The organism is Flavobacterium sp. UM26 (genome assembly GCF_057922445.1).
Genome location: NZ_JBVHCY010000005.1, coordinates 172,002 through 229,672, shown reverse-complemented (window position 1 = coordinate 229,672; position 57,671 = coordinate 172,002). Strand labels below are relative to the sequence as shown.

Here is a 57,671-nt window from a genome sequence, read left to right as displayed (position 1 = left end):
ATCATAACTAAATCGCTTCAAACAATTTGCCTGGTAAAGGACGAATGACGCCTTTGAGTTCCATATTCAAGAGTAAACTTGAAAGTTTGAAAGTTGGCAATTGACAATCTATGGCAATGCTATCAAGCATTTCTTTGCCAGATTGTAAAAGGTAATCGTAGATTTTTTGTTCATCTGGCTCTAAAGCCACGAAGAGTTGTTTTTGAATGGCTTTTGGATTGGTTTGTATATCCCAATTGAGATTATAAATTAAATCGGCAGCACTTGTAATCATTGCTGCTTTTTGAGTTTTGATAAGATTATTGCATCCTAATGAATACTTATCAGTGGATCGCCCCGGAACCGCAAATACGTCACGATTATAATCATTGGCTATTTGGGCGGTGATTAATGAACCTCCTCGTTCGGCAGACTCTATGACGATAGTTGCCTGAGCCATACCGGCTACAATGCGATTGCGACGAACAAAATTTTCTTTATCTGGAGGGGTTGTACTCCAAAATTCGGAGATAAATCCGCCATTTTGTTCCATTTTGACCATGTACTTTTTATGGTTTTTGGGATAAATATGTTGCATCCCATGTGCCAAGACTCCAATAGTTTGAAGACCATGATCCATTGCTGCTTGGTGCGCCACTATATCCACACCATAGGCAAATCCGCTGATGATTACTGGGTTTAAGGGAGCCAAATCGGAGATGAATTGTTTGCAAAATTCGGTACCATAGGCGGTGATTTGACGCGTACCAACAATGCTAATCATTTTTTTATTGGTCCAATCTTGTTCGCCTGTACTGAACAAAAGTAGTGGACCATCAACACATTGTTTTAAGGATTCAGGATACTTTTTGTCTTGAAAAAACGAAACATTTATCTGATTATTAAGAAGGTAATCGAGTTCCGCTTGTGCTTTCGAAAATACGGTTGGGTCTTTTAAATTTTTAATGAGGGTCGCTCCTATTCCATCAATAGCGGCCAATTGCTGTGGTTTTGCTTTGAAAACGGCTTCGGCTGAACCTAAATGTTGTAGTAATTTCTTAGCAACTATATCGCCAACCCCTTCAACACGCTGCAGGGCTAGCAGAAAAAATAAATCTTGATTGGTCATGCTTTTACTTTAAAATTTTGGCGTATAGAAAAAAATTGAACAGAAATAAACCAAAAAACATCCTCAAAAAGTATCTTTTTCAGAGGAATTCAATGGAACTATCGCTAATTCAAATGTAATAAGTTATTGAAAGTGAAATATATAAATTTTAATGGAATTTGTTAATAAAAATTGTGAATAAAATTTTGATAACTATTTTGGTTGGCTAACTTTGTTAGTATGAAAATCGAACAATACATCTCTCAGCTTTTGTACCGTTACCAATGTGTAGCTGTACCGGGTTTTGGTGCTTTTTTAACTGAAACACAGTCTGCTCAATTGCAAGAAAGTACCAATTCGTTTTTTCCGCCCAAAAAATTGATTTCGTTTAATGCGAATTTAAAAAACAATGATGGATTACTTGCGCATCACATCGCTCAAGCGGAAAAAACTTCTTACGATTATGCCGTAAGTGCCATTCAATTTGAAGTATTTAATTGGAAAAAAAGATTAGAAACACACGGTGTTCTTTCTTTCAAAAACATTGGTACTTTTCGTTTGAATGCTGATGCTAACTTGGTCTTTACTGCTGAAGATAGCAACAATTACTTGACTAGTTCGTTTGGACTAAGTCCGTTTGTTTCTCCAATGGTTAAAAGAGAACTGTTCGAAAAAGCAGTTGAAGCAAAAACTTTAGTCGAAGAACCAATAATAAGACACACCCTTACTTTATCTCCTGAAGAAACTGAGGAAGAAGAAGTTACAAAAGGACAACGTTACCCATTTTTACGTTACGCGGCAATCTTTGTTCTAGGTTTAGGTATCACTTCAAGTGTTGGTTATAGCATTTACCAAAAACAAATAGAAGATGCTACACTTTTGGTTGAAACATCGGTACAAAAAAAGGTACAAAGCAAAATACAAGAAGCTACCTTTTTTATTGAAAGTCCTATCCCAACAGTGACATTATCAGTAAAAACAAATTCAAAAAAAGAAGTAGTATCGTTAAGATACCACATTATGGCTGGAGCTTACAGAAGTGAAGTTAATGCTAATAAAGAACTTAGAGAGTTGAAAAAATTAGGCTATGATGCCAAAAGAATTCCCGAGAACAAAAATGGTCTTTACCCAGTTGTTTATGGAAGCTATGCTACATTTGCCGAGGCTCAAAAAGCTCAAAAAGAAATCATAGAAGACCATAATCCTGATGCTTGGATTTTGATTCAATCTTTATAAAAAATGAAAAACCTATTCACAAACGAATAGGTTTTTTTTTGTAAATCAGCTATTTAAACTCGCCTTAAACATTCGAAGTTCCTCCCAAGTGAAGGTTTCACCGTATTTTTCTTTTAGAGGTGCCAATGTTTCTTCACTATACCCATAAAAAGCCTCCGAAAGCGCTTTCAATTTATCTTCTGGTAGGACAGCTTCTATTTTTATTTTTTGTTGCGAGATTAGCTTAGTAATGTGCAGCAAGACGGTTTCTTTTGTCAACATTCGAAGAAGCGCTATTTCGGTAATGGATTTATTTTCCAACCACAAATCATGCGTTTCTTCAACAGTATTTTTCTTTTGCACTTTTGCTCCTTTATCCTTTGTTTTATAGCGTATTACATCTATTTTCTCATCAAGTAAATTGGCATGTTGCTCATTAAAAGCATTCTTTACTTTTTCAATTTTATGGGACAAATAATTTTTAATCTCTGGAGAGGTTAATTTTTCTTTAGAAATAGTTTCCCCAGCAACAACTGTAGCGACTAAAAGTTGTGCTTTCATCAATCTAAGAACTGCTTTGGTCTGTAATTCTTCCAAAAGTGATAACTCCTCAAAATAACCTTTGGATTTCTTACTATACTGTGTTTCTTGCAATTTCCAAAGTAGGGATTCTACCATTGCATCCATTGGCTTCCAAAAATAGTCGAATGCTGCATTGATACGTTGTAAAATAAGATTGAGGTCAACCGTTTCATTTGCAAATAGTTTTTGCAATTGCAAAATAAATTTAGACGCAGGCTCTAATAGCTGTTCCATAGTATCAGCTTGTTCCTTTGCCCAATTTGCATTCCTAGATTTAAGAGATGAATCAGAAGCCTCCTCATAACTAAAACGATGATTGCGCCATTCTTGTGCTAATTGCTTCCAATTGAAGGTCGTACACAAATAATCTAAAATGAAATGTTTGGTTTCAAAATGCAATGCCGATTGCAAATACGTATCACTAGCTTTATTTTGAGCATACTCCATCACATCTTGATCACTAGAAATACCATTCATTCGTAGCGGAGAAAGCAAAATAAGCCCTTCTAACGAACGCAAACGAGATAAAGCAACATATGCTTGTCCGGGTAAAAAAACTTGCGATACATCAATTGCTGCTTTGTCAAAAGTTAAACCTTGGCTTTTATGCACCGTAATTGCCCAAGCCAATTTGATGGGATACTGAACAAAAGTACCCAAAACTTCTTCTTGAATTTCCTTTGTGAGTGGGTCAACTTGATAACGGATGTTTTGCCATTCGTACTTTTCAACTTCTATTGTTTTGTTTTCCTCTGGAAAATGTACCCTAATTTCTTTCTCGGTCAAAGAGGCAATAGTTCCCATTTTCCCGTTAAAATATTGTTTATCAAAAGATAAATCATTTTTGACAAACATAATTTGTGCACCGACTTTTAATTCTAACTGCGAATCTAATGGATAAATCTTTTCAGGAAAATCTCCAGTAATCTCAGGATAAAAACGATATAATTTACCTGCTAATTCTTTTAAAGATTCTGTATTAATCGTATCTGCTTTCGCATTATGAGTGGTCAAACAAATAAAACCTTTATTCGCTTTCAAATCAAAATCGGGCTTCACAAATTGATTTAGAGTAGCAATATCTTGATTAGTGATTTGATTATTTCTCAAATGATTCAAAACCGTAATGAATCGCTCATCTGTTTGTCTGTAAATATGAGACAATTCAATATACAGCGGTGGAAATTGAACTAAAACTTGAGCATGAAAAAAGAATTTCCCTCTATAATGATTGCGTAAAATACGCCATTCTTCATCTTTAACAACAGGAGGTAATTGTAGTAAATCTCCTATAAATAATATTTGCACCCCGCCAAAGGGAAAAGAATTTTTACGAACAGTCTGCATCATAAAGTCCATTGCGTCTAATAAATCAGCTCGCAACATACTTACCTCGTCAATTATAAGCAATTCCATATTACGAATAACCGCTTTCTTAACACCATTCATCTTAAAATGGCGCTTAAGCGTGGACTTCGTTTCAAACTTTGTACTTTCAAAGAACTGCGGGTCAGAATGGTCTGGTATGAAAGCACCAAAAGGCAATTGAAACATAGAGTGTATCGTTACTCCATTTGCGTTTAAAGCCGCAATTCCTGTAGGAGCAACAACTACTGTGTTTTTATGAGTCGTTTTAATAATCTCTTTTAACAAAGTAGTTTTTCCCGTTCCTGCCTTCCCTGTTAAAAAAACAGAACGATTGGTTTGATTGATAAATTGCAACGTATAAGCAGCAGCTGTAGATAAGGTTTGCATAAGGCGTATAATAATAAAAAACTAAAATAGTATAAAAAAAAGAGAGCATCAAATAAACATTAATCAAAAAAATAGAAATAAGTATCTTGAAATCATTCAATAAAAAGTAAAAAAAAAGCCTTCAATCTTTAATAGATGAAGGCTTTTCAATAGCTAAAAAAGCTTATTTTTTTGTTTCTTCTTTTTCTTTACTAGAACCAGAAGCTTTGTATTTTTCATTCAAGGCTTTGATAATATCTTTAGTAATATCAAATTTATCTTCCGCATACAAAATAGAAGCAGCATCACCTGTACCGTAGATGTAAGCGTATCCTTTTTCTTTACCGTAAGCCTTTATAAATTTCTTTACACCACTAACTAATGAATCCATCTCTTTACCACTTTCCATTTGCAACTGCTGAGACAATGCTTGTTGAGCATAACCTAACTGTTGCTCTCTTTTTTGTAATTCAGCACCTTTCTTTTGAGCCCATTCTTGACCATTTGCTTGTGCTTGTGCTTGAAAATTGGCTGCTTCTTGTTTGAATCGATTAATTTCAGCTTCTAATTGACGACCTTTCTCCTGTGCTTGTGCTTTGTATTTAGCTTCAAGGTCTTTTGCCTCTGTATATTCCTTCATTAATTCAGAAGTATCTACATACGCCGTTTTTACTTCTTTTACTTCTGCTTTTTTATCACAAGACACAATTGAAATTGCTAGTGCAAGGATAAGTAATGATTTTTTCATTTGAGTTAATTTATTATTTTAAGATGTTTGACAAAAATATAAAAAAATAGTTAGTAGCGACATAAAGTTTAAAAAATGAACGAAATTAACAACATCAATTTTTATTATTAAAGCCTTAAATACAATAAGAATACTTGATAAAAAATAACGCTCATAAATTAAAAATAAGACGCGTTTTAAAAAAAGCGACCAAATAGACTGTTTTCTATTAAAATCGTGGCTAAAAAAGCTTAAAAATAGATTTTACTTGTTTTTTAGCACATAAATTAGCGAAGAATACTCATTTGTGCGTCTTGCTTTCCAATTTGAACGTAGCCCTACAAAAAAAGCTGAAAAATAATTCATTTTACCCGTTTTATATTTTTCGGACAATAGACTCACATAAAATGAATCAAACTTCATTGGAAGTACTTTGCTTAATTTCATATTTTCTTTTTGAAAAAGCAGCTCAATAGCTTTTTTTGAAAAATGCCAAAAATGAATCGGAACATCATAAGCAGCCCAAAATTCTTGGTAATAGTTTGCATCGTATGATTTGAAATTGGGTACAGCAACAATTAAAGTCCCCGTAGGTTTTAATAATCGCTTTAATTCTTTGATTTGAAAACCTAAATCAGGAACGTGTTCCAAAACATGCCACATTGTAATACAATCAAAACTATGCGAAGCTAAAGAAGATGTATCGGGTACAAAAGAAATACCTTTTGTAATTGCTATGGCTTTAGCTTTGTCACTTGGTTCGATACCTGTCGTATTCCAGCCATTATTTTTGGCTACTAACAAAAAATCACCTGTACCAGCACCAATATCCAAAAGCTGACCTTTTGAAGTTTGCTCTGTATTGATTAATTCTAATTTATTTTTCAAAGCAATACCTTTTACAAAATGATAGGCTTTTTCAAATAAACTGCGTTTTGAGTCGGTATGCGAAATATAATCTACACTTTCATAATACCTTCCTAAATTATTCAATTCTGGTTGTGGATAAGTAACCAACATATCCAAAGTTGCATCGTAATGCAAATCAAAAATTTCTTGGGAAACAGAATAATCTTTTACAGTAAGAAAATGTTTTTTATCAGTTAAATTCATTTGAGGTTGATTAATTGCTGAAAAAGGCATTACTCTTTTTACGAGTAATGCCATTATTTTTTATTTAAGTTTCACGTGGAACAATTCGATTAAAATTTTATCTGCCCATATAGATTAATAGCACAGATATATCGCTAGGAGATACTCCACTAATGCGTGATGCTTGAGAGATTGTAACTGGACGTATCTTACTCAGCTTTTGTCTAGCTTCAATAGACATCGATTTTATTTTTGAATAATCAAAGTTTTCAGGAATCTTTACTTCTTCAAGACGCGCAAGCTTATCTGCATTATTACGTTCTTTTTCTATGTAACCAGAATATTTAACTTGTATTTCTGCTTGTTCTAAAATTTCTTGGTCCAAATTATTATCCTGAACGTATTGCTGCACTTTCTCAAATTTTAAAATATCTTCTAAATCTATTTGTGGACGTGAAAACACTTTAAACATTTTATCCCCTTGAGAAATCAACGCAGTTCCTTTGGATTCTAAAATTGGATTTGCTTCAGCAACAGTAACACTCGTTTCTTTGAAAAAGGAAACCATTTTTTCCGATTCATTTAGCTTGTGCTCCATGCGGCGCAATCTTGTTTCAGAAGCCAAACCAATCCCGTAAGATAAAGGAGTAAGTCTAAAATCTGCATTATCTTGGCGTAATAAAGTTCTATACTCTGCTCTAGAGGTAAACATTCGATAAGGTTCTTCAGTACCTTTGGTAATGAGATCATCGATAAGAACACCAATATAGGCTTCATCACGTTTCAAAATTAATGGCTCTTTTTCATTAATTTTCAAATGCGCATTTATACCAGCCATCAATCCTTGTGAAGCCGCTTCTTCATATCCAGTAGTTCCATTAATTTGACCAGCAAAATACAAACCTTCGATCAATTTTGTTTCTAAAGTATGCTTTAATTGAGTTGGTGGAAAATAATCATACTCTATAGCATAACCTGGTCTAAAAAACTTCACATTTTCAAAACCAGCAACAGAACGCAAAGCTTTAAATTGAATATCCTCTGGCAAAGAAGTAGAAAAACCATTTACATAAACTTCACAAGTATTCCAACCTTCTGGTTCTATAAAAAGTTGATGACGTTCTTTATCAGCAAAACGATTTATTTTATCTTCTATAGAAGGGCAATAACGAGGACCTAAACTTTTAATTCTTCCATTAAACATAGGAGAACGATCAAACCCTTCTCTCAAAATAGCATGTACCTCATTTGAAGTATACGTCATATAACATGAACGCTGATGAGTAAGCGGAGAAGTCACATCAGAATAAGAAAATTTATCAGGACGAGCATCACCTTTTTCTTCATTCATTTTTGTATAATCCAAAGACCGACCATCAACTCTTGGTGGCGTACCCGTTTTCATTCTTCCAGATTCAAAACCTACATTTACCAAATCTTCGGTTATACCATAAGCAGCACTTTCCCCTGCTCTACCTCCACCAAATTGTTTTTCCCCAATATGAATTAAACCGTTCAAAAAAGTACCATTAGTTAAAACAACAGCTTTAGCACGAATCTCAACTCCAAGAGATGTTTTAATTCCTTTTATACGTCCGTTTTCAATAATTAACCCACTTACCATTTCTTGATAAAAATCAAGATTAGGCGTACCTTCCAACATCATTCTCCATTCTTCAGCAAAACGCATACGGTCACTCTGTACACGTGGGGACCACATAGCAGGTCCTTTTGATTTATTCAACATCTTAAATTGAATTGCTGTACGGTCAGAAACTATTCCTGAGTAACCTCCCAGAGCATCAATTTCGCGAACAATTTGTCCCTTTGCAATTCCACCCATGGCAGGATTACAAGACATCTGAGCAATGTTTTGAAGACTCATCGTTACCAACAAAGTTGAAGAACCTAAATTTGCAGCCGCAGCCGCAGCTTCAGAACCAGCATGTCCTGCTCCAACTACAATAACATCATACTCATTTAAAAACATAATAGTAAAATTAAAAATCTAAATGTTCCACGTGAAACCTTTTTAATATGGTTTCACGTGGAACATATATAAAATGTATTTAAATTTTGTTTCACGTGAAACAAAATAAATTTATAACTAATTACCGTTCCACGTGAAACAGTTTGATTTTTTCGTCTTCTTTTTGACGCATTAATAATTCATCTTCTTCTGATTTGTCTTTATAACCACAGTAGTGTAAAACACCGTGTACCATAACGCGTTTCAATTCTTCATTAAATGAAACATTAAAATCATTAGCATTATCTCTAACTCTTTCTATAGAAATAAAAATATCACCGTTTAACTCATTACCAACTGAATAATCAAAACTAATAATATCCGTTAGTGTATCATGATTCAAATACTCTTTATTGATAGCAAGTAAATAATCATCATCACAAAAAATGTAATTAATTTCCCCAAACTTTTTGTTCTCCGAAGCTATGACATTTGAAAGCCACGAAGCATATAAAGCTTCATTATCTAAAGTAAAATCTAATTCGTAATTAAAATCAATCATTCTTATTAAAATATTCTTGAACCTTTTGGTTAAAATTGGAGCGCAAAGGTAGTGATTGTCTGTTTAATATTTCTATACTATTTATATATTGAAGTAAGTTAGCGGGCAACTGTTTAGCAGGGTTAGAAAAAGAATTAAGATTAGTTTCAGATTGACGTTTTGTATCTTGACCCTGTTGTTGTAAAGCATTATCAAGTTTAAGTAATTCGTGGTTAAGATTTAGGATGCGTTGTAACACTTCATTCTTAAATCCTTTATTCAATAATTGCTTTTCTATCAGTTTCATTTGTTCTAAAGCATTTTGCCCGGCTCCATTCATTCCGTTTTTATTCAATTCATTTTGCAAAGCATCACGAAGTTGTTTTTGTTCTCTATAAATTTCTAACACAGCTTTCGCATCACCTTCACCGCTAGTACCCTCTTGCCCTTGCTTAGCATTATTACCACTGGAAGAAGGTTTAGGGTTACCTTCACCAGGCTTACCCTCACCCTTCATTTGTTGCTTCATTTTTTCACCTAGACCTTTTTGTTTGGAAATAATATCAGGAAGCTGCATACCTTTGCCTTGTCCAGGTTTTGGATTTCCATTACTCATACCAGAAAGATCCATTTGCATATTATGGAGAATTTCACTCAGAAAATCTGCAAGTTTATTTGCTGAAGCTATACCATATTGTTGATGAGAAATTCCCTTAGAAACAACCCCATTTCCAAGTTTATCAATAGCATTGTCAAGATTATACTGAACGTTACCAATTTCTTTCGTTACATCTTCAGCTATTTTAGTATTACGTAAAGACATTGCAAATAAAGAATCATCCACGTGCTTGAATTGTGTCTTTAACGTTTGTTGCGTTTTTAGATACTTGTTATAAGTAGCAGAACCAACTTTGGTGGCTTTAAATTGCTTCATAACATCTTCCTGAGAATTAGAAAAGGCTAACAAATTATCAAGAACTTGACGTAGCATTTTAACATCTTCTTGCAATTGTTCCTGCTCAACAGCTTCCATAGCTTGTTTAAGGGATTGACTCATTTTCTTTAAATTCTGAGCAGCTTTCTTTTGAGAATCTTTTGCTTTGGATGGATTCTTTTTACTTAACTGTTCCTTGGCATCATTCAGGTCATTTTGAATGTTTTTTTCTAACTCTTTAGTATTAGGCAGATCCATTGGAGACTTTAAAGAATTATTATCTTTAGTCAATTCCTTCAATTGTTCTTCTATGGATTTAAATTCATCATTAATTTTATCTTGATCTTTAAGAGAATTTTCACTTTGTTCTTCAGATAATTTTTTTTGTTCGTCTGATAATTTCTCTAATTTTTCAGCCAATTGATTAGCCTTTTTATCAACATAATAACGTTTAGTTAATTCAACTAACTGTTCTAAAGTCTTAACTTGATTTTTACTAGATTGTTTAAATTGCTGTAATTTATCTTGCAGTTCTTCCTTATTGAGTTTATCATTCAAGTCTTTTAATTCATCTAATAACTTTTTATTCTTATCTAAAGCATCCGTAACTTTATCTAATCGTTTTTCAAGAGACTCTTTTGTCTTATCATTAATATCCTTTTTATCATGATTAAGATTTTCTTTAATTTTTTCAGAAAAAGATTTCATCAATTGATCTTGTGCTTGTTGTTTTTTGATGAAATCATTTATCATTTGTTGGTCCTTAAACTCTAGATCTTTCTTCTCTTTATCAGATTTATTTAACTTATCAATATCAGAAAACTGTTTAGACTGATTCTTTAGCGTTTTTGCTAAACTATTCAAATTAGAATTTTGATTTTCAATCAACGCATCCTGTTGTTCAATTTCTGTATTTAAACGACTTGTAAAAACAGAGGAACGAGAACTTTTAAAACTGTGAAGAATATCATTATCAAAAATTTCAAAATAAAAATCGTATGAAACACCAGCATTAACTTTTAAATTACCTGGGAAAGAAAATACAAATTGATCGAAAACACCAGCATTAGTATTTAATGTTCCACGTTTGGCAGTAGTAGGTTTGCCTTTTTCATAGTAAACTATTTGAAGTTTGGAAAAACCATAATCATCAGCAATTTTTCCCAAAAAGAAACTTTTATCAACCTTTAGACTATCAGGTGCTGGTACAACATCAATAGAAGGATATTGATCTTTAATAATAGCTAACTGGTACTGTAGTTTTTCAAAATTTTTTAGATTTTTATTAGATGTAATTACTTGATAATCTGTATTTTGATTAATTTTTTTAGATAAAACAAAAGCATTATCAACAGTAAGAAACTGTGTAGCAACTTGACCTGAATTATAAAGTATAGATTCTATAGAAGAACCAAAAATTTTCCAACGAACAACAGTCCCTTCAGGAATAACAGCATTGCCAGTACCCTTGATTACTTCGGTTTTCCTTTTTAAATAACTTGGAAAAGTAAGTTGCATTTCAAAACTAGAGATTGATGGAACACTAACTACATTCAACTCATAATCTTGTGAAACGACAGAATTGGCCTCTAAATGAAAGACAACAGACTCAGATGGTGATGGAATTTTATATTGAAATACACCAGAACCCATATTTTCCATAAAATAACTTTCATCACCAATGAAAACAAGTATGTTTTCAGGTAATACAGTTCCTACAGCTTTAACTTTTAAAACAAAATCTGTATTCTGCTGTACAACTAAGCTAGGGTTCTCTATTACCAAACTAAATGGTGCTGGTTTTACAAAAGATGCCTTATAATGAATAACACGATTTAAGCTTTGAGAAATAATGCTACTATTACCAGAAATAAAAAAAAGTAAAAGAAAAACTAGTGGAATTAATGCAATAGGCAAATACCGCTTGTTTTCACCAAAATTAATGGCTCTTCCAAAAGGTATGGGTGCTAAATTTTGAGATTTTTGTTCAATGGATGCATACAAAAGTTCTGAATTAGCATCTGAATTAGCATCTGAATTTTGTGATAATTGAAGAAAATTAAGCAACTTATCACTCACTTCTGGAAAATGACTACCAATAATCTTGGATGCTTCAAGGTAAGAAATACCTTCTTTTAACTTAAAAAGTTTAAAGATTGGAAAGGCAATAAAACGAGTCAGTAAATAAAATTCAACAAGAATAAAAGTCCAAAACAAAAAAGTTCTAGCCGCTGGTTGCAACCATAAAAAATACTCAATAAAAAGAGTAAATAAGAAATATAAGAGACCAAAACCAATGAATAATAACGTTCCACGTAATAGCTCATTAGTATAAAATTTCTTTACAAAAGCTTCTAATTTCTGATATATGATTGTCGATGTATTCACAATGAATAAAATTGATGATATAACCTATAAAAGTACGATTTTATATGATTTAAAAAATTAAAAAAAGAATGAAAAGCTTGGTTAGCAACACCAGTAAAACCATAAAGGAGACTAAAATCGTATATTTGCAAAAAAAAATTGAGAAAATGTCAAAACCAGTACGCGTGCGGTTTGCACCAAGTCCAACGGGACCATTACATATAGGTGGGGTAAGAACTGCCCTTTTTAACTACTTATTTGCAAAAAAAAATAAGGGAACATTCTATTTAAGAATAGAAGATACAGATCAAACACGTTTTGTTGAAGGTGCTGAAGAATATATAATGGAAGCACTTGAATGGTTAGGAATTGCGCCAGAAGAAACCGTTGGAAAAAATGAAAAATTTGGACCCTACAGACAAAGCGAAAGAAAAGAACTATACAAACAATATGCTGATCAATTAATAGCAACAGGTAACGCCTATTATGCATTTGATACTGCAGAAGCATTAGATACCATAAGAAAACAGTACGAAGCTGAAGGTAAAACATTTATATACAATCATACTATTCGTGAAAAACTAGATACATCTCTAGTACTATCAAAAGAAGAAACAGCAAAAAGAATAACTAACAAAGAAGATTTTGTTATACGTTTTAAAACGCCTGTAAATGAAACATTACATCTAAAAGATATTATTCGCGGGGATGTAAAATTTGAAACTAGCTTATTAGACGATAAAGTACTTTTTAAAAGTGATGGAATGCCAACGTATCATTTAGCAAACATTGTTGATGATCATTTAATGGAAACGTCACATGTAATTAGAGGTGAAGAATGGCTACCATCAATGCCATTACACGTTATGTTATATCGAGCCTTTGGTTGGGATGCTCCAGAATTTGCACATTTACCATTAATCCTAAAACCAATTGGAAATGGTAAATTATCTAAAAGAGATGGTGATAAAATGGGATTTCCAGTATTTCCATTAGAATGGAAAACGGAAGAAGGAATTTCATCAGGATACAGAGAAAAAGGATTTTTCCCGGAAGCTGTTGTAAACTTTTTGGCTTTATTAGGATGGAATGATGGAACCGAAAAAGAATTATTTAGTTTAGAGGAATTAGCTCAAACATTTGATTTAAAAAGAGTACATAAAGCTGGTGCTAAATTTGATCCAGAGAAAAACAAATGGTTCAATCATCAATATTTAATACATAAATCAGATGAAGAATTAGCCAAACAATTTAAACTCATAGTAGCTGAAAAAACAGGTAAAATAGAAGAGTTAAATCCTGAAAAATTAGCAAAAATTGTTTCTTTAATCAAAGAAAGAGCTCATTTCGTAAATGAATTTTGGGAGTTAAGCAATTTCTTTTTTGAAGCCCCTACCCAATATGACGAAAAAGCAGCTAAAAATTGGAAAGAAGAAACTCCTGGATTAATGCTTGAATTAATAAAAATCTTGGAATATATCACAGATTTCACATCCAATTCAATCGAAACAATTGTAAAAAGTTGGATGACTGAAAATGAAATTGGAATGGGCAAAATTATGCAACCTTTCCGACTAAGTCTAGTTGGTGCATTAAAAGGTCCTCACCTATTCGACATTGTAGAACTTATTGGAAAAGAGGAAACAATTAAAAGAATACAAAAAGCAATTACGACTTTGTAAAAAATAGCTCTCCAAATGGAGAGCTATTTTTTTTTGTAACATTAAAAGTATTCTTACGTATAAACAGTAACTAATCTTAAAAAAAGAATCATGAATCCTATTTTAATTGTGTTACTAGTCTTCGGATTATTAATTTTATTGTCTTCATTCTTTACTGTGAAACAACAAACAGCAGTAGTTATTGAACGTTTTGGGAAATTTACAAGCATTAGAAACTCAGGTTTACAACTCAAAATTCCAATTATAGACCGAGTTGCAGGAAGAGTAAATCTTAGAATTCAACAATTAGATGTATTGATTGAAACCAAAACAAAGGATAACGTTTTTATCAAAATGAAAGTTTCGGTACAGTTCAAAGTAATTCAAGATAAGGTCTATGAAGCATTTTATAAACTAGAATTTCCACACGATCAAATTACAGCTTATGTGTTTGATGTAGTTCGTGCAGAAGTACCAAAATTGATACTAGACGATGTTTTCGTAAGAAAAGATGATATTGCCATTGCAGTAAAAAGAGAATTGAACGAAGCCATGACTACTTACGGATACGATATTATCAACACTTTAGTAACTGATATTGATCCTGATATTCAGGTAAAAAATGCAATGAACAGAATTAATGCTGCTGATAGAGAAAAAACAGCAGCAGAATTTGAATCAGAAGCACAAAGAATACGAATTGTGGCTAAAGCAAAAGCAGAAGCAGAAAGCAAAAAATTGCAAGGACAAGGTATAGCAGATCAAAGAAGAGAAATTGCACGAGGACTGGTAGAAAGTGTCGAAGTTTTGAATAATGTAGGTATTAATTCGCAAGAAGCATCATCTTTAATTGTTGTTACACAACACTATGATACGTTGCAAGCCATTGGAGCAGATGCCAATTCGAACTTAATACTATTACCAAACTCTCCACAAGCAGGAAGCGATATGTTGAATAATATGATTGCTTCCTTCTCTGCTTCGAGTCAAGTAGGACAAATGATGAAAAAAACGGAACGCGTTAAACCAAAAGAAATTGTGAAACCGCAACCACCTGAAGAAACTCAAGAAACAAATTCAGAAGAAGTATAAACAAAAAAGAGGCTTAATTGCCTCTTTTTCTGTTAATGAACCAACCAATAATGTAAGGAAGGGCTGTTTGTATGATTTGAACGTAATTATTTGAAATAGTTGATTTAAAAGAACCTAGATAACTATTGATAATATTTTGAGGTTCAAAACTTTCTTTCGTTTTTTGAAAACTTAGAACGAGTTTTTGATACTGTATTTCTTTTTCCAATTTCAAAATTTCTAAATCACGATCAATCTCTGCATAAGAAGAATATTTTTTTGGCTCCATAATTTAATCGTTAAAAAAGATTTCTGAAAACTTCTCTAAAATTGGTCCTTCAACAATTTTATCTTTGATCATAAACAAACCAAAAGTAAGTAAAAGATAAAAAGAACCAACAGTTAAGAAACCTAAAGCATTACTATCTAAATACTTACCAATAGCTAAAGCGGCTGCAATTGAACAAAATAACAAAACCATTGAAAAACAAAGAAGTATCAAAGAAAACTTCAGAATCATCGTTGTGGACTTCATCGTTACTTTGAAGCCCCAAAGTTTATAGTAAGCCGCATTACTTTCAATATAAGCTTGAAATTGTTCTTGAATATCTTCAGTCTTTTCTTTAAGTTCGTCTAATGCCATAATAGAAAAAATTATTTTTGAAATTTAGCATTCTTCAATTTTAAAGCAGCTAACTTTTCTTCTAGTAAGGTAATTAGCTCTTCTGTTTTATGACTTGCATTAGAAACAAAATTTTCAAAATTTTCATCGAAATTGTCTTTTGTTAAAAAAGCCTTTTCAACTAATTTTTCAGAAACTTCAGAAAATTTTTCATTTAAATTATCTTTAGCTTCATCAACACCCTCACGAATTTTTCGTCTTGTGTTTGATCCTTTATCTGGAGCAAATAAAATTCCAATTACTGCTCCAATAGCAGCTCCTGTTAAAAGTGCTAAAATGGTATTTCCTGTGTTACTTGACATGATACTTGAAATTTATTGATTACTATTTATAAAGATACTACTTTATTAACAAATCAAAGTTAATAACATCAAAAACTAATACAAAAGATGAATAAAATTAAAATAAAGCTCATATTTAAACTAAAAAACAAAAGATATAAATAGAGTCATAAAAATAAAAAAAATGTCTTAGAATTAATTTATGAAAGTCATTTTTAATAATAAAAAATAATAGATAAAATAAAAATAATAGATAATTATAATAATAAAAAAGCATCCTATCAAGGATGCTTTTCATAAATAAAATTGATAGTGAAAATTAAATCAAATCTTGATATTGATCAAAATGTAAAGTATCATTTTGTAAATTTTCAAGAACTATTGCTCTAACTAATACTGACTGACTTTTTAATGACATCGTATATAGTTTTTGTAAAATATCAGCATCGATATCTCTGAATGAAATTTTACCAGAATATTTTAAAATCAAATTTGAAAATAATAAAGCATTATTGTCATTCTTAATATTCTTGCTAACCGTTTGCGTCAATAGACTATAATTATCGATACTTTCGATATTACCAATAATTGATGTTAGTAAAACAGAAGCAACATTTGCATCTTTTTCTTTAACATATTTATTGATCTCTTTTTGAGTATTAATTAAAAGATTTGCTTCTTTTTTATCTTTCTCTTCCCAAGCATCTTTAAGACCTACAGTCTTGTTAAATACTAATTTTGAATCCGTTGTATCTTTATCGACTGTAAAATACCCCAAGCGTTGGAACTGATAATGCGAACCAGAAATTGCTTCTTGTAAACTTGGTTCAACAAAACCAGTAACAATTTGCAAAGAAGATGGATTCACAAACTCCAAGAAACTTTTTTCTTTATGACTATCTGGAGCCTCATCTATAAATAAACGATCATACAAACGAACTTCAGCTTCAATAGCATGATTGATTGCAACCCAATGAAGCGTTCCAGCTACTTTACGTTTGCTTGCTTCACTCCCACTTCCACTCAAAGAATCTGTATCATAAGTAACATGAATTTCTTTAATCGAACCGTCAGAATTCTTTACAACAGACTCACCTTTAATGATATAACCGTTTTTTAAGCGTACTTCATTACCAATACTCAATCTGAAAAATTTGGCTGGAGCTACTTCAAGAAAATCTTCTTTTTCAATGTATAATTCACGTGAAAAAGGCACTTTTCTAAAACCAGCAGTTTCATCTTCTTGATTATTTTCGGCGTCTAACCACTCTACTTTGTCTTCTGGATAATTAGTAATGACCAATTTAACAGGATCCAAAACAGCCATAACTCTAGGTGCTTTCTTGTTCAAATCTTCTCGTAAACAAAAGTCTAATAAAGATATATCAATTATATTTTCTCGCTTAGCAACACCAATAGTTTCACAAAATTTACGAATAGAAGCAGCGGTATACCCTCTTCTACGTAAACCAGAAATAGTAGGCATTCTTGGATCATCCCAACCATTAACTACTTTATCTTGAACCAATTGTAATAATTTTCGTTTGCTCATAACGGTATAATTCAAGTTCAAACGAGCAAATTCATATTGATGTGGTCTAACTTTATTTGTATCATAAATTTGATCCAAAAACCAATCATACAATTCGCGATGCATTACAAATTCTAAAGTACAAATAGAGTGAGAAATTTGTTCCAAATAATCGCTTTCACCATGAGCATAATCATACATAGGGTAAATATTCCAGTCATTACCTGTACGATGATGATGACGATGTAAAATTCTGTACATCAATGGATCACGCATCAACATATTAGTAGAAGCCATATCTATTTTGGCTCTCAAAACATGGCTTCCTTCTGGAAAATCACCATTTTTCATGCCTTCAAATAACTGAAGATTTTCTTCTATAGTACGATTTCTATAAGGTCCATCAACACCAGGCTGTGTAGGCGTTCCTTTTTGAGCAGCCATTTCTTCTGAAGTTTGGCTATCTACATAAGCTTTTCCTTTCTTAATCAAAAGAATAGCCCAATCATACAATTGCTGAAAATAATCAGAAGAATACAATTCTTCCGACCAATTAAAACCTAACCATTTTACATCTTCTTTAATAGCATCAACGTATTCTTGCTCTTCTTTTGCAGGATTCGTATCATCAAATCGAAGATTAACTGGTGCATTATATTTTAAACCTAAACCAAAATTGAGGCAAATAGATTTGGCATGACCAATGTGTAAATATCCATTAGGTTCAGGTGGAAAACGGAAGCGTAATTGCTCTTTAGGAAAACCATTAGCAATACTATCTTCAATGATTTGTTCTATAAAATGAAGTGATTTTTCTTCTGCAGCCATTATATTGAAATTTGAACGGCAAAGTTATCAAAATTGTTGAGGAATCTAGGTACAATAGGGTTCTTTATTTATTTATTCCATTAAAAAAACAAAAGAATTTGTACTTTTAACGCAAGAAAAAAATACTTTATTTCATCAAATAATGGGCAAAATTAAACTAAAAAATATACGCACCTTTTCATATCATGGTTGTCTGATTGAAGAATCAAAAATAGGTTCAGATTACCGAGTAGATTTAGAAATTGAAACCGATTTAACACAATCTGCGCTATCAGACAAATTAAATGATACCGTAGATTATGTATTATTGAACAGAATTGTGGTGGAAGAAATGGCAATTAGAGCAGAATTATTAGAAAATGTAGCTCATAGAATCATTGTTCGTGCTATGAATGAAGCTCCAACTATTACAAAAATTGAGGTTGAAGTTTCAAAAATAAATCCTCCTATTGGTGGTGATGTAGAAGCGGTTACCATTGTTATGAGTAAAACAAGAGAATAATTAAAGAGTGTAAGAAAAAAGCATTCTCTTTTTATTTAGAATTTGAAATTTGCTTTTTGGAATTTTTGTATTACATTTGCAATCCGTTTAAACAATGGCGTCGTGGCCGAGCGGCTAGGCTGGGCTCTGCAAAAGCTCCTACTCCGGTTCGAATCCGGACGATGCCTCTGAAACCTTCAAGGAAACTTGGAGGTTTTTTTTATGATTAATTTTTAAGAAAAATTAAATAAAGAAAAGGTTCGAATCCAAACGATGACTTTAATGCTTTCATCGAAAGTTGGAGGTTTTTTTTATGGTTAATTTTTATAAAAAATTAGATAAAGAAAAGGTACGAATCCAAACGATGACTTTAATGCTTTCATGGAAAGTTGGAGGTGTTTTTATGGTTAATTTTTAAGAAAAATTAGATAAAGAAAGCGTTCGAATCCGGACGATGACTCTATAACTTTTAAAGATACTTGGAGTTTTTTTATGGTTAATTTTTAAGAAAAATTAGATAAAGAAAGGTTCGAATCTGGACGATGACTTTAATGCTTTCATGGAAAGTTGGAGGTGTTTTTATGGTAAATTTTTATAAAAAATTAGATAAAGAAAGCGTTCGAATCCGGACGATGACTTTAAGGCCATAAAGGACACGAACAAAGTGAATTGGCGAAGCAAACTTGGAGGTTTTTTTTATGATTAATTTTTAAGAAAAATAAAATAAAGAAAAGGTTCGAATCCGGACGATGACTTTAATATCTTCAAGGACACGAACAAAGTGAATTGGCGAAGCAAACTTGGAGGTTTTTTTATGAATAATTTTTAAGAAAAATTAGATAAAGAAAGGTTCGAATCCGTACGATGACTCAAAAGAGATGCATAAATGTATCTCTTTTTTTATCATTATTGTAACTACTCAGCTTGTCTTACTTTCAATTGCCTCCAGCTTTAGCTGGAGTTATGATGGGATTTGATTGTATTGGCTTTAGCCAAATAAAAGCAACAAATTTTGGCTAAAGCCTTTAAAAATTTCATTTTTCATTTTTCCAACTAAAGTTGGAGGCAATTAATATCAAAAAAATACCTGATTAGTTACTCATTGTTTTAAAAAATATGATAGTATAGAAGACTAAATAAAGTGTAGTCTTACACAAAAAAAGCTTCTGAAATTCAGAAGCTTTTATATCATTTTTGAGTAGAAATGGCTCCTACTCTATCTTTTCTAAAGCATTTTTTACCATTTCTTTTTTACCTGGAAAAACACCTTGTGCTATTAAAACAATTCCAAAAATCATTAAAACTACAGCAATTCCTTTTTTAATTTTATGAATGTTAGTAGGTGTCATTTTTGATTTTAATTTTTTAGCTAAAACAATTTTAATACAATCAATTAACAAATAAGAAAGGATAACCGATGTAAAAAAAGTAAGCATTCTAGAAGTTTGCATGTCCATTTTTGGACCAACGGAAATGATAACGGCTAACCAAAAACCCAACACACCAATATTGATTATATTCAGAAAAAAGCCTTTCATAAATAAACTGCCGTAGTTCTTTTTAAGAAGTTCATCTTGTAAAATTTCTTCTGGAGATTTCTCGGTATTTCGCAATTTGATAAAAGAAATTATGCCATAAGCCAACATCACAATTCCACCAAAAATAAATAAAGAAGGTTCGTCTTTAAGACTAGTTATCAAACGATAACTTCCTAAATAAGCGATAGAAATAAAGACAATATCACCAAAAATAACACCTAAATCAAAAACCATTGCGGCTCTAAATCCTTTACTAATACTAGTTTCTAGTAAAATAAAGAACACTGGGCCAATCATAAAACTTAAAAAAATTCCCCAAGGAATTCCAGCTAAAATATCATTAATCATTATAAATTTTAAAACGTTTATTTCGTGAATAATAAAACTAGTGCTAATGACTAAGTACTACTTTTCAATTATAGTTCCACCAAGAATGGTTTCTTGATTGATTTGTTTGGGTTTTCCATAAATGTAAATAGAGCCTCCAGCCTTCACTTTTGCATCCACTAAGGTTGTAGCATGTATTTCGGCTTTTCCTCCCGCAGAAACGTTTACAGTAGTTTGAGAACTGATTAAATCCCTAGCTTCTAAAACGCCACCAGAAGCAATCGTAATCGTTTGAATGTTGGTTTTGCCTGTCAAGTCTAAAATACCTCCAGAAACTGCTCTAATTGTTGCTTTTTCGGTATCAAATTCTACTTTTATTTGTGCTCCTTCTTTTGCATTGACTGATAAAACGGTTTGTTTGAATGGCAAATCGCTAGACACATAACTGCCTTCGCTAGCATCAATACTTTCTATTCTCTTGAAATACAATTGGATTTTGATATCATTTCCAGCTAATAATTTTGGGAAAGGCATGCGTAATTTTACTTCACCATTTTTATTGATTACTTCAACTTCATTTGCTCTTGTTCCGGTTATACTTACTTTATTTTCATCAGAAGGAATCAACTTAACGGTTAATTGATCAAATACTTTTACACTATCAAAATCACCTAAATTCTTGGTAACTTGTGCTTGTAAATAGCTCGTTAAAAGCAAGGTAAGAACAACTACTATCTTTTTCATATTTACTAATTTTTTAATTATTTCTTCTGATAAAATTAAAATCCAATTGTTTTTTAACCAAATCAGCGTTCTTAACTTTTACATAAATTTCGTCTCCTAATTGCAATAAATCATGCGAAGTCGCTCCTACCAAAGCGTATTGTTTTTCGTCAAAAGTATAATAATCTTCTTTTATATCGCGAATTCTTACCATTCCTTCGCATTTATTCTCGATGATTTCTACATAAATTCCCCACTCGGTTACTCCCGAAATTACACCCAAAAACTCTTGATCTTCATGATTTTGCATGTATTTCACCTGCATGTATTTGATAGAATCACGTTCTGCATTGGTGGCTAAACCTTCCATAGTCGAAGAATGCAAACATTTGGTTTCATAGGTTTCTTCATCTACTGATTTTCCTCCATCGAGATAATATTGTAATAAACGATGCACCATGACATCTGGATACCTGCGAATGGGTGAAGTAAAATGAGAATAATAATCGAAAGCTAGTCCATAATGTCCAATATTCTCTGTTGAATACTTAGCTTTACTCATAGAACGAATGGCTAATGTATCGATTAAATTTTGTTCTTTTTTACCACTCACTTCTTGCATCAATGCATTCAATGATTTGGAAATATCGCCTTTGTTTCTAAAATCAATTTTGTATCCAAATTTTGCAATCACATTTTGCATGGCGATTAGCTTATCCTCATTGGGTTCATCGTGGATTCTGTAAACAAACGTTTTCTTTTGTTTTCCAATAAATTCCGCTACTTTTCTGTTAGCCAAAAGCATGAATTCTTCAATCAAATGATTCGCATCTTTGGCAATTTTAAAGTAAACGCCTTCAGGTTCTCCTTCTTGATCTAAATTGAATTTTACTTCGACTTTATCAAAAGAAATAGCCCCTTCATTCATTCTATTTCTTCTTAAAATTTTGGCTAACTCATCCAATTTAAGCGTAGCTTCAACAATCTCATCGGCAACAACATAACTACTTCCAGTGATTGAAGTTGCTATTGGAATCGTGTTGTCTTTGGTTTCGATGATGTATTGTGCTTCTTCATACGCAAATCGTTGGTCTGAATAAATAACCGTTCTTCCAAACCATTGGTTGATTACTTTGGCTTTGGCATCCAATTCAAAAATAGCCGAAAACGTATATTTCTCTTCCTGAGGTCGCAACGAACAAGCAAAATTAGATAAAACCTCTGGTAACATAGGTACTACCCGATCTACCAAATACACCGAAGTGGCTCGTTGATAGGCTTCATCATCAAGTATGGTTCCTTCTTCTAAATAAAACGAAACATCGGCAATATGAACCCCAATTTCGAAATTTCCATTGTCTAATTTTTTGAAAGACAAGGCATCATCAAAATCTTTGGCATCTTTTGGGTCTATGGTAAAAGTGAGCGTATCTCGCATATCACGACGTTTCGCAATTTCACTTTCTTGAATACTAGTATCAATTTTTTGGGCAAAAGTTTCAACTTCTATAGGAAATTCTGCTGGCAAACCGTACTCGGCCAAAATAGCGTGAATTTCGGTATCGTGTTCTCCAGGTTTTCCTAATACTTTTTCTACTCTACCAAAGGGACTATCGGCTCTTTTAGGCCAATCTTCGATATGAACCAGAACAACATCTCCGTGTTCTGCCTCCCCTATTTTATCCTTTGGAATAAAAATATCGGTATACATTTTTGGATTGGCAGTCGATACAAAGGCAAAATTCTTTTGAATGTCAATTACCCCCACAAAATCAGTTTTGGCTCTTTCGACTACTTCAATAACTTCACCTTCAGGACGTTTTCCTTTTCTTCGATTATAAACATAGACCTTTACTTTGTCTTTGTCTAAAGCTCTATTCAGATTATTGGTTGGAATAAAAATATCTTCTTCAAAATCAGGACAAATAAAATAAGCCGTTTTACGACCTGTCATATCGATGGTTCCTTCGTAATAATCTTGGCTTATAGCTTTTACAAGATATTTTCCTGGTTCGGTTTCTATAATTTTTTTGGCAGCAGCCAAAAGTTTTAAATCCTTAATGATTTGATTTCTACTTTGAGTATCATCTAATTCGAGCTTTGCTCCTATTTGTTTGTAGTTAAACCCTTTATTAGGATTTTGAGCCAATATTTTTAAAATCTTATCACTAAAATCTTTCTCTTTTTTGATTGGCTTTCTTAATCTTTTACGCATATATCTTTTCTTATAAAGTCTAAAATTACAAAATAGTTAACGGTAAATAGTGCATGTGCTTTAGTTTTAAATAAAATATAACTTAAAATAATTTTTTTATCTTTATAAAAACAACCCTCATGGAAGATTTTAAAACTATAGCAGTCTTTACTTATCCACATGAAATAGTGGTTTTAAAACACATTTTAGAGCTAGAAAAAATCCCTTTTTTCTTTGAAAACGAAATCACACTCTCGGTAGCTCCTTTTTATACTCACGCACTTGGCGGAATCAAACTCAAAGTACATCCCAACGATTTTGAAACCGTTCAAACCATTTTAGACAATCTTAATAACCATTTGAAAATTGTCTAACAGCTCCTACCCTATTTTTTCAAAATTCAAAGTTGTCAACATTCATTAAAATAATAAAAAAGAAAATTTAAAATTTAAATATTTTTTAATGGTTATTATAGTGTGTTAATAATGCGAATAATTTTTTTTATAAAAGTTAAAATACGAAGTTTTGTTTTTTTATTTGGAGTTATTAACACTGTTTTTAATATGTAAAAGGTTTATTTTTAGCTCTTTTTTATTTTTAATTAACAACGGTTAATAACAGAAAATAAAATAAAATTGTAGATAAGTTTTTTAAAAAAATGTGTTGATAAACTTCTTCATTCTATTGATAACTATTCCAAAAATTAGCCAAACTTTTTTTGTTTTTTTCATTCCTATTTTGGATTATATTTTTTTTAGATATGAACTAAAAAAACTTCTAATTTTCTTTCCGAACTTATTAACATTTTATGTTAATTTAAAGTTAACTGAATATCAAGTAATTACGTTTTACTATTAACACTTCAAAAAATTAACATTTAACATATCGTAAATGAATTGATTTTTAGTATTTTATATAAATATCAAAATTGTGGAAAACGATCAAAATATTCGTTTATAGTGAGTTAACAGAAAGTTTAATTTTAAGCTTTTTTGACTGTAAAAGTCATCAATTAATAGGCTTATCTAAAAGTAAAATTTATAGTTATAACTCAATTTGTTTGGTTAAATTTGCACACTCACAACTTAATATATTGACTAATGAAAATTTCTATCGGAAACGATCACGCAGGACCAGATTATAAAAAAGCAATTGTTCACTATTTAGAATCAAAAGGTTATCAGGTTACCAATTATGGTACTGATACTGACGCTTCAGTAGATTATCCCGATTTTGGGCATCCTGTTGCTAACGACGTAGAACAAGGTAAAGCTGATTTTGGAATAGTGATTTGTGGAAGTGGAAATGGAATAGCAATGACCGTAAATAAACATGCAGGAGTAAGAGCTGGTCTTTGTTGGACCAAAGAAATAGCTTATTTGACCCGTTTGCACAATGATGCTAATGTTCTTAGTATTCCAGCACGTTTTACTTCTATTCAACAAGCTGTTGAAATTGTTGAAACCTTTTTAACTACTGATTTTGAAGGCGGAAGACATCAAAATAGAGTGAATAAAATTGCTTGTCAATAAAAAAAAAATTTCGAGGTGCTTCGCACCATGTTTATTATAAAAAAACCGCTTAGTTTATAATTTTACTAAGCGGCTTTTTCATTTTTACTTTTGAAGTTTTTCAAAAAGTATTTTCAATGTTATGTTTTCTTGAATGTTGTGATTATTAGAATCAATCATCATTTTAATGGTTTGAATTCTATCCTTTGTCACAGGATGTGTACTCAAAAATTCAGGCATTTCTATATTGTGTTCTTTTTCTAATCGCTGAAATAAAGTAACCATTCCTTTAGGATTAACTTTATTCTTGGTCACAATTGCAAAACCATCTTCATCTGCTTCTCGCTCAAACTCTCTTGAGAAAGACAGAGATTGTAGAGTGTTTACATTATCTCCTAAAACAGCCATTACTCCATTTACATCACCTAAAACAGTCGAAATGAAAAGGTAACCAGATAAGTTTCTGCATAACATTTTCATAGAATGGCGATTGTTTACATGGGCGACTTCATGACCTATCAAACCAACTAATTCGTCATAACTTTTCATTTCTTTCAAAATACCAGTGTAGACCACTATTGTTCCATCAGGTAACGCATAGGCATTCATAATATCTGAATCTATGACTTTAAACTTCAATTTCTTTTTGTTGTTGAGTTGTAAACTCGCAGCAAAATCATTCAATATTTTAGATTTTTCGACTTGGTTGTATCCAAAAAGAGAATTTTCGTCAACAAAAGTTTCTCCCAAAGTATCGTCATAACTTTCAGGAATCAACACAACAGATTTTTCGGCTACCCAAGGTAACATGTATACATAAGATAGTCCAATGATTGCTAATAAAAACAAGGCTAAAAAGACATGAAACTTCAGTGGTTTTTGTAAAAGCGTTTGATACCAGCTTAGTTGTCCCGATGCTTTTCTGAATTGATTAATTGCTGCAATCAGGCTAGTATCGGTTATTTTAATGGTTTGGATTGGGTCTTCACCATGTTGTAAAAACAAAGCGGTACTTCTCTGTTCAAAAACAATCTTACTAATTAACCAAGTGAAAGTTTCGGTTTGTGCAGGCAAAGATTTTTCTTCTTCGTTTATCACACTTGTAGGTTCAATTTGAAAAGTAAATTGACCTTTATTTGAATCAAAAAATAAGTCGATTGTTTTAGGAACAGAAGACTGTCCGTCATAAAAAACACTTTTATAAACTGTAGTCATTTTTTAAATAATAAATCCTAAATCTAAGAAGTCACTAATATCTTCGCCTGTTGCATCTTTGAAGTTTTCCTCAGTTTGCGTAAGACTATCCAAATCGATATTTCCTTCAATTTCAATATGTTCGAAAATATATTTTAGGGTTCTTGTAACTACCCAAGCATATCCAAGACCTAAAGTAAAAATTAAAATCAAAAGGTTTGTAATTCCTAATGTAAAGAAATCTCCACCAGTAGCAGTAGCGGTCAACTGTAATTCTTTGTCGTCTTTGTGTAAACTCAAATTGGAAACATAGTAATCAAACAAGTCTTTTTGCCACCAAAACATATAAATACCAAAAGTAATGATACTCAAAAAGTATCCTTTTATGAATAAAAAGAAATAATCTGTTCCGTCCCCACTGTAATTAAATTCAGCATCACCAAAACGTACATTTCCTAGAACATATCTTCTCATATTAATTGTCATCCAAAAGCTGTAAAATCCTAAAGTGAGAAATGTTAAAAGTATCCATTTGAAGAAATTTAAAGTAAATTCTTTGCGATCCCCTCTGTAGCCAAATCGAATCCCTCTCCATGAAGTCCTAGACATTCTATAACGATATGATCCGTGTATAGCCAATGGTAAAAGAGCCAAAAAGCCTAAGTAAAAAATGATTAGCCCAACAGCAGGAATTTCTAAGTAAATAAATAAAAATAACAACCCATAAAGTGTTCCGAAGATAAGTAGGGCTTTGATAAAACCTTTAAACATTTCTTTTCCTGTACCATGAAACGCGAATGAGTCACCATTAAGATGGGTTTCTCCATACAGATAATTAAGTTGTTTGGCTTTGGCCCAAGGGTAATAAAGACCTAGTGTAATCAATGTTAATAGCCAGTTAACAATAATGATGCTAAAAAAATCGCCACCTTTTCCGGTATAAGACAATTGGTACTCAAGTTTTTTGGTAGTTGTTTCTTCCATTTTGGATTTGTTATTTTTCTTGTTAATAAATACGATTGGCTAAATATATCATTTTTTAAATTAATGGTGGTATCAATTTTTCTTATCGAGTCATCAATCATAAAAATGTTAACAAGCGTGACAAAAACTTTTTAATGTAATACATTTGCAGTTAATTTAGACAAAATCAACATAAGCAATACATATTGTTATTGATTAGTATTTATAAGCAATAAGGGCGATAGTTAAACATTAAAAACAAACACATGATAAAAGTTTCTGATACAGCCAAAAAGAAAATCATCGATTTAATGCAAGAAGATGGTTTTGATGCTGCCAGCGACTACGTGAGAGTAGGAGTAAAAAGTGGCGGATGCTCTGGTTTGTCTTATGATTTAAAATTTGACAAGTCCAAAGGGGAAGATGACAAAATATTTGTAGATAACGACATTACAATAGCAGTAGAAAAAAAATCATTCCTTTATTTAGCTGGAACAACTCTAGAGTTTTCAGGAGGATTAAACGGAAAAGGTTTTGTTTTTAATAATCCAAACGCACAAAGAACTTGTGGATGTGGAGAATCTTTTTCTCTATAAATAAAAAAATATGAGTAAATATACCGAGGACGATTTAAAAATCGAACTAGAAAATAAAGAATACGAATACGGATTTTACACCAATTTGGATTCTGAGACTTTTCCTATTGGATTAAGTGAAGAAATTGTTAGAGCTATCTCTAAAAAGAAAGAAGAACCTGAATGGATGACCGACTGGCGTATCGACGCTTTTCGTGCTTGGCAAGAAATGATCGAACCAGAATGGGCCAATGTTCATTATGAAAAGCCAGATTTTCAGGCCATTTCTTATTATTCAGCACCAAAAGCAGTAGATCCTAACAAGACATTAGACGATGTTGATCCAGAATTATTGGAAATGTATAAAAAGTTAGGCATTTCTGTGGATGAACAGAAAATGATGAACAACGTGGCTATGGATATCGTTGTCGATTCTGTATCGGTGGCCACTACTTTCAAGAATACTTTAGCAGAGAAAGGAATTATCTTTTGTTCCATTTCCGAAGCCATCAAAGAACATCCAGAATTAGTTCGTAAATATTTAGGAACAGTTGTACCACAAAAAGATAATTTTTATGCCGCTTTAAACTCGGCGGTCTTTTCAGACGGTTCTTTTTGTTACATTCCAAAAGGCGTACATTGTCCGATGGAATTATCTACGTACTTCCGAATCAACCAAGCTGGTACCGGGCAATTTGAACGTACTTTAGTAATTGCCGATGAAGGAAGTTATGTTTCCTATCTAGAAGGTTGTACGGCTCCAAGTCGTGATGAGAATCAATTGCACGCAGCTGTGGTAGAATTGATTGCTTTAGATAATGCCGAAATCAAATATTCAACCGTACAAAACTGGTTCCCTGGAAACAAAGAAGGTAAAGGTGGGGTGTACAATTTTGTAACCAAAAGAGGATTGTGTGAAACCAATGCAAAAATTTCTTGGACACAAGTAGAAACAGGATCAGCTGTGACCTGGAAATATCCTTCTTGCGTATTAAAAGGAGATAATTCAGTAGGAGAATTTTATTCTATTGCAGTAACGAATAATTTCCAGCAAGCCGATACAGGAACTAAGATGATTCATTTGGGAAAAAACACCAAATCGACTATTATTTCTAAAGGTATTTCGGCAGGTAAATCACAAAACAGCTATAGAGGTTTAGTACAAATTAGCCCCAGAGCCGAAAATGCTCGTAATTTTTCGCAATGCGACTCATTATTGATGGGGAATAACTGTGGGGCACATACTTTTCCGTATATCGAAAGTAAAAATCCAACAGCAAAAATAGAGCATGAGGCTACTACCAGTAAAATTGGAGAAGATCAAGTGTTTTATTGTAATCAAAGAGGTATTCCAACCGAAAAAGCCATTGCTTTGATTGTAAACGGGTTTAGTAAAGATGTTTTGAACAAATTACCAATGGAGTTTGCTGTGGAAGCCCAAAAATTATTGGAAATTTCGTTAGAAGGATCAGTAGGTTAAAATATATATAGTATTAAAAAACACATTCGAAAAATGTTATCAATAAAAAATTTACACGCCTCAATAGGCGACAAAGAAATATTAAAAGGAATCAACCTTGAGGTAAAAGCTGGCGAAGTGCATGCCATTATGGGACCTAACGGTGCTGGAAAAAGTACCCTTTCGGCCATTATTGCTGGAAACGAAAACTATGAAGTAACCGAAGGAGAAATTATCCTAGACAACGAAGATATTGCTGAATTAGGTCCTGAAGAAAGAGCGCACAAAGGAGTGTTTCTTTCTTTTCAGTATCCAGTGGAGATTCCAGGAGTTTCGGTAACCAATTTTATGCGTACGGCTATCAATGAAACGCGTAAAGCCAATGGTAAAGAAGAAATGCCAGCCAACGAAATGTTGAAAGTAATTCGCGAAAAATCAGAATTGTTAGAAATTGACCGCAAGTTTTTATCTCGTTCTTTAAACGAAGGTTTCTCAGGTGGTGAGAAAAAACGTAACGAGATTTTTCAAATGGCGATGTTAGAGCCAAAATTAGCCATCCTAGACGAAACAGATTCAGGTTTGGATATCGATGCCCTTAGAATTGTAGCGAATGGCGTAAACAAGCTAAAAAGCGACAAAAACGCTATTGTTGTGATTACGCACTACCAACGTTTATTGGATTATATCGTTCCAGACTTTGTACACGTTTTATACAATGGTAAAATTGTAAAATCGGGTACCAAAGAATTGGCCTATGAGCTAGAAGAAAAAGGATACGATTGGATCAAACAAGAACAAGAAGCCTAAAAATTTGTTTAAAGTTTAAAGTTTAAAGTTATCCCATGACAACTTTAAACTTTTAAACCTTAAACTTTAAACAATTAGAAATATGTTAAGAGAAAAATTAGTATCGTCCTTTATGGCTTTTGAAGAAAAGATTGATGTCCAAACGGATCTTCATGATATTCGTACTGCTGCGATAAAGAACTTTGAAAATAAAGGTTTTCCAACCAAAAAAGAGGAAGCTTGGAAGTATACTTCCTTGAATGCTATTCTAAAAAATGATTTCAGCGTTTTTCCAAACACCGAAAATACGATTGAATACAGAGATGTAAAAAAATATTTTTTACACGAAATAGATAGCTATAAAGTGGTTTTTATAGACGGAGTATTTAGCTCAAATTTGTCCTCTACTACCCATGACGGAATTGATGTTTGTTTGATGTCATCGGCATTAAACAAGCCTAAATATAAAATGGTTATTGATACCTATTTTAACCAAATTGCAAGTAAAGACGAGTCATTGACGTCTTTAAATACAGCATTTGCTAATGAAGGTGCTTACATCAATATTCCAAAAAGTAAAGTAGCTGATAAGCCTATCGAGATCATGTATTTTTCTACAGGTTCCGAAAAAGCTTTGTTGGTTCAGCCACGTAATTTGGTAATTGTAGGCGAGAATTCGCATGTGCAAATCATTGAAAGACACCAATGTTTGAATGATAATGCGGTATTGACCAATTCAGTTACCGAAATTTTTGCAGCAAAACGCGCTATTGTAGATTACTATAAAATTCAAAATGATGCTGCCGAAGCGAATCTAATTGATAATACCTACGTTTCTCAAAAACAAGAAAGTCATGTTTCTGTACAAACCTTCTCTTTTGGCGGTAATTTGACTCGAAACAATTTGAACTTTTATCATTTTGGTGAACGTCTTACCAGTACGTTAAACGGAATTACGATAATAGGAGAGAAGCAGCACGTAGATCATTACACTTTAGTGCACCATGCTCAACCTAATTGCGAAAGTTTTCAAGATTACAAGGGCATTTTTAATGATCGCGCGACTGGAGTTTTCAATGGGAAAGTGTTTGTTGAAAAAGAAGCACAAAAAACCAATGCTTTTCAACAAAGCAATAATATCTTATTGAGCGACAAAGCTACGATTAATGCCAAACCACAGTTAGAAATTTTTGCCGACGATGTAAAATGTTCTCACGGTTGTACGGTGGGTCAATTAGACGAAACGGCTTTGTTTTACATGCAGCAACGTGGAATTCCAAAGAAAGAAGCCAAAGCATTATTGATGTACGCTTTCTCAAATGCAGTAATCGAAAACATCAAAATTCCTGAACTTAAAAAACGAATTACCGCTATTATAGCTAATAAATTAGGCGTAAAACTAGGGTTTGATTTGTAAATCTAAATCTTAAGAAATATATCTTTTAAATCGCTCAAAAAGGACAAAGTTTAACCTTAAACTTTGTCCTTTTTTTCATTCTTGAAGAATAGGTTTTCTTTTGAAAATTATTTTTTTGTAATATTATGAACTTAAACCTTTCATAATAAATATTTTATAAAAAATAATCGATGATTCCACAAGCAGCCACAATTGACGAAGTGATACAATTGCTTCAAGAAATTATTCAACAATCCATTACACAAAAATCGACCAAAGGGTATTTTGCAGTACTTTATCTCAAAGTCACACAAAAAGTAAAAGAAGGAATTCAAAACGGAACCTTCGAAAACGGCCCAAGAATGGAAAAATTAGACGTAATTTTTGCTAATCGGTATATCAAAGCGTATTATCAATATCGGGCAAAGGAAACTACATCTAAATCTTGGGAAGCTGCTTTTGTAGAGGCAGAGAATTATTGGATTATTGTATTGCAGCATTTATTACTCGGAATGAACGCACACATCAACCTTGATTTAGGAATTGCAGCGGCTCAAGTAAGCCCAAAAGACGAAATCCATAGTTTGCAAAATGATTTCAATACAATCAACACTATTTTATCTTCTTTGGTGGCCGATGTCGAGAAGGATTTGACCGAAGTTTGGCCAATTTTAAAGTGGATTCTAGAAAAAACAAAATCCATCGACACCTTTCTTATCGATTTCAGTATGCAAAAAGCCCGAGAAGGCGCATGGAAATATGCTCTTGAATTAGCTCCTCTTGAGGGAAATGAGGCTGAGAAATCCATTATAATTAGAGATGGGAAAGTTGCTCAAAAAGCAAAATTGATAACTAATTTGGGCGGAATCCCTGTTTTTTTATTCAAAATTATGCGTTTGTTTGAAGTGGGTACTGTAGATCAAAAAATTAAAGATTTACAAGACTAAAGGCCAATTTTTTCTAACATAAAATCATCAGTATTAAAAATTTAGTATTTTTAGAGCAGGAATATTTTTTTATTCTTAATTTAAAGCAAAATTTTTATCAATTGCCTAAACATAGTTTTAGAGTATAGATTTAATATGTCAAAATATATTCGTCATTACAACTTTCCTTTAACTGTTGTCAAAAAACAAAAGACGGAGTATTCTAAAAAGTTCAACCAATAAATTTTACATATATGAGAAAAATGATTTTATCCGTATTGTTTGTTGCTTTTATATTTACTTCTGTTTCAGCCCAAAATACCTTTATGGCTAATGGTGTAATTATCCCTAGAACACTTGAATTTAAAGGAAAAGTAATGGAATTAAGTGGTTTTGGTGTTCGATCGAAAATGTGGGTAGATGTTTATGTTCAGGCACTTTATCAATCTTTTTATAGTGACAAACCTTTTGAAGTGATGCAAAGTAATACCGAAATGGCTATTCGTATCCAAATTACTTCCGCTATGGTTTCCTCAGGAAAATTAACACGAAATTTTAATAATGGATTTGAACGTTCGGCAGGAGCCAATTTAGAGGCATTACGACCAAGAATTGAAAAATTTAAAAGCTTTTTATCGGAACCAATTGTCGAGAATGACGTATTCAATTTGATATATAATCCGGCAGATGCCTCGGTGTATGTGTATAAAAATGATGAATTAAAAGGGACCGTTCCAGGGATTGATTTTAAAATTGCATTATTTGGAATTTGGCTTTCTAACAATCCAGTAGACGAACAATTGAAGAAAGATTTACTCGGAATAAAATAATATCAAAACCACAAACCCGACAATTTTAGATAGTTGTCGGGTTTGTGGTTAAATAGGGTAGGTGTTACTTCTTAAAACTACCAATCACTCCTTTTAGTAATTCATTTACATCATATTTTCCTTCGTCGCTTAATCCCATTCTAACAATAACCAAATCCAAAGACGGGATAATGAATACTTTTTGTCCTTGGTAGCCATTGCAAGAGTACATATCACGTGGCGCCGCTGGGAAATGACCGCCTGCATTTAGCCAAAAGTGCGCTCCATAATCACCTTTAGATCCGTTGGTAGGTGTCGCTACATACTTAGCCCAACCTTCATCAAATACTTGGTCGCCATTCCAGTTGCCTTTATGCAAATACAATAATCCAAACTTGGCCCAATCTCTTGCGGTAGCCCATCCATAGGAGGATCCAACATAATTCCCAACCATATCGGTTTCAATTAGCATAGAATGCATTCCAATTCTATCAATCAATTGTGCATACCAAAAATCCAAATACTCTTGATGGGTTTTGAACTGCTTACGCAAGATATAAGACAATAAATTACTAGTTCCCGAGGAGTAATTCCAATGGGTATTGGGAGCGAAGGCGGCTGGTTTTTCAAGCTGTACACGTCCCATATCTTCTGCTATGAATAACATTTTAGTAGCGTCGCATATTTTATCATAGGCTTCTTCCCATTCCAATCCAGAATTCATATGCAACAAATCGTTGGTCGTGATTTTTTTTCGTTCATCCTTTTGCCATTCGGGAATTGGAGCGGGTTTGTTGATGTCGTATTTTCCTTGTTTTTGAAGTATCCCAAAAAACGTTGCAGTGATACTTTTAGTCATAGACCATCCCAAAATTTTACTGTTTTTGGTAAATCCAGTATCGTATTTTTCGGCAATAATTTGGTCTTTATAAATTACTAAAACCGCTCTTGATCTTTTTTTCTTTTGTCCTTTTGGATCGAAAGCGTTGTTTACTGCTGCATTTAGTTTTGCATAATCAACATTAGCAAAAACAGTGTCTTTGGGTTCCTCATTTCCATAGGGAAAGGGCAAATTGTTTTTTGTAACCTTGCGTTTTGGTACCAAATAGGGTTTTGAAATATCGAAATCATCATTGATTAAGGTAGCCCCTAAACCTTCTCGATAAATCGCTTTTCTGGTTTTTAATCCGTAAACAGATGAAGTGGCAGTTTTAGCTTTGTCATCGATTTCATTTTTGGCAAGATCAATGAGGTTAATGTCATTATCTCCTTTTTCGATCATCTCTTGTGAGCGGTGGTCAATAAAATGCCCCGAAGCCATACTTTTGGCCGAAAAACCAGAGATTAAATCGAGTTGAGGATAGGTGGTATATCCAATATACCCAAGAACGAGCAAAAGAAGGATTCCGATACTTTTTATTATATTCTTCATAAAATGTTATTTTTAAGCAATGTAGTAAAAAGTAGGCTTCATTGTTTCAATAATCAGAAACAACTTGATTACTTGTTTTGAGCCTTTTCTGTTTGATTTTTATTAACAACTGTTTGCTAATAATTAGCTACAGTTTCACTACTTTTGTATTTAGAAAAATTCTAAATTAAGCCATGTTAGACCTTCAAAAAATAAGAGCCGATTTTCCGATACTTTCTCAAAAAGTAAATGGAAAACCTTTGGTTTATTTCGATAACGGAGCGACCTCGCAAAAGCCACAAGTAGTTATTGATGCTATTGCTAAGTATTACCAAGAAATCAACGCCAACATTCATCGTGGCGTACATACCTTGAGCCAATTAGCGACTGATGCTTACGAATTGTCCAGAGGGAAAATGCAACACCATATCAATGCCAAGCATGCCCACGAAGTTTTGTTTACTTCAGGTACGACTCATGGTGTGAATTTGGTAGCGAATGGGTTTGCTTCTCTATTAAAATCAGGCGATGAGGTATTGGTGTCTGCTTTAGAGCATCATAGTAATATTGTGCCTTGGCAAATGCTTTGCGAGAGAACAGGCGCTTCGCTAAAGGTTATTCCAATGAATGAAAAAGGAGAATTAATTTTGTCTACATTTGATGAATTACTATCCGAAAAAACCAAAATCGTTACGGTAAATCATATCTCTAACGCTTTAGGAACGATTAATCCCATAAAATACATTATTGATAAAGCGCATGAATTTGGTGCCGCAGTGTTTATTGATGGAGCGCAAGCGGTACCGCATTTGAAACCCGATGTACAAGCCTTGGATTGTGATTTTTATGCTTTTTCGGGACATAAAATGTGTGGGCCAACAGGTACAGGAATTTTGTATGGAAAAGAAGCTTGGTTGAATAAATTGCCACCCTATCAAGGTGGAGGCGAAATGATCAAAGAGGTGACTTTTGAAAAAACCACTTATGCCGATTTACCACATAAATTCGAAGCGGGAACGCCTAATATTGCTGGAGGAATTGTCCTTGGAACTGCGGTAGATTATATGAATGAAATAGGTTTTGAAAACATTCAAGCGCAAGAGTTGGCACTTTTAGAATACGGTACACAACGATTATCTGAAATAGAAGGCTTGCGAATTTATGGGACTTCAGAAAATAAAACTTCGGTAATTTCTTTTAATATAGATGGGATTCACCCTTACGATATTGGAACCATTATCGATAAATTAGGAATAGCCGTTCGAACCGGACACCATTGTGCCCAACCAATTATGAATTTCTTTGAAATTCCGGGAACGATTCGAGCGTCTTTTTCGTTTTATAACACCAAAGAAGAAATCGATAGCTTAGTGGAGGCGGTAAAAAAAGCCAAAATGATGCTGTCATAAACACCTAAAAAAGATGAAGTGGATTAGTCAATTGATTTTTATTTTTGTTATCATGAGTAGTTGTAAAAGTCAAAAAATCAATGATTTTAGCACTTCATCCATTACGTATACTGCGCATTCTAGAGGAGTATATTTGAGTGTTTGGATGGAAAATCAAAAAGTTTGGGTCATCAAAGGTAGGAACGAAAAGCCTTATGAAGTTGCGCTGACAGCACAAGAAATGAAGGAGTTAGAAAGCATTTTTTCTGTAATGAATTTAGAAAAAGTACCCTCATTGAAAGCCCCAACGGCAAAGCGATTATATGATGGAGCAGCCATTGCCAACCTAGCCATTTCAGCTGGTGGAAAGGCTTACATCTCCAAAAGTTTTGACCACGGATTTCCCCCAAAAGATATAGAAAAAATAGTAACTTTATTAGTTTCATATAGCGAAAAATAAGCATGAGTATCAAAGAAATACAAGACGAAATTGTAGATGAATTTTCAATGTTCGACGACTGGATGCAGCGTTACGAATACATTATTGAACTAGGAAAAAATTTACCTTTAATAGAAGAAGCAGCCAAAACCGATGATAATTTAATCAAAGGATGCCAGTCGAAAGTTTGGTTACAGGGTCAGCAAAACGGAGATAAAATTGTGTTTACCGCTGATAGTGATGCAATTTTGACCAAAGGGATTATCGCCATTTTAATACGCGCTTTCTCGAACCAAAAACCTGCTGATATCTTGAATGCCGATATGGATTTTATTGATGAAATTGGACTCAAAGAACATTTATCACCAACAAGAGCTAATGGTTTGGTGTCGATGATTAAAAACATCAAAATGTATGCTTTGGCGTTTGATGCGAAAAAATAGTGTATGAAAAAATTGATTTTAGTTTTATTTTCTATCCTTGCGCACGCTCAAGAGAAGGATTCGGTTTCATTTTCTAAAATTCATTTTAGTTATAGTCAAACCAGCAATTTTAGTCTAGACGAAAAAGGTATTTACGCCGATACTTCTTTGATAAAATTTCATTTTCCAAACCTGAAATATGAGTTGATTAAAGCGAGAGCTGATGATTCTCAAAAGACCGCTTTTATTGCTTATAAAACTTTGTCAAAAGAGGATAAAAAAAAGATTACATCAATTATATATCATAATACACAACAAATCGAAGGGGTTTTTGATGTAAATCAAGAGAAAACAGTCTACACAATAACTAGATCTAGTAAAGAATTAGAACAAATTTTTCATTATTTAAATGAAAAATTTTATAAGTTTAAATACAAGATGATAGTAGACTACAAGAAAAAGAAAATAGAGATAATCTATCCAAGGGTCTCCTATAGAAAAGTATTTAGTGAAGTATTTAGAACTATTGTTTTTACTGATCCTTTTGAAATAAAAGGATCTTATACTTTTCAAACGGAAGACAAAGCATTCACTAATAATGTGGAATTAAATAAAGAATTAAATAAAAGAATTGTACCTGATGAATTTTTTTCAAACAATAAGTTTGGAGTCAAAAAAATCATTTCATTAGAATACACAAAAAAATTAATAAACTACTCTTATGAGTAAGTAAGTAACAAAAAAATGACAGAAGAAATAAACACCGCAGAGTTAGGAGAAGCTATCGTAAAGAAATTAAAAACGATTTACGACCCAGAGATTCCAGTAGACATTTATGAATTGGGATTGATTTATGACGTGATGGTCAATACCGATTATGAAGTAAAAATCTTGATGACTTTAACTTCACCAAATTGCCCTGTTGCAGAAAGTTTACCAAGAGAAGTAGAAGAGAAAATCAAATCGATTGAGCACGTAAAAGATGCCGATGTAGAAATCACCTTCGACCCACCTTGGAGCAAGGATTTAATGAGCGAAGAAGCTAAATTAGAATTGGGAATGCTTTAATAAAAAGTGCTCAGTTGTCAGTCTTTAGTACCCAGTCTTACTGACCACTAAAGACTGACCACTGACTACTAATTTAAAAAGATGGACGAAATAATTAATAAAGTAGCGAACAGTTCGTTACAAGTTTTTGATTTAGAAGATTATTGGCCTGTTGGTATTCGTTCTCAAATAGACATATCACAATGGCTAGTCGAAGGATTCTTACTCAAAGAAACAGAGTATAGACAAGCATTAAAGCAACACGATTGGACCCAATATCAAGACCATTATGTGGCAGTATATTGTGGTACAGATGCTATTGTTCCTGCTTGGGCCTGCATATTGGCAGCTACTTATTTGGTGCCTTATGCCAAGAAAGTAGTATTGGGAACCGTTCCTGAACTAAACACAGCCTTGTATCTCGAGGTCTTGAATACGATAGATTATTCAGACTATTTGGATAAGGCAGTAATACTAAAGGGCTGTTCCAAAAAGCCCGTTCCAGAGAGTGCTTACATAGCCGCCATTCAAAAACTGCAACCTTTGGCCAAAAGCATTATGTATGGCGAGGCTTGTTCTGCAGTGCCTTTGTACAAAAGACCAAAACCTTAATTGTTTTTAGAAACCCCAGCAAAGGGCATTTTCAGGAAGCAAAGTCCCGCTATCCGCTGCACCCGAGCGATAGCGAACTGACGAAGTAATCTTTTGTGCTGAACCCCAGCACAAAAGGATTTTCGCTGCACCCGAGCGATAGCGAACAGGCGAAGCAATCGGGGTTAGGGAGCTACAATTTTCCTTTTTGTTATGATTTTTAGGAGTTTATAACCATTTATTTTTCAGTGTTTTAATGGTTTTTACTACATTTGAGTAAGAACCTTAAAACCAAACGAAATGAGAGCCATTGTAATTACCCTGTTTTTGCTTTATTCCGTTGCTGAAGTACAGGCACAAAACACCGAGAAAGAGTTAATCAAAAACACCGAGGCGGCGGTTAAAAATATCAATGATACCTTGCCTAACGGCTGGCGCAAAAAAGGAAATATTGCATTTCTTTTCAGTCAGTCCAATTTTAATAACTGGATTGCAGGTGGAGAAAACAACTTGTCTGGAAATTTAGGTATCAACTATGATTTCAACTACAAAAAAGACAAACTGACTTGGGACAACAAAATCATTGCATCTTACGGTTTACTACAAACCAAAAATGCCGATTTTGAGAAAAAAACCGATGACCGTTTCGAATTCAATTCTACCCTTGGACAACACGCTTTTGGGAATTGGTATTACTCGTTGTTTCTGAATTTCAGGACTCAATTTACCCGTGGTTATATTTACGGAAAAGATGCCAATGGAGCTGAGATAAGAACAGAAAACACCAACTTTTTGTCTCCTGGGTATCTTACTTTTGGTCCTGGTTTATTTTGGAAAAAAGGAGACCATTTGCGTTTGAATTTTGCGCCACTTACTTCTAAAATGACCTTCGTAGACGATTTTTATACCTCCCAACCGGGTTATGTAGATGGAGCGTATTTTGGCGTTGATGCCAATAAAAGCTTGCGCTACGAATTGGGTTTTTATGCTTCGGCTTATTATAAGTTCAATATAATGACGAATGTTTCGGCAGAGAATACGCTGAATCTTTACACCAATTATTTAGAAGACCCTCAAAACGTCGATATGGATTATTCATTGGCTATCGTGATGAAAATTAATAAATTTCTATCAGCCAATTTGAATTTTCAGGCCATTTATGACGACAATGCTTTTCAGGGATTTCAAACCCGTCAAGTTTTTGGTTTAGGAGTGAATTATGGGTTTTAGGAGTTGATACATATTTCACTTGATGAGTAAAGTAATTTTGTATATCGCTACCACAATAGATGGTAAAATTGCCCGAAATGATGGGAGTTTAGATTGGCTTTTTAACATTCCAAATCCTAATCAATCGGATTATGGATATCAAGCTTTTTATGACACAATAGGAGTTGCGTTTATGGGAAGACGTACTTATGAGGAAATACTTGGTTTTGGAGTGGACTGGCCATATCAAGGAATCGAATCATATGTAATTTCACAGCAGCAGGACTTTTCAGTAAGCACCCCTGATACTTTTTTGCTCTCCAATGACATCGTTGAGTTTGTTAACCAAAAAAAATTAGAATGCGATAAAGATATATGGCTAATAGGAGGAGGGGAGTTGATTACTTTTTTCTTAAACCACCAATTGATTGACCAAATGCAATTGACGATTGCTCCAACAATTATTGGAGATGGGATTTCTTTATTTCCTAATCAACCTATGGAAACCTTATGGTCTCTTTCGGCAACTGTACCGTATCCTTCGGGTATTGTAACCTTGATTTATGATAAATATGTAGACTTGAATTAAAAAAGCATTTGGAATATATTTGGATGACGTTAGTAACAAAAAAAGCCCTTTTGATGGTTCTCAAAAGGGCTTTTTTAGTATTATTCTTTTTCTTCTTTCTCAATAGCATCCTTATAATCGGGATACAAGAATTTGTTGTAGGGGAAGCGCGTGATGTGAATTTGTCGCACGGCTTCGTATACTCGTTCTCTAAATTCCTCGAAGTTTTCCTTGTGGGTGGCCGAGATGAACAAGGCGTTTTCGTGACCCACGCGACTCATCCAAGTTTGTTTCCACTCGTCGAGGGTAAAGTGACGTGGCGTTTTTTCGGTCATTAAATCGTCTTCGTCTATCGTTAAATGTTGGTAAGCATCGATTTTGTTGAACACCATTAGCGTAGGTTTGTCATTGGCTTTGATGTCTAACAAGGTTTGATTTACAGAGGCGATGTGGTCCTCAAAATCAGGGTGCGAAATATCCACAATGTGTAATAATAAATCGGCTTCGCGGACTTCGTCTAGCGTACTTTTGAACGAATCGACCAATTGTGTTGGTAATTTTCGGATGAATCCTACGGTGTCTGAAAGCAAGAAAGGCAAGTTTTTGATGACCACTTTTCGAACGGTAGTGTCTAGGGTGGCAAACAATTTGTTTTCTACAAAAACATCGCTTTTGCCCACCGCATTCATCAAGGTAGATTTACCAACATTGGTATATCCTACCAGCGCGACACGAACCATAGCGCCGCGATTGCTGCGCTGAATCCCCATTTGTTTGTCAATGGTTTTGATTTTGTCTTTTAGCAACGAGATACGATCACGAACAATACGTCGATCGGTTTCGATCTCGGTTTCTCCCGGACCACGCATCCCGATTCCTCCTTTTTGTCGTTCTAAGTGCGTCCATAAACCCGAAAGACGAGGCAACAAATAGATGCATTGTGCCAATTCTACCTGCGTTCTTGCATAAGAAGTTTCGGCGCGTTGCGCAAAAATATCCAAGATTAAATTGGTACGGTCAAGGATTTTGCAGTCGATAATTTTGGAGATATTCTTTTGTTGCGAAGGCGTTAATTCGTCGTCAAAAATCAAGGTCGAAATGTCATTTTCTTTTACAAAAAGATGAATTTCGTCTATTTTACCTGTACCCAAAAACGTTTTGGGATTGGGTTTGTCCATTTTTTGCCAAAAGCGTTTTACTACTTGTCCACCAGCAGTAAAGGTCAAAAACTCTAATTCGTCAAGGTATTCACTCAGTTTCTCTTCACTTTGATTTTGAGTAACAATCCCGACGATAGCTGTTTTTTCGAAATTTATTTTTTCTTTTTCTAACATAGCATCAAATAAGTCGCAAATTTAATCATTTGCTTTGTACTTCTGATGCTGTTGTGTTAAAAACCGATGTTGGTTCGTAAGTATAGGTTTTTACAGTCTTAATCATTCCGCTGTCTTCGATTAGGGAATAAGAAGAAGGATAATTTTGAGCATTGTATTTGAACGTTCCTGCGCGAACAATTGTGTTGGCAGTTGAGGTAAATTTTAATTCGTTGTTTGGACTTATAAACGTAAACTCAAATTCTTCTTCTTGGAACGAAACCAAAGGAACAATCACTTGGTAATTGGGACCAAAAATGTTTTTTACCATTAACAAGTTCGCCGATTCTTTGTCGTCATAACCAAAATACTTGATGGTTTTGTCGCCCAAAAGTCCGGTTTGTTTGGTTTGATTTTCTTTGTCGTAATAGAATTCGGTTTTGTGAATGATTTGTTTGTTTCGGTCACGAACGGAGCGGCGAACTACCTTTCCGTTTTCGACTACAAAATCGACTTCTTCCACAAAAAGTTGTTGGGTGGTACTTTTTTTGGTGACTTGCTTAATTCGGGAGCCGTCATAGGTATACGTTACGGTTTTGGTTACAAATTTACCGTCTTCGTCGTATTTTTTGGTAAACAAAATCAAGCGGTCTTCAGCGTCATAACCATAGCTAATTACTTCTTTCCAATTGCTTCCGTTGCGGTCTTTTACAGTGTGGTCGAGTAATCCTTTTTTGTTATAAAAGAAACTTTGGGTCACATCAGAGGTTTTGATGGTGGTTAATTTTCCGTTGTCAAAAGCATAGGTTTTGTGAATCGCTTCACCGCTTTTTAGGTTTCTAAAATTGGTTTTGACTACGGCAATTTGCTTTAATTGCAACGATTTGTCTAAGGTTTGACTTTGTAAGCCATACGAAAAAGCCATCAGAGCGAAGGCCGCGAAATAGGTTTTCATTTTTGTTTAGTTTTGATTTGGGACGACCAAAATACAAAAATGATTTTAGTAAATGCGATTTAGAAAATCATTTCTTTGTGGGTACAATTGAGACAAAAAACATCTATAGTTAACTACGATGCGGTGAAAAAAGAAGTTATTCACCGCATTTTTTGCTCTGAAAAACAACAACTATTGGCTTTTTTTATTGTAACTATTCAGATTGTCTTGCTTTCAATTGGCTCCAGCTTTAGCTGGAGTTATTGGGATTGATAGCATTGGCTTTAGCCAAATAAACGCAGCTAATTTTGGCTAAAACCTTTAAAGAATTAAAATTTCAGCCTTCCAACTAAACTTGGAGGTAATTAATGTCAAAAAAAAATACCTCAATAATAGCCAATTATTGATAGCAAAATTAATTAATTATGCAGGTCTACTTATCCCCAAAAATTTGTACATCATCCACCATAAAAGCACCGTCTAGTGCGGCATTTTTTCCTGAGCCAGTGTAGCGAAAAGCAATGTTGACTTTGCCTTTGAACGCACTTAAATCTATGGCTCCCGAGCCTATGAATTGGTACCAAGGAGTAGCCTGTTTGGGGACTGTGGCTTTTAAAGGAGTCCAAGTGGCGGTGGCAATGTTTACGCCATCAAAATTCGTGGAAATAAAAACATCTAAGGTGTTCAGAGGCGAATCAACATCGATATGATGTTGGGCGGAACGGAAGGTCAAGATTTCATTGGTATAGGTATCAAGGTCAATTTTAGGCGAAATTAACCAAGCTACATTCGAAACCACTTTGGTTCCCGAAATCGCAAACTCGGCGTACCCATTGCCATTGTAAACCGTGCCTTTCCACACTGGCGTTCCTTTTTGGGCTAAGTTCGCCCAGCCGGGTAAATTTAGATTGGTTTTATCGACTACTTTTTCAAAATCTTCTTTGAAGAAGGGTATGATACTGGCACCTGTCAAGTTTACATCTTTTTCAGAACGAGCGATGAGTTGGTAGTCGGCGCCAAATTTGGTCAAAATACCTTTGACTTTTCCGCTGCTTTTTGGGACTGTTTTGGTGGCGAAATTGGCAAAACTAGAGGTTCTAAAAATAACTTGATTCCCTAGTTTATCCATCAAATTCCAATTGGTACCCCCGCCAATATCTTCGCTTTCTTCATAGTATTTTCGCCCAACAGCATCTGATGTAAATTGTACGTTTTGCAATTCGACTAAAGTGTTTAAGTTGGCGTCATTCAACAATTCAGGAATGGTTAGGGCTTTGGTCAATTGCGATTCCTCGATAATGGTGCAGGAGGGGAACAGCACTTTTTTGTAATCGTTTTGTGAAAGTCTGCCCACGCCCCCTTCGTTATAGGAATTGACATAAATTGACCCAATTCTAAGTCCGCCGAAATTGATGTCGGTATATTGATTTTTGAGTTGAAGATAGACTTTATTCCCCAATCGAAAATCGATGTACAAATTAGTAGCATCGATAGGCACACTAAAACCAATAGCTGGCGAAGTAGGAGTGGCCAACGTTTGAAAGCTAATGCTTTTGAAAAAATTCCCGCCTTCGTCACTTGAAACCACATAGGCTTCAATGCTATCGTCATAGGGGTATTGCGCTACAATTGCATTAGCATTGGCTTTCACCTGAGCTACGGTTTGGTTGACTTTTAAATCGGGTTGGGTGCATTCTAATTTTGGAATGTCAAAATCTTCTTGAGCACAATTCATCAAGAAGAAGGAAAAGACAAAGAGGAAGGATAGAGAAGAAATATAACGTTTCATATTTTTATATTTTAATGAGGTTGATTATAAATTCAGATATAAGGAGACAAAGTAATTGCGGCCATAGCCTTGGAAATATTTGTTGCCAAAGTTGGGTGTCCCGCTTGAGACATCTTGGTTGCGTTGTCGAAAATTGGCGTTTCGGGCTTGTTCGTAACCTCCGGTTTTGTAATGGGTATCTAAAAGATTGGTAACACTCATAAACAATCCAAGAGTTTTCCCTTTGATTCTCCACGTTTTTCCACCAGTGAGATTGAGAAGAAGCATAGGGTCTAATTTTTCTTGGCGCAGTAATTCCTTGGCTCGTGCTTCGGTGGCTTCAGGAAATGGAAAACCGTTGGCTGGATTTTTGAAAAAAATAGCTGTTCTGGCAATGGGGGAAACGGAGATATAGGATTCGGTAACGTAATTTACATTGGTACCCAACCACCAATAGTGTGGGTCGCGATATTCTAATCCCACACTATAGGCCTGTTGAGGTAAGCCAGCTTGATGGTAATTTTTGAGAATGGCTTTTCCAAAATCAAAAACAGGATTGGTATTGTCTACCGAGGCTTGGGCATCATTCGTTATAGTAACGTTGGGGTTGCTGGCATAAGTGTAGCGTCCGTAAGCGGCAGCTAAAGTTGTTTTCAGAGTGGTACTAATGGGATATTCAACACTTAGTTCTGCGCCATAATTTTGTTTGTCGAGTTGGGTAAGGGTTTGTCCTACGAAAGCATCGGTATTGGTGTAACCCGCTCCGTCATCGAAAATGCCCTCGGCGTAGAAAAAGGAATTCTCGGTGGTGTTTTTTAGATAAGAATAATAGGCAGTCGCTCTTATTTTTATGATTGGCGTTCGATACAAATAGCTTGCTTCGATGCTGCTATGGGTTTCATTGGTAAGACCGTTCACAATACTATTGTTCAAACGGGCATTGGGAAAACTGTTTTGAATCGTAGGGGCTTTACTTAGGTGTGCGGCGTGAAATAAAACAGCTTGTTTTCCAGAAATCGAATAGGTCATTCCTGCCTTGAAACCAAAATTCTCAAAGTTGATTGTATTGCTTTTGCCCAAAGAATTGTTCTCATAGAGTCCGTTTTTGTACAAACCTTCGCGCTGATAGTTGGTCATTGAAAATTCTTGTCCGAGGTAAAAATGTAGCTTTCGGAATCTGAATTGAAACTGTGTAAAGGCTTGGATTACTTGCGCTCTTATAAAATAGTTATAGCCATAGGTATCGCCTTCGACTACTTGTCGGTTGGGATGATTCAAATCGGATTGGGCTTGATTGCCATTGTAAAACGCATCGATGTCTTCAAAATAGCTGCCGCCCAAAAGGTCGATTACTTTTTGATAGTGTTGTGTTTTTGAGGTTTTGAAATTGGCACCTGCTGTTAAGGCAACAGCATCTGAAAGGTGAGAATTTAAAAGTGTATTTGCAGCTAGGACGGTTTCGTCGGCTCGGTCTTCATAGAGGATGTAGTTGCTCTTTGAAGGTTCGTATCCGATGATGGTTCCATTCGAGGTAAGGATGGGTTGTTGATTGGCTTGGTAAAGTGCCGACCAGTTGATTTGTGGATTTTCTAAAAAGGCCAATCGACTTTTTTCGGCATTCTCTTCATCGGGAATGAAGGCGCCTGAAAATTCGCCATTGTCTTTTTCGTAAAGCGAAGTGTAATAGCTTGGCATTTTGCGATAATAGGTCGGGTCGGGATTGTTGGCATTTTGAAAATCGATATTGCTATTGCTGATGTTGCCCCACTGATAAAGCACTCCGGATTGTAAGTTTGTTTTGTCGTTGATTTTGAAATAATGGTTGAGTAGGAGTAGCGGCTCGTCTACAGTTTTGATTCTAGCGTTTCGTTGTTTGCCGTTTTGAAAACCCCAATAGGAATTGTATCGCGAACCCATTAGGGTAAAGACTTCGGCGGTATTGGGAGCGGTTTTGGCTCTTGAGTTGGGAGTATAAATACCAGTGAAATTGAGCGAATGTTTTTCACCGAATTGTTTTTCGATGCTGATGAAAGCCGAGTTGCCGTCAAAATGCGTGCCTTCGAAATAGGGATTTTCGCCGATTCGTTTCCCAGCCGAAACTACGAATGCCCAGCCTTTTTTGCTTACTCCAGAAGCATAGGTTGCCATCATCCGCCAATTGTAGGTAGTATTGGTTCCGGCAAAAGAGAGTCGGGAACCCGAACGATAACTAGAAGCTCTGGTACTGATTTGCTGTGCGCCTAAAAGTCCGCCGAAACTGTAGTCGAATGCGGCAGTGCCAATGACAATTTCTTGGTTGCGCAGCACATCGTTGATGCCACCCCAATCGCCCCATTGTGGACGTCCATCGTATACTTTGTTTAATGTCAGTCCATTTATGAGAAAAGTGGCATTTTCGGCATCGAGTCCTCGAATTCTAAAACGGGTTTGTCCCCATTGAAAAGCGGCGGCTTGCTGAAACACATCTCGAGAGGCTTGTAATAACGGTGCAGTACTTTCTGAACCATTAAAATCATCATTCAATTGCTCTTCGGATAGGGCGATGGTGGCGCTTTGTATTTCGGCCATTGGGTCTGTGGAGAGTGGAATAGTCCCTAAATCGGTGATGGTTTTGGGCACTACGGTAACGGCTAGTAATTGGTCTTTGTAGCCTTGACTGTGAAGCAGTACATAATAGGTGTTGGGCGGTAACTGGTCGAAAAGCACGGTACCAGAAGCGGAGGTAAGTTGTAAAAAAGAAGTGTTTTGGATACTAACTACCACTGAGGGCAGTGCTTTTTGGGATTGAGATTCGATTACTTTGAGAGTAAAACCAGCCGTGTTTTGTGCGTAATTTTTTGGAATGAATAATAGGCAACCAAGAACAGATAATTTTTTAAGCATAGGCGTTTATAAAAAATAAAGTACCGTTACATTGGAGGACCCAGAAAAAAAGGAATCCTCCAATACAACAGTTTACGGAGTGCAACACTCCCATTAATTAATAAAACGTTTTTGGAAATTTGAGCACAAGACTCAAATGCGTTGCTTTATAAAATGGTATTAAAAAGTGTGTTTTTTATAACTTACTGATAATCATTGATTATGTTTTATAAATGTAATAAAAAAACTATTAACTTTTACGATAACGATTGAATTTTTTTTTCTTTGTCTTGCGATACGAAAATATCTCGTCTAGCCCTGATGGGAGCGGCATCCTTTTTTTCCTAGCTGGCCGTTTGAAAAACGGAGAGCTAGGGAAAAAAGATATAGCGTACAGCAGGACAACTCGTCTAGAATAGCAGGGTCGTGTGCTCCTTATAATTAGGCTTCGATTTTTATTTTGGATACCATAAAGGCGATTAAAAATCCGAAAACACCAATAAATGCGAATGAAAATTGTAAACCAAAAGCTTGAGCAATATGTCCGATAACGGGTGGTCCCATCAAAAAGCCTAGGAAACTTACGCTTGAGACGGCGGTGAGTGCTTCGCCTGTTGGGATAGTTGGGTGTTTTCCTGCGATGCTATACAAGGTTGGAATGATAGTTGAAACGCCTAGTCCAACAAACATAAAGGCGATGGTTGCGGGAATGATGTAGGGAAAAAATACGGCGGTGAATAAACCTGTAGAAATGACACACCCGCTGATTTGCATTACTTTTTTGCGTCCCCATTTTTGGGTAAGACGGTCGCCGAAAAAGCGGCCGCTGGCCATCATAATCATAAAGGAAGTGTAGCCCAAAACGACTAAAGGACCCGGAACTTTGACTACATCTTTGAAATATACGCCACTCCAATCGAACATCACGCCTTCGCTAGCCATACAACAAAATCCAATAACGCCAAGCCAAATTAAGGTGGGGTCGGGTTTGAAAAAAGGTTTTTTCTTTTCGGTTTTTTGGGTTTCTTTGGCGCGGATGAGCAATTTGTAATTGAACGCCACAAGTCCTAAAACGATACAAGCTACGATGATAAAATGGGTGTAGGTTGTTAAATCTAAGGCTAACATTCCTAGCCCCACTAAGGCTCCTGTAAAACCAGCCAAGCTCCACATTCCGTGAAAAGACAACATAATGTTGCGTTTAAAAAGGCCTTCGGTATACACGCCTTGGGTGTTTACAGAAATATTGGTTAAGTTGGCGGTAAGTCCAAAGGCAAAAAGTCCCAGAGCCAATTGCCAAGCGTTTTGTGCCAAAGCTAAATTGGTCAAACTAACAGCATATAACAAAATTGAGATGGGCAATACTCTGTGACTTCCATAACGTGTGACCAATTTTCCTGAGAAAAACATCATAGTGAGTTGCCCTACAGGAAGTGCAAATAATATGGTGCCCAAGGTACCTTCACTAAGTTGTAAAGCCGTTTTGATGGTTGGAATGCGACTTGCCCAAGTGGCAAAAGTAAGTCCCATTCCAAAATAAAACATAGCCACCGCCCAACGTATTCTGTTGAGGTAAGAGACTTTGGCTTCGGCGTAAGCTTTTTTGTATTTCCCTTTGGGTTTCAATCGCCCTAAGAAGTTGAGGTAAATCAAAGGTGTTGGTTTTTAGAGTTTTAAGTGCCAAAATTACAAAAAAGAACGGCTTATTGTGTCATAATAACACATTTTAATGATTTACAACGATATTGTTTATAAGTTGATTCTTCGTTGTTGTTGATGACTAGCGATTGCCGCCTCTATGATTTGCATCACTTGAACACCTTCTGCAGCGGAAACGGGTACTTTTTTTCCGTGAAGAATGGCTTGGTACACTCCTTCAAAAAAAGCATAGTAATTGCCTTGTTCTGTGGGAATGAATTCTTTGATTATTGTTCCGTTGCTTTCGGTGTGAAGCAGTCCTTTTAGGTGTTCGGGTTCGGTGCCCCAATCTGTGGTGTTGGGTTTTTTACCTAATTTTAATTCGTCTTCTTGCACATCGCCACGAGCTTTCAAAAACGAACCTTTTTTACCGTGAAGGGTATACGATGGATGTGGTTCGCGCACAAAAAAACCAGCTTTGAGTCGGACTCTTAGGTCGGGATAAAATAGGGTGATATCAATCCAATCGTCTACTAAAGAATGATCTCTAGTAATTCGAATGTCTCCGTTTACGGCATCTGGAAAACCAAACAAGCATAAGGCTTGGTCGATGATGTGAGGCCCTAAATCTTTCAGAATTCCAGCACCGGCATTTTGGGTTTCTTTGTGGACTTTTGGACTCAAATTAGGATTGTATCGATCAAAATGAATTTCGGCCTCTACGATATCGCCTAGGATTTTGTCTTGCATAACTTTTTGGACCGTTTTGAAGTCGCTGTCCCATCTTCGGTTTTGAAAAACAGCCAATTGCAGTCCTTTTTCGTTGGCCAAAGCGGCTAGTTCTTGGGCTTCGGCAACGGTGGTGGTGAAAGCTTTTTCTACGATGGCGTGTTTTCCGGCGAGTAAGACTTGTTTGGCGTATTCATAATGCGTTCCCACAGGCGTATTCACAATTACCAAATCGCAATCGTCTTGGAGTAAAGCATCTAAATTGGCGTAGCTTTTTACTTCAGGGAAATCGGATTGGATGAGTCTTTTGCTGCGTTCCCAAGCGCCCGTTATTTCAAAACCAGAATGTAAATCGAGAAAAGGAGCGTGAAATACTTTTCCTGACATTCCGTAGGAGAGTAGAGCTGTTTTAATTTTTTGCATAAAAATGTTTTTGGAGTGGGACTTTTTATCTTGTTTTGGCTCTTTCATATTGTTTCGGCCAAGCTACGGTTTCCTTTAAGGCAGTAGCAAAATCTAATCCTAAATTAGGATTGCGAAGGGATTCTCTAGCAAAAAACACTAAGTCGGCTTGTGATGCAGACAGTATGTTTTCTGCTTGATGGGCTTCGGTAATCATTCCCACAGCGCCAGTTGGTATGCCGGTTTCCTTTTTAATTTTTTCGGCAAAAGGAACTTGATAGTTGGGGCCAATGGAGATTTTTTGATGGGACACCAATCCGCCAGAGGAGACGTCAATCAAATCGACGCCTTTTTCTTTTAGAATTTGGGAAAGTTGCACCGATTCTTCTACCGACCAACCGCCTTCAGCCCAATCGGTTGCTGATATTCTAACGAACAAAGGCAAATTCGAAGGCCATTCGGCTTGCACCGCAGTTACGGTTTCTAGCGTCAATCGAATTCTGTTTTCAAAACTACCACCATATTCATCGGTTCTTTGATTCGTCAGAGGCGACAAAAATTGATGTAATAAATAACCGTGAGCCGCGTGTATTTCCAGCACTTGGTAACCCGCTTCTACAGCACGTCGAGTCGCCGATTGAAAATCAGTTAGTACTTTTTGAATGCCTTGGTTGTCGAGAGCGATTGGAGCGGTTTCATTTTCGTGATACGCAATCGAGCTTGGAGCAACGGTGTTCCATCCGCCTTCGTTTTCACTTAATTTTTTGTTGCCCAACCAAGGTGCCGAAACACTGGCTTTTCTCCCAGCGTGTGCCAGTTGAATGCCCGGAATCGCGTTTTGGGATTTTATGAATTGGTTGATGGCCTTTAGTTTTTCGATATGTTCGTCTTTCCAAAGTCCTAAATCTTCTGGTGAAATGCGAGCTTCGGGAGAAACAGCCGTAGCTTCTTGAATCAACAATCCTACACCTCCAGCCGCACGACTGCCCAAATGCACCAAATGCCAATCATTGGCAAAACCATCTGTAGCAGAGTATTGGCACATTGGAGAAATAACGATACGGTTTTTGAAAGTGATACTTTTTAGCGTAAGCGGAGAAAACAAAAGACTATTCATATATACTGTAACTTTTAGGATGGTACTTCAACCTATGAAGGCTGTACGGTTTAAAAAGTAAAGTTAAAGCATCTCTTTAAAGCAGTACTCTAAATTTTTGTATTTAACAAACATTTAAAGCCGTATGTAGTATATTGCGCCATCAAATTAAAATAGAAACGCTACTTTTGTGCGTTATTTAAGAACTAAAAGTAAACAATGGAAATCGTTATCAAGTTTGCTCAATTTTTATTGAGTTTGTCCTTATTAATTATTCTACACGAATTGGGACATTTTATTCCTGCCAAAGCATTTAAAACGAGAGTAGAAAAATTCTACTTATTTTTTGACCTTAAGTTTTCATTACTCAAAAAGAAAATTGGCGAAACCGAATACGGTATTGGTTGGTTGCCTCTTGGGGGTTATGTAAAAATCTCTGGGATGATTGACGAGAGTATGGACAAGGAACAAATGGCCTTGCCTCCACAACCTTGGGAATTCCGTTCGAAACCTGCTTGGCAACGTTTGATTATTATGTTAGGTGGAGTTACCGTGAATTTCATTTTGGCGTTCCTTATTTATATAGGAATGGCTTTTGCTTATGGTGATGCTTTTGTGGCGATGGCCGATATGAAAGACGGATTATTGATAGAAAATCCGGTGATGAACAAAATTGGTTTCCAAACGGGAGATAAAATCCTCAGTATTGATGGCGAAAAAATAGAAAAATACGACAACGAAATCAATATGAAATTGATTATGGGGAAACAAGTCCAAATCGAAAGAAATGGCGCTACTCAAACCATTCAAATGCCTGTTGATTTAGTTGACCAATTATCAAAATTAGAAAAAGGGCCTTTAGTGAATATCCGTATGCCATTTGCCGTTACCGCTATTCCTGAAGAGTCAGTAAATAAACAATTACAGCCCAAAGACGTAATGGTTTCCTTGAATGGACAACCCGCCAAATATTACGACCAAGTAACAGCGATTTTAAAAGCCAACAAAGGCAAAACCCTTCCAGCTGTTGTAATTCGAAACGAAAAAGAAGTGCCTGTGCAAGTAATCGTGAACCAAGAAGCTAAATTGGGGATACAAGTGGGTGCTTTGGGATTAGAATCGTTAGAGAAATTAGGCTACTATAAAATCAGCAAACAAGAATACGGTTTCTTCGAATCGATTCCGGTGGGAATTGAAAGAGGGAAAGACCAATTGTTAGGCTATGGCAAACAATTGAAAATGATTTTCAATCCAGAAACTAAAGCGTACAAACAAGTGGGTGGATTTGCGGCTATTTTTAATATTTTCCCTAGTTCTTGGAGCTGGGAAGTATTCTGGAACATCACCGCTTTGTTATCGATTATGTTGGGGGTAATGAATTTATTGCCGATTCCAGCGTTGGATGGTGGACACGTAATGTTTTTGTTATACGAAATCATTAGCGGCAAAAAACCAAGCGACAAATTCTTAGAGAATGCTCAAATGGTTGGTTTTGTTTTACTTATCTCGTTGCTTTTATTTGCTAACGGAAACGACATTTACAAAGCGATTGTAGGCAGATAAAAAAAATCAAAAAAAATTTATTTTTTGTTTGCAAAACTTGAAATTAGGTGTATCTTTGCAACCGCTTAGACAAACAAACAATGTCAGTCAAAGCCACAGAAAACGTTCCTACTACGCATTATAATACACAGTTTCCTCCTTAGCTCAGTTGGTTAGAGCATCTGACTGTTAATCAGAGGGTCCTTGGTTCGAGCCCAAGAGGGGGAGCTTAAAAGCCTGACAGTGATGTCGGGCTTTTTTTATGGAATAAACTTTTTGGACTTGGTTCGAGTCCGCCGCGGCGGAGGAGCTTAAAAGCCTGACAGCAATGTCGGGCTTTTTTTATGGTCTTAATTGAATCCATAAAATTCAAGGATTTACTAGAGTTTTGAGCTGAAATCCCCAATGGCTCCAGCATTAGGTATTCAGGGCGCTAGTGTGAGCGTCTCGCTCGTACCCACAAGCCTAATCAATTTGTATTTCTATTTTAGAAAAAAAATTACAAGTTTTTCAAGGTTAAAGTTTGTTTTGGTGTTCAGCTTTATAGGCACGAGCCTGAGGCATCGCGCTAGCCACTGTAGATAGTTCTGCTCGGACCGGCTGGGGTGGTTATAAGCCCAAAAAAGCCCGACAAGAAACATTGCCGGGCTTTGTTTTTTTTATACCTCTTGATTGAAAGATTTGAGAAACTCCCTAGAATTTGCCCTTCAATTGCGCACAGGTTGACCTCTTGGAATTTGGAATTTAGTTTTTGAGATTTTATTTAAATAACCATCGTCAACTGAATGCGTTTTCTGTCTTCATCGACTTCGACTACTTTTACTTGCAGATGTTGGTGGAGTTGCTACAATTTCAATACTTCTTCGATTATTTTTTGTTTGCAGGTTTCCCAATTAAAGTCTTTAAACATTTTAGGTTGCAACTGAATATCTGCATCCTCAAAATAAGCTAAACTTTTTTGTACCATAAAAACAGATCCATCAGGGTATTTTTGAGTATAAAAGGAAAATATTTCTTTTAATGAAAACTCTTCAAGTAAAAAAAATAAATCAATAAAATCTTTTTTTGAGCCTCTTCCTGCTATAGCATTTAACTTCATTGCAGCAATGTCTCTGGTTGACAGCATTCTAATATTTTCAACTAATAAAGCATTCGTTAATAATGGATATTTGTAATTCACAAAATCAACTTTAATATTATTAATCTTTGTAATTAATACATTTTTGGTACTTTGCGTTACAACAACTTCTCCAAAACTTTTTAATGTATCGATAAATAAATCAACTTTAATTTCTGAATTGCCAAACAAATCTACGTCAATAGAATTTCGATGTCCTATTTGTAAAGCCAATGCGGTGCCGCCCACTAAATTGAAATCTGAAAACAGATTTTCATTCATAATTCCTTTTAAGAGTTCCAGTAGGTCGGGTACAACTGTCTGTGTTTGTAACATCTGAATTCAGTTTTATCTATATTAAATAGGGCTGACAAATAAGAAAGTGTAACTGCATCTAAGCTTCTGATTTTGATAGAAATATCTTTTATTTGATCTAATCCATACAAATCTTTTATTAAATTCCAATCACTTATTAAGCCATATTCTAAAACCTTTTGAACTAAATGGGCTTTGTGAATTTGTAGATCAAATCCATCCAAATCCACGTCCCAAAAAAGATGGGGCGAAAAGTCGTCTATGGTGATTTCTTTCTTCATAAAACAAAGATAATAAATTTTAAATTTCAAAGGTTTAAATACAGAATTACAGTTTCAAACCCTAGAATTTGCCCTTAAATTGCGCTTAGGTTGACCTCTTGGAATTTGGAATTTAGTTTTTTGAGATTTCCTATTTAAATAATCATTGTCAACTGAATGCGTTTACGGTCTTCATCGACTTCGACTACTTTTACTTGCACATGTTGGTGGAGTTTAACCACTTCGTTGACATCGCTTACGAAACCCGCTTTGAGTTGGGAAATGTGTACCAAACCGCTTTCTTTGATTCCGATGTCGACAAAACAACCAAAATTGGTAATGTTGTTCACGATTCCGGGTAAAATCATCCCAGTTTTTAAATCTTTGATGGATTTGACATTCGGGTCGAATTCAAAGATTTTGGCCGATTTTCTTGGGTCCAATCCTGGTTTTTCGAGCTCTTTGAGGATGTCTTTGATACCCAAAATCCCAATTTCGGGCGTTACGTAGTTTTCGGGTTTGATGAGCGCAATTTTTTCTTTGTTGGCAATCAAATCGTTCACAGAAATTTTTAAATCTTTGGCCATTTTTTCTACGACTGTATAGGCTTCGGGATGCACCGCCGAATTGTCTAGCGGATTTTTTCCTTCTTTTATTCTAATGAAAGCGGCTCCTTGTTGAAAGGCTTTTTCGCCCAAACGCGGAACTTTTTTGAGTTGTTTTCTGTCCTCAAATGGACCATTTTCAGAGCGATAGGCGACAATATTTTCGGCTAGTTTTTCTCCAATACCACTCACATAACTTAACAAATGTTTGCTGGCCGTATTGATGTTAATCCCCACCGAATTCACACAACGAATTACCGTTGCATCCAATTCTTCTTTGAGTTTGGTTTGGTCCACATCGTGTTGGTATTGTCCTACACCAATGGCTTTTGGGTCGATTTTGACCAATTCGGCCAAAGGATCCGACAAGCGACGTCCGATAGACACCGAACCACGAACCGTTACGTCGTAGTTTGGGAATTCTTCACGAGCAATTTTGGAAGCCGAATAGACCGAAGCCCCCGCTTCTGATACAACAAAAACTTGTACAGGCTTATCGAAAGCGATTTTCTTGATGAAGAATTCGGTTTCTCTCGAAGCAGTTCCGTTGCCTATAGATATGGCGTCAATTTTATAAGAATTAACCATTGAACGAATTTTTTTTATCGCCATAGCTTCTTCATTTTGAGGGGCGTGCGGATAGATGGTTTCGTTGTACAACAAGTCGCCTTTTTCGTCCAAACACACCACTTTACAACCCGAACGGAATCCGGGGTCGATGGCTAAAATTCGTTTTTCGCCCAATGGAGGAGCCAATAACAATTGCCCTAAATTATTCGCAAAAACCTGAATAGAATTGGCATCGGCTTTGGCTTTGGCTTCTTGCAAGGTTTCATTGGCAATGGTAGGCTGGAGCAATCTTTTATAGGAATCCTCTATGGCCAATTGTACGTGCGCGGTACTTGGGCATTGACCTTTCAACACCAATTCGTCGATAAGGTCGTAGGCTTCGTCAAGATCAACTTCGACTTTGAATTTGATGAACCCTTCATTTTCGGCACGTAGCATCGCTAAGAGACGGTGCGAAGGCGCTTTGGTCAACGGTTCAGACCAATCGAAATATTGCGAAAATTTTTGCGCATCGGCTTCGTCTTTTTTCGTTTTGACTACTTTGGTGGTGATGGTCGCTTTGCGTTCGTACAAACGGCGCAATTGCTTACGAACGTAAATATTTTCGTTAATCCATTCGGCAATGATTTCTCTGGCGCCTTGTAAAGCTACTTCTTCATTGACAACAGCATCGTTCAAGTATTGCGTAGCCAAGAAATCGACATCGTCATTTTTTTGTGCCATTATAATTTTGGCCAAAGGTTCTAGTCCGTTTTCACGAGCCACATCGGCTTTGGTTCTTTTTTTCTTTTTGTACGGCAAATACAAATCCTCCAACTCTTGTAGGTCAAAACTTTGTTGGATTTTTTTATCCAATTCGGGAGTCAAGGCGTTTTGCTCTTCGATGGATTTTACGATGGCTTCTTTTCGTTTCAGGATGGCCTCGTACTCTTTTTGGAGTTTGGCAATTTGTTCGATTTGTGTTTCATCCAGATTGCCTGTTTTGTCTTTTCGGTAACGCGAAATAAACGGAATCGTACAATCTTCTTGTAATAATTGAACGGTGTTTTGAATATTGATGGCTGCGGTAGCTACCTTTTGGGCGATGAATTGTAGGTTGGTCATTTTTTGAATTTTTCGGACAGCTAAAATAATATCTTTGGAGCGTATATGTATCGCAATGGATATTTTATTGTATTTTTTTTTGATTCTGAACGTCATCGGTTTTCTGTTGACTGTTTTTGATAAACAGCAAGCAAAAAGTCATAAACAAAGAATCCCCGAAACAACACTTTTAACCTTCGTGTTCTTCGGAGGAACTGTTGGTAGTGGATTAGCGATGCTTTTGTTCCGACATAAAACAAGGAAAACCAGATATCTTTTAAAATTTTGGTTGATAATGATATTGCAAATTTTGGCAACAATTAGCTGGTTTTATTTTAAAACAGTATCGCTTTAATTTAAATTCGCAACAAACATACATTCGAATAGGAAGCTTTTCCCATTTCCAAAATGAAACAAAAAAAGGAATATCCCAATCGGAATATTCCTTTTCATAATTTATTCGTAGTAACGTTTACTGTAACGACTCGAAACCTAATTTCAAGCGTACGCGATCCAAAACGCCATTGGCGATGGTTGCTGCTTTTTCGGCACCTTGTTTCAATAAGGCGTCTACTTCTGTTAGGTTATTGATGTAATAATTGTAACGTTCTCTTTCGGTTTTGAATTTTTCTACAATCAGTTCAAACAAGGCTTGTTTGGCGTGACCATAACCATAATTTCCTCCCAAATAATTGGCTCTCATCGTGGCAATTTGATCTTCATTGGCCAACAATTTATAAATAGCAAAAGCGTTACAAGTATCAGGATTTTTTGGATCTTCTAACGGAGTACTATCGGTTTCGATGCTCATAATTTGCTTGCGCAACGCTTTGTCGTCTAAGAAAATGTTGATCACATTATTGGCTGATTTACTCATTTTTCCGCCATTGGTACCAGGAATCAACATACTGTCTTCTTGGATTTTGGCTTCGGGTAACACAAAGGTTTCTCCCATTTGGTGATTGAAACGAGAAGCGACATCACGAGTAATTTCGAGGTGTTGCAACTGGTCTTTTCCTACGGGTACAAATTCGGCGTCATACAATAAAATGTCCGCGGCCATCAACATTGGATACGAAAACAACCCAGCATTTACATCGTCTAAACGATCGGATTTGTCTTTGAACGAATGCGCCAAAGTCAAACGTTGAAAAGGAAAAAAACAGCTCAGATACCAA

50 protein-coding genes and 2 tRNA genes (1 of these 52 only partly in view) are annotated in these 57,671 nt (G+C 35.0%); 24 read left to right on the top strand and 28 right to left on the bottom strand.

Going from position 1 to position 57,671, the window contains the following annotated elements; genetic code table 11:
- Positions 1-7: 7 nt before the first annotated feature.
- On the bottom strand, positions 8-1,108 hold the full coding sequence (dprA, locus tag ACZ1AQ_RS08355; protein ID WP_489632461.1) for a DNA-processing protein DprA: 1,101 nt from the start codon (positions 1,106-1,108) through the stop codon (positions 8-10).
- A gap of 219 nt (positions 1,109-1,327) precedes the next feature.
- Here dprA and ACZ1AQ_RS08350 point away from each other — a divergent pair, with 219 nt between their 5' ends.
- On the top strand, positions 1,328-2,323 hold the full coding sequence (locus ACZ1AQ_RS08350) for an HU domain-containing protein (RefSeq protein WP_489632460.1): 996 nt from the start codon (positions 1,328-1,330) through the stop codon (positions 2,321-2,323).
- Between the two features lie 45 nt (positions 2,324-2,368).
- Here ACZ1AQ_RS08350 and ACZ1AQ_RS08345 read toward each other — a convergent pair whose 3' ends face one another.
- The 6 genes from ACZ1AQ_RS08345 to ACZ1AQ_RS08320 all read right to left on the bottom strand — a co-directional run bounded on the left by ACZ1AQ_RS08345 (position 2,369) and on the right by ACZ1AQ_RS08320 (position 12,269).
- Positions 2,369-4,639 carry a helix-turn-helix domain-containing protein gene (locus ACZ1AQ_RS08345; RefSeq protein ID WP_489632459.1) on the bottom strand — a complete coding sequence of 757 codons (2,271 nt, stop codon included), beginning with the start codon at positions 4,637-4,639 and terminating at the stop codon, positions 2,369-2,371.
- A 163-nt stretch (positions 4,640-4,802) separates the two neighbouring features.
- Positions 4,803-5,366, bottom strand: coding sequence for an OmpH/Skp family outer membrane protein (locus ACZ1AQ_RS08340; RefSeq protein WP_489632458.1), 564 nt, complete (start codon positions 5,364-5,366; stop codon positions 4,803-4,805).
- A gap of 243 nt (positions 5,367-5,609) precedes the next feature.
- Entirely contained in the window at positions 5,610-6,458 is an 849-nt protein-coding gene (locus ACZ1AQ_RS08335; protein ID WP_489632473.1) for a class I SAM-dependent methyltransferase, read from the bottom strand.
- Positions 6,459-6,555: 97 nt separating this feature from the next.
- Positions 6,556-8,427 (bottom strand): tRNA uridine-5-carboxymethylaminomethyl(34) synthesis enzyme MnmG, encoded by a 1,872-nt coding sequence (gene mnmG / locus ACZ1AQ_RS08330; RefSeq protein WP_489632457.1) that lies wholly within the window; start codon positions 8,425-8,427, stop codon positions 6,556-6,558.
- A 121-nt stretch (positions 8,428-8,548) separates the two neighbouring features.
- Positions 8,549-8,968: an rRNA maturation RNase YbeY gene (ybeY, locus tag ACZ1AQ_RS08325; RefSeq protein ID WP_489632456.1), complete on the bottom strand. Its 420-nt coding sequence runs from the start codon at positions 8,966-8,968 to the stop codon at positions 8,549-8,551.
- Positions 8,961-12,269 carry a hypothetical protein gene (locus ACZ1AQ_RS08320; RefSeq protein ID WP_489632455.1) on the bottom strand — a complete coding sequence of 1,103 codons (3,309 nt, stop codon included), beginning with the start codon at positions 12,267-12,269 and terminating at the stop codon, positions 8,961-8,963. Before ACZ1AQ_RS08320 ends, ybeY begins: the two co-directional genes overlap by 8 nt.
- Positions 12,270-12,415: 146 nt before the next feature.
- On the opposite strand from ACZ1AQ_RS08320, the gene gltX reads away from it, so the two are divergent.
- Positions 12,416-13,930 (top strand): glutamate--tRNA ligase, encoded by a 1,515-nt coding sequence (gene gltX, locus ACZ1AQ_RS08315; protein ID WP_489632454.1) that lies wholly within the window; start codon positions 12,416-12,418, stop codon positions 13,928-13,930.
- A gap of 90 nt (positions 13,931-14,020) precedes the next feature.
- Positions 14,021-15,001, top strand: coding sequence for an SPFH domain-containing protein (locus ACZ1AQ_RS08310; RefSeq protein ID WP_489632453.1), 981 nt, complete (start codon positions 14,021-14,023; stop codon positions 14,999-15,001).
- 13 nt (positions 15,002-15,014) lie between these two features.
- Here ACZ1AQ_RS08310 and ACZ1AQ_RS08305 read toward each other — a convergent pair whose 3' ends face one another.
- The 4 genes from ACZ1AQ_RS08305 to ACZ1AQ_RS08290 form a co-directional block, all read right to left on the bottom strand.
- Positions 15,015-15,269 (bottom strand): DUF6327 family protein, encoded by a 255-nt coding sequence (locus ACZ1AQ_RS08305; protein WP_489632452.1) that lies wholly within the window; start codon positions 15,267-15,269, stop codon positions 15,015-15,017.
- 3 nt (positions 15,270-15,272) lie between these two features.
- Positions 15,273-15,623, bottom strand: coding sequence for a competence protein (locus ACZ1AQ_RS08300; protein ID WP_489632451.1), 351 nt, complete (start codon positions 15,621-15,623; stop codon positions 15,273-15,275).
- 11 nt (positions 15,624-15,634) lie between these two features.
- Positions 15,635-15,964, bottom strand: coding sequence for a YtxH domain-containing protein (locus ACZ1AQ_RS08295; RefSeq protein ID WP_489632450.1), 330 nt, complete (start codon positions 15,962-15,964; stop codon positions 15,635-15,637).
- A 298-nt stretch (positions 15,965-16,262) separates the two neighbouring features.
- Positions 16,263-18,302 carry a glutamine--tRNA ligase/YqeY domain fusion protein gene (locus ACZ1AQ_RS08290; protein ID WP_489632449.1) on the bottom strand — a complete coding sequence of 680 codons (2,040 nt, stop codon included), beginning with the start codon at positions 18,300-18,302 and terminating at the stop codon, positions 16,263-16,265.
- A gap of 142 nt (positions 18,303-18,444) precedes the next feature.
- Here ACZ1AQ_RS08290 and folB point away from each other — a divergent pair, with 142 nt between their 5' ends.
- Complete coding sequence (gene folB / locus ACZ1AQ_RS08285; RefSeq protein ID WP_489632448.1) at positions 18,445-18,804, top strand: dihydroneopterin aldolase; 360 nt, start codon at positions 18,445-18,447, stop codon at positions 18,802-18,804.
- Positions 18,805-18,900: 96 nt separating this feature from the next.
- Positions 18,901-18,971, top strand: a tRNA-Cys gene (locus tag ACZ1AQ_RS08280).
- Between the two features lie 1,023 nt (positions 18,972-19,994).
- Here ACZ1AQ_RS08280 and ACZ1AQ_RS08275 read toward each other — a convergent pair.
- From ACZ1AQ_RS08275 to rnr, 3 genes are read right to left on the bottom strand one after another with little or no spacing between them, the layout of a single operon-like run.
- Positions 19,995-20,669 carry a LysE family translocator gene (locus ACZ1AQ_RS08275; protein ID WP_489632447.1) on the bottom strand — a complete coding sequence of 225 codons (675 nt, stop codon included), beginning with the start codon at positions 20,667-20,669 and terminating at the stop codon, positions 19,995-19,997.
- Between the two features lie 57 nt (positions 20,670-20,726).
- Positions 20,727-21,392, bottom strand: a complete 666-nt coding sequence (locus tag ACZ1AQ_RS08270) for a head GIN domain-containing protein (RefSeq protein ID WP_489632446.1) — start codon at positions 21,390-21,392, stop codon at positions 20,727-20,729.
- A gap of 13 nt (positions 21,393-21,405) precedes the next feature.
- The gene (gene rnr, locus ACZ1AQ_RS08265) at positions 21,406-23,586 is read right to left on the bottom strand and encodes a ribonuclease R (RefSeq protein ID WP_489632445.1); all 2,181 of its coding nucleotides are present in this window, start codon (positions 23,584-23,586) and stop codon (positions 21,406-21,408) included.
- A gap of 119 nt (positions 23,587-23,705) precedes the next feature.
- Here rnr and ACZ1AQ_RS08260 point away from each other — a divergent pair, with 119 nt between their 5' ends.
- Positions 23,706-23,939 (top strand): DUF2007 domain-containing protein, encoded by a 234-nt coding sequence (locus tag ACZ1AQ_RS08260; protein ID WP_489632444.1) that lies wholly within the window; start codon positions 23,706-23,708, stop codon positions 23,937-23,939.
- A gap of 726 nt (positions 23,940-24,665) precedes the next feature.
- Positions 24,666-25,097, top strand: coding sequence for a ribose 5-phosphate isomerase B (gene rpiB, locus ACZ1AQ_RS08255; RefSeq protein ID WP_489632443.1), 432 nt, complete (start codon positions 24,666-24,668; stop codon positions 25,095-25,097).
- A gap of 84 nt (positions 25,098-25,181) precedes the next feature.
- Here rpiB and ACZ1AQ_RS08250 read toward each other — a convergent pair whose 3' ends face one another.
- Both ACZ1AQ_RS08250 and ACZ1AQ_RS08245 read right to left on the bottom strand, forming a co-directional pair.
- A complete protein-coding gene (locus tag ACZ1AQ_RS08250) occupies positions 25,182-26,291 on the bottom strand; it encodes a M48 family metallopeptidase (protein WP_489632442.1) in 1,110 nt (369 codons plus the stop codon).
- 3 nt (positions 26,292-26,294) lie between these two features.
- On the bottom strand, positions 26,295-27,254 hold the full coding sequence (locus ACZ1AQ_RS08245) for a YjgN family protein (RefSeq protein ID WP_489632441.1): 960 nt from the start codon (positions 27,252-27,254) through the stop codon (positions 26,295-26,297).
- Positions 27,255-27,499: 245 nt separating this feature from the next.
- Here ACZ1AQ_RS08245 and ACZ1AQ_RS08240 point away from each other — a divergent pair, with 245 nt between their 5' ends.
- From ACZ1AQ_RS08240 to ACZ1AQ_RS08215, 6 genes are all read left to right on the top strand, one after another.
- Entirely contained in the window at positions 27,500-27,829 is a 330-nt protein-coding gene (locus tag ACZ1AQ_RS08240) for a HesB/IscA family protein (protein ID WP_342692653.1), read from the top strand.
- Between the two features lie 10 nt (positions 27,830-27,839).
- Positions 27,840-29,288, top strand: coding sequence for a Fe-S cluster assembly protein SufB (sufB, locus tag ACZ1AQ_RS08235; protein WP_489632440.1), 1,449 nt, complete (start codon positions 27,840-27,842; stop codon positions 29,286-29,288).
- Between the two features lie 33 nt (positions 29,289-29,321).
- On the top strand, positions 29,322-30,074 hold the full coding sequence (sufC, locus tag ACZ1AQ_RS08230; RefSeq protein WP_315141340.1) for a Fe-S cluster assembly ATPase SufC: 753 nt from the start codon (positions 29,322-29,324) through the stop codon (positions 30,072-30,074).
- An 82-nt stretch (positions 30,075-30,156) separates the two neighbouring features.
- Positions 30,157-31,470 (top strand): Fe-S cluster assembly protein SufD, encoded by a 1,314-nt coding sequence (gene sufD / locus ACZ1AQ_RS08225; protein ID WP_489632439.1) that lies wholly within the window; start codon positions 30,157-30,159, stop codon positions 31,468-31,470.
- A 170-nt stretch (positions 31,471-31,640) separates the two neighbouring features.
- Positions 31,641-32,396 carry a DUF5995 family protein gene (locus ACZ1AQ_RS08220; protein WP_489632438.1) on the top strand — a complete coding sequence of 252 codons (756 nt, stop codon included), beginning with the start codon at positions 31,641-31,643 and terminating at the stop codon, positions 32,394-32,396.
- A gap of 233 nt (positions 32,397-32,629) precedes the next feature.
- Positions 32,630-33,205: a chalcone isomerase family protein gene (locus tag ACZ1AQ_RS08215; protein WP_489632437.1), complete on the top strand. Its 576-nt coding sequence runs from the start codon at positions 32,630-32,632 to the stop codon at positions 33,203-33,205.
- Between the two features lie 64 nt (positions 33,206-33,269).
- Here the strand turns inward: ACZ1AQ_RS08215 and ACZ1AQ_RS08210 are convergent, their stop codons facing one another.
- Complete coding sequence (locus ACZ1AQ_RS08210) at positions 33,270-34,616, bottom strand: serine hydrolase domain-containing protein (protein ID WP_489632436.1); 1,347 nt, start codon at positions 34,614-34,616, stop codon at positions 33,270-33,272.
- Between the two features lie 173 nt (positions 34,617-34,789).
- On the opposite strand from ACZ1AQ_RS08210, the gene ACZ1AQ_RS08205 reads away from it, so the two are divergent.
- The 8 genes from ACZ1AQ_RS08205 (at position 34,790) to ACZ1AQ_RS08170 (ending at position 40,280) form a co-directional block, all read left to right on the top strand.
- On the top strand, positions 34,790-36,004 hold the full coding sequence (locus tag ACZ1AQ_RS08205; RefSeq protein WP_489632435.1) for an aminotransferase class V-fold PLP-dependent enzyme: 1,215 nt from the start codon (positions 34,790-34,792) through the stop codon (positions 36,002-36,004).
- A 13-nt stretch (positions 36,005-36,017) separates the two neighbouring features.
- Positions 36,018-36,443 (top strand): hypothetical protein, encoded by a 426-nt coding sequence (locus ACZ1AQ_RS08200; protein WP_489632434.1) that lies wholly within the window; start codon positions 36,018-36,020, stop codon positions 36,441-36,443.
- 2 nt (positions 36,444-36,445) lie between these two features.
- On the top strand, positions 36,446-36,865 hold the full coding sequence (locus ACZ1AQ_RS08195) for a SufE family protein (RefSeq protein WP_489632433.1): 420 nt from the start codon (positions 36,446-36,448) through the stop codon (positions 36,863-36,865).
- A gap of 3 nt (positions 36,866-36,868) precedes the next feature.
- Positions 36,869-37,573: a hypothetical protein gene (locus tag ACZ1AQ_RS08190; protein WP_489632432.1), complete on the top strand. Its 705-nt coding sequence runs from the start codon at positions 36,869-36,871 to the stop codon at positions 37,571-37,573.
- Between the two features lie 15 nt (positions 37,574-37,588).
- Entirely contained in the window at positions 37,589-37,912 is a 324-nt protein-coding gene (locus tag ACZ1AQ_RS08185) for an SUF system Fe-S cluster assembly protein (protein WP_159688849.1), read from the top strand.
- 81 nt (positions 37,913-37,993) lie between these two features.
- A complete protein-coding gene (locus tag ACZ1AQ_RS08180) occupies positions 37,994-38,503 on the top strand; it encodes a DUF2480 family protein (protein WP_315141317.1) in 510 nt (169 codons plus the stop codon).
- A gap of 279 nt (positions 38,504-38,782) precedes the next feature.
- Complete coding sequence (locus ACZ1AQ_RS08175; protein WP_489632431.1) at positions 38,783-39,712, top strand: DUF3078 domain-containing protein; 930 nt, start codon at positions 38,783-38,785, stop codon at positions 39,710-39,712.
- A gap of 22 nt (positions 39,713-39,734) precedes the next feature.
- Positions 39,735-40,280 carry a dihydrofolate reductase family protein gene (locus tag ACZ1AQ_RS08170; RefSeq protein ID WP_489632430.1) on the top strand — a complete coding sequence of 182 codons (546 nt, stop codon included), beginning with the start codon at positions 39,735-39,737 and terminating at the stop codon, positions 40,278-40,280.
- Positions 40,281-40,360: 80 nt separating this feature from the next.
- Here ACZ1AQ_RS08170 and hflX read toward each other — a convergent pair whose 3' ends face one another.
- From hflX to ACZ1AQ_RS08135, 7 genes are all read right to left on the bottom strand, one after another.
- Positions 40,361-41,593 (bottom strand): GTPase HflX, encoded by a 1,233-nt coding sequence (hflX, locus tag ACZ1AQ_RS08165; protein ID WP_342692640.1) that lies wholly within the window; start codon positions 41,591-41,593, stop codon positions 40,361-40,363.
- A gap of 25 nt (positions 41,594-41,618) precedes the next feature.
- Positions 41,619-42,527 carry a hypothetical protein gene (locus ACZ1AQ_RS08160; protein ID WP_489632429.1) on the bottom strand — a complete coding sequence of 303 codons (909 nt, stop codon included), beginning with the start codon at positions 42,525-42,527 and terminating at the stop codon, positions 41,619-41,621.
- A 412-nt stretch (positions 42,528-42,939) separates the two neighbouring features.
- Entirely contained in the window at positions 42,940-44,295 is a 1,356-nt protein-coding gene (locus ACZ1AQ_RS08155) for a DUF5689 domain-containing protein (protein WP_489632428.1), read from the bottom strand.
- 24 nt (positions 44,296-44,319) lie between these two features.
- Positions 44,320-47,157 (bottom strand): TonB-dependent receptor, encoded by a 2,838-nt coding sequence (locus ACZ1AQ_RS08150; protein ID WP_489632427.1) that lies wholly within the window; start codon positions 47,155-47,157, stop codon positions 44,320-44,322.
- 420 nt (positions 47,158-47,577) lie between these two features.
- Positions 47,578-48,789: an MFS transporter gene (locus tag ACZ1AQ_RS08145; protein WP_489632426.1), complete on the bottom strand. Its 1,212-nt coding sequence runs from the start codon at positions 48,787-48,789 to the stop codon at positions 47,578-47,580.
- A gap of 96 nt (positions 48,790-48,885) precedes the next feature.
- Positions 48,886-49,926, bottom strand: coding sequence for a Gfo/Idh/MocA family oxidoreductase (locus ACZ1AQ_RS08140; RefSeq protein WP_489632425.1), 1,041 nt, complete (start codon positions 49,924-49,926; stop codon positions 48,886-48,888).
- Between the two features lie 25 nt (positions 49,927-49,951).
- Entirely contained in the window at positions 49,952-51,022 is a 1,071-nt protein-coding gene (locus ACZ1AQ_RS08135) for an NADH:flavin oxidoreductase/NADH oxidase (RefSeq protein ID WP_489632424.1), read from the bottom strand.
- Positions 51,023-51,220: 198 nt separating this feature from the next.
- Here ACZ1AQ_RS08135 and rseP point away from each other — a divergent pair, with 198 nt between their 5' ends.
- Positions 51,221-52,564 carry an RIP metalloprotease RseP gene (gene rseP / locus ACZ1AQ_RS08130; protein ID WP_489632423.1) on the top strand — a complete coding sequence of 448 codons (1,344 nt, stop codon included), beginning with the start codon at positions 51,221-51,223 and terminating at the stop codon, positions 52,562-52,564.
- Positions 52,565-52,697: 133 nt separating this feature from the next.
- Positions 52,698-52,771: transfer RNA gene (locus tag ACZ1AQ_RS08125), tRNA-Asn, on the top strand.
- A 616-nt stretch (positions 52,772-53,387) separates the two neighbouring features.
- Here the strand turns inward: ACZ1AQ_RS08125 and ACZ1AQ_RS08120 are convergent.
- The 3 genes from ACZ1AQ_RS08120 to ACZ1AQ_RS08110 all read right to left on the bottom strand — a co-directional run bounded on the left by ACZ1AQ_RS08120 (position 53,388) and on the right by ACZ1AQ_RS08110 (position 56,514).
- Positions 53,388-53,996 carry a nucleotidyl transferase AbiEii/AbiGii toxin family protein gene (locus ACZ1AQ_RS08120; RefSeq protein WP_489632422.1) on the bottom strand — a complete coding sequence of 203 codons (609 nt, stop codon included), beginning with the start codon at positions 53,994-53,996 and terminating at the stop codon, positions 53,388-53,390.
- Complete coding sequence (locus tag ACZ1AQ_RS08115) at positions 53,951-54,256, bottom strand: DUF6922 domain-containing protein (RefSeq protein WP_489632421.1); 306 nt, start codon at positions 54,254-54,256, stop codon at positions 53,951-53,953. Before ACZ1AQ_RS08115 ends, ACZ1AQ_RS08120 begins: the two co-directional genes overlap by 46 nt.
- A gap of 134 nt (positions 54,257-54,390) precedes the next feature.
- The gene (locus ACZ1AQ_RS08110; protein ID WP_489632420.1) at positions 54,391-56,514 is read right to left on the bottom strand and encodes a Tex family protein; all 2,124 of its coding nucleotides are present in this window, start codon (positions 56,512-56,514) and stop codon (positions 54,391-54,393) included.
- 55 nt (positions 56,515-56,569) lie between these two features.
- On the opposite strand from ACZ1AQ_RS08110, the gene ACZ1AQ_RS08105 reads away from it, so the two are divergent.
- A complete protein-coding gene (locus ACZ1AQ_RS08105) occupies positions 56,570-56,848 on the top strand; it encodes a DUF1294 domain-containing protein (protein ID WP_489632472.1) in 279 nt (92 codons plus the stop codon).
- A gap of 117 nt (positions 56,849-56,965) precedes the next feature.
- Here the strand turns inward: ACZ1AQ_RS08105 and trpS are convergent, their stop codons facing one another.
- Positions 56,966-57,671: the 3' portion of a tryptophan--tRNA ligase gene (trpS, locus tag ACZ1AQ_RS08100; protein ID WP_489632419.1), read on the bottom strand. 275 nt of this gene lie beyond the right edge of the window; 706 of the gene's 981 nt are visible here — the last part of the coding sequence; the start codon falls outside the window, past its right edge — the gene reads right to left on this strand; its stop codon occupies positions 56,966-56,968.

Excerpts from the sequence above, each read along its gene's own strand:
- ACZ1AQ_RS08190 (WP_489632432.1), top strand. The coding sequence starts at position 36,869 with ATGAAAAAATTGATTTTAGTTTTATTTTCTATCCTTGCGCACGCTCAA.
- ACZ1AQ_RS08210 (WP_489632436.1), bottom strand. The coding sequence starts at position 34,616 with ATGAAGAATATAATAAAAAGTATCGGAATCCTTCTTTTGCTCGTTCTT.
- rnr (WP_489632445.1), bottom strand. The coding sequence starts at position 23,586 with ATGCGTAAAAGATTAAGAAAGCCAATCAAAAAAGAGAAAGATTTTAGT.
- ACZ1AQ_RS08150 (WP_489632427.1), bottom strand. The coding sequence starts at position 47,157 with ATGCTTAAAAAATTATCTGTTCTTGGTTGCCTATTATTCATTCCAAAA.
- ACZ1AQ_RS08305 (WP_489632452.1), bottom strand. The coding sequence starts at position 15,269 with ATGGAGCCAAAAAAATATTCTTCTTATGCAGAGATTGATCGTGATTTA.
- sufB (WP_489632440.1), top strand. The coding sequence starts at position 27,840 with ATGAGTAAATATACCGAGGACGATTTAAAAATCGAACTAGAAAATAAA.
- ACZ1AQ_RS08220 (WP_489632438.1), top strand. The coding sequence starts at position 31,641 with ATGATTCCACAAGCAGCCACAATTGACGAAGTGATACAATTGCTTCAA.
- ACZ1AQ_RS08310 (WP_489632453.1), top strand. The coding sequence starts at position 14,021 with ATGAATCCTATTTTAATTGTGTTACTAGTCTTCGGATTATTAATTTTA.
- ACZ1AQ_RS08120 (WP_489632422.1), bottom strand. The coding sequence starts at position 53,996 with ATGTTACAAACACAGACAGTTGTACCCGACCTACTGGAACTCTTAAAA.
- ACZ1AQ_RS08275 (WP_489632447.1), bottom strand. The coding sequence starts at position 20,669 with ATGATTAATGATATTTTAGCTGGAATTCCTTGGGGAATTTTTTTAAGT.
- ACZ1AQ_RS08245 (WP_489632441.1), bottom strand. The coding sequence starts at position 27,254 with ATGGAAGAAACAACTACCAAAAAACTTGAGTACCAATTGTCTTATACC.
- ACZ1AQ_RS08335 (WP_489632473.1), bottom strand. The coding sequence starts at position 6,458 with ATGAATTTAACTGATAAAAAACATTTTCTTACTGTAAAAGATTATTCT.
- ACZ1AQ_RS08105 (WP_489632472.1), top strand. The coding sequence starts at position 56,570 with ATGGATATTTTATTGTATTTTTTTTTGATTCTGAACGTCATCGGTTTT.
- rseP (WP_489632423.1), top strand. The coding sequence starts at position 51,221 with ATGGAAATCGTTATCAAGTTTGCTCAATTTTTATTGAGTTTGTCCTTA.
- ACZ1AQ_RS08250 (WP_489632442.1), bottom strand. The coding sequence starts at position 26,291 with ATGACTACAGTTTATAAAAGTGTTTTTTATGACGGACAGTCTTCTGTT.
- rpiB (WP_489632443.1), top strand. The coding sequence starts at position 24,666 with ATGAAAATTTCTATCGGAAACGATCACGCAGGACCAGATTATAAAAAA.
- ACZ1AQ_RS08300 (WP_489632451.1), bottom strand. The coding sequence starts at position 15,623 with ATGGCATTAGACGAACTTAAAGAAAAGACTGAAGATATTCAAGAACAA.
- ACZ1AQ_RS08295 (WP_489632450.1), bottom strand. The coding sequence starts at position 15,964 with ATGTCAAGTAACACAGGAAATACCATTTTAGCACTTTTAACAGGAGCT.
- ACZ1AQ_RS08200 (WP_489632434.1), top strand. The coding sequence starts at position 36,018 with ATGAAGTGGATTAGTCAATTGATTTTTATTTTTGTTATCATGAGTAGT.
- ACZ1AQ_RS08180 (WP_315141317.1), top strand. The coding sequence starts at position 37,994 with ATGGACGAAATAATTAATAAAGTAGCGAACAGTTCGTTACAAGTTTTT.
- ybeY (WP_489632456.1), bottom strand. The coding sequence starts at position 8,968 with ATGATTGATTTTAATTACGAATTAGATTTTACTTTAGATAATGAAGCT.
- ACZ1AQ_RS08155 (WP_489632428.1), bottom strand. The coding sequence starts at position 44,295 with ATGAAACGTTATATTTCTTCTCTATCCTTCCTCTTTGTCTTTTCCTTC.
- ACZ1AQ_RS08215 (WP_489632437.1), top strand. The coding sequence starts at position 32,630 with ATGAGAAAAATGATTTTATCCGTATTGTTTGTTGCTTTTATATTTACT.
- ACZ1AQ_RS08345 (WP_489632459.1), bottom strand. The coding sequence starts at position 4,639 with ATGCAAACCTTATCTACAGCTGCTGCTTATACGTTGCAATTTATCAAT.
- ACZ1AQ_RS08290 (WP_489632449.1), bottom strand. The coding sequence starts at position 18,302 with ATGGCTGCAGAAGAAAAATCACTTCATTTTATAGAACAAATCATTGAA.
- sufD (WP_489632439.1), top strand. The coding sequence starts at position 30,157 with ATGTTAAGAGAAAAATTAGTATCGTCCTTTATGGCTTTTGAAGAAAAG.
- ACZ1AQ_RS08140 (WP_489632425.1), bottom strand. The coding sequence starts at position 49,926 with ATGCAAAAAATTAAAACAGCTCTACTCTCCTACGGAATGTCAGGAAAA.
- ACZ1AQ_RS08270 (WP_489632446.1), bottom strand. The coding sequence starts at position 21,392 with ATGAAAAAGATAGTAGTTGTTCTTACCTTGCTTTTAACGAGCTATTTA.
- hflX (WP_342692640.1), bottom strand. The coding sequence starts at position 41,593 with ATGTTAGAAAAAGAAAAAATAAATTTCGAAAAAACAGCTATCGTCGGG.
- ACZ1AQ_RS08340 (WP_489632458.1), bottom strand. The coding sequence starts at position 5,366 with ATGAAAAAATCATTACTTATCCTTGCACTAGCAATTTCAATTGTGTCT.
- ACZ1AQ_RS08205 (WP_489632435.1), top strand. The coding sequence starts at position 34,790 with ATGTTAGACCTTCAAAAAATAAGAGCCGATTTTCCGATACTTTCTCAA.
- ACZ1AQ_RS08170 (WP_489632430.1), top strand. The coding sequence starts at position 39,735 with ATGAGTAAAGTAATTTTGTATATCGCTACCACAATAGATGGTAAAATT.
- ACZ1AQ_RS08175 (WP_489632431.1), top strand. The coding sequence starts at position 38,783 with ATGAGAGCCATTGTAATTACCCTGTTTTTGCTTTATTCCGTTGCTGAA.
- ACZ1AQ_RS08350 (WP_489632460.1), top strand. The coding sequence starts at position 1,328 with ATGAAAATCGAACAATACATCTCTCAGCTTTTGTACCGTTACCAATGT.
- gltX (WP_489632454.1), top strand. The coding sequence starts at position 12,416 with ATGTCAAAACCAGTACGCGTGCGGTTTGCACCAAGTCCAACGGGACCA.
- ACZ1AQ_RS08260 (WP_489632444.1), top strand. The coding sequence starts at position 23,706 with ATGGAAGATTTTAAAACTATAGCAGTCTTTACTTATCCACATGAAATA.
- ACZ1AQ_RS08240 (WP_342692653.1), top strand. The coding sequence starts at position 27,500 with ATGATAAAAGTTTCTGATACAGCCAAAAAGAAAATCATCGATTTAATG.
- mnmG (WP_489632457.1), bottom strand. The coding sequence starts at position 8,427 with ATGTTTTTAAATGAGTATGATGTTATTGTAGTTGGAGCAGGACATGCT.
- sufC (WP_315141340.1), top strand. The coding sequence starts at position 29,322 with ATGTTATCAATAAAAAATTTACACGCCTCAATAGGCGACAAAGAAATA.
- dprA (WP_489632461.1), bottom strand. The coding sequence starts at position 1,108 with ATGACCAATCAAGATTTATTTTTTCTGCTAGCCCTGCAGCGTGTTGAA.
- ACZ1AQ_RS08110 (WP_489632420.1), bottom strand. The coding sequence starts at position 56,514 with ATGACCAACCTACAATTCATCGCCCAAAAGGTAGCTACCGCAGCCATC.
- ACZ1AQ_RS08195 (WP_489632433.1), top strand. The coding sequence starts at position 36,446 with ATGAGTATCAAAGAAATACAAGACGAAATTGTAGATGAATTTTCAATG.
- ACZ1AQ_RS08135 (WP_489632424.1), bottom strand. The coding sequence starts at position 51,022 with ATGAATAGTCTTTTGTTTTCTCCGCTTACGCTAAAAAGTATCACTTTC.
- folB (WP_489632448.1), top strand. The coding sequence starts at position 18,445 with ATGGGCAAAATTAAACTAAAAAATATACGCACCTTTTCATATCATGGT.
- ACZ1AQ_RS08160 (WP_489632429.1), bottom strand. The coding sequence starts at position 42,527 with ATGAAAACCTATTTCGCGGCCTTCGCTCTGATGGCTTTTTCGTATGGC.
- ACZ1AQ_RS08115 (WP_489632421.1), bottom strand. The coding sequence starts at position 54,256 with ATGAAGAAAGAAATCACCATAGACGACTTTTCGCCCCATCTTTTTTGG.
- ACZ1AQ_RS08185 (WP_159688849.1), top strand. The coding sequence starts at position 37,589 with ATGACAGAAGAAATAAACACCGCAGAGTTAGGAGAAGCTATCGTAAAG.